Genomic DNA, 57,671 nt, shown 5'->3' on the forward strand with positions numbered 1-57,671 from the left:
GAAAAAAGCAGTCAAGCAATGAAAGCTGCTTGACTGCAAAAATCAAATTATTCTATTGGATTTTCTCTTCACCAACACCAGTTGACAAAGAGCCATAAAAAAAGCCAATACCTTCTTCATCAAGAAGCTATCAGCTTTAATAACTATTAATTACATATGCTTAGAAACGTTGATACGATTAATCGCCCGGTGTAAAGCAACCGTTGCCCGACTTAACTCATCAACATTAGCTTTTTGTTTCGCTTCAGCAATTAATTGCTCAGCTCGCTGTTTTGCTCGTTCTGCACGAGAAACATCAATATCGCGAGAACGCTCAGCACTATCTGCTACGATTGATAACAAATTGTCACGAAATTCCAAAATGCCACCATTAACCGCAATCCAGTCAACATGAGTGTCAGAATCTGTTCGTTTCACACGAACCTCATCAATCGTTAAAGGAACAATAATCGGTGCGTGACGAGGCAAAATACCAATTTCACCATCTACCGTTTTGGCAACTACAATAACTGCATGGTGATCATAAACAATGCCATCAGGCGTTACTACATTTACAGTAATGTAATTATCACTCATGACGATCTCTCCTCTTAAAAAATATTTGAAAAAGCTACAAGAAATTGCTCCGCTTTTTTATCTAATCCAGCTACAAGGGCTAGCTCTCTTCGGCAAAATGAGAATGAAATTCGTGACATAAAACGCCACTATAATTTAATTCTGCATTTTGCTCAAGAGCTGAACGAGCCTTTTCCGCTTTTTTACCTTAATATCCCAATTTTTTAGCTTTTTCTACAACATCTTCAATCCGGCCGACACTACGGAAGGCTTCTTCAGGTAGATTGTCGTATTTGCCTTCTAAGATTTCTTTAAAGCCTTTAACTGTTTCAGTAACTGGCACATAGGATCCTGGTTGACCGGTAAATTGTTCGGCAACGTTAAAGTTTTGTGATAAGAAGAATTGAATTCTTCGCGCACGAGCAACTAAAACTTTTTCTTTTTCAGATAATTCATCCATCCCTAAGATAGCGATAATATCTTGTAATTCACGATAACGTTGTAAGACATGTTGAACTTTTGTTGCCACTTGGTAATGCTCTTCGCCAACAATTTCTGGAGATAGTGCACTAGATGATGAGGCTAATGGATCTACCGCTGGATAAATCCCCATCTCAGTAAGACGACGCTCTAAATTTGTAGTCGCATCTAAGTGAGCGAAAGCTGTTGCTGGCGCTGGGTCAGTATAGTCATCCGCTGGTACATAAATCGCTTGAATTGAAGTGATTGAGCCTTTTTTAGTTGAAGTAATCCGCTCTTGTAATTGACCCATTTCAGTTGCCAATGTTGGTTGATAACCTACTGCTGAAGGCATCCGACCTAATAAAGCTGAAACTTCAGAACCCGCTTGAGTAAAACGGAAAATATTATCAATAAACAATAGCACATCTTGACCAGCTACATCACGGAAGTATTCCGCAATTGTCAAACCTGTTAAGGCAACACGCATCCGCGCACCTGGTGGTTCATTCATTTGTCCAAAAACCATGGCTGTTTTAGCAATAACGCCAGATTCTTTCATTTCGTTATATAAGTCATTACCTTCACGGGTACGCTCACCAACACCGGTAAAGACTGAAATCCCCCCGTGCTCTTGAGCGATATTGTGAATTAACTCTTGGATTAAAACAGTTTTACCAACACCGGCACCACCGAATAAACCAACTTTCCCACCTTTTAAATAAGGGGCCAATAAGTCAATAACTTTTATCCCAGTTTCTAAAATTTCCGTACTGGTACTCAATTCATCAAAAGCTGGAGCTTTTTTATGAATCCCATGACGTGGTGCATCTTCTGGGAAAGGCTCTTCTAAATCAATGGTATCTCCTAAAACGTTGAAAACCCGACCTAAAGTAGCTTCACCAACGGGAACAGAAATTGGTGCTCCTGTGTCGATTACTTCCATTCCACGGCATAAGCCATCAGTTGATTCCATTGAAATTGAGCGAATAATGCCATCGCCTAACTCCAAAGCTACTTCTAAAACTACTTTTTGTTTACTACCATCATTTTTGTAAACAATCAAAGCATTATTAATATCTGGTAATGTCTGATCTAATGAAAATTCAACGTCGACTACCGGACCAATTACTTGGACGATTTTTCCAGAACTCATCGTAATCCTCCTTATTTATGCTAAACTAAAACTCCTATATTTTTCACACGTTATTGTCAGCTAGTTTTATAAAAACTATTCTAGTGCCGAAGCCCCACCGACAATTTCAGTAATTTCTTGCGTAATTGCGGCTTGTCTTGCTCGGTTATAAGAAATGGTTAACTCACCAATAATATTACGAGCATTATCAGTTGCCGTTTTCATCGCTGTCATCCCAGCTGCATGTTCTGCTGTTTTGGCATCAATAATTGCACCATAAATTAAACTTTCCGCATATTGCGGTAATAACTGATCTAAAATGGCTTCTTTTGAAGGTTCAAAAATATACTCCAATTCATGTTCAGTTGCTTCTTCAGGATCCAAATCCGAAATCGGCAACATTTTTTCCACTCGAAATTGGCTAGTTAAAGAATTAATATGATGATTATAACAAACATACAATTCGTCAAAAACCTCATTCTTGTACATGGTCGTTGTCATCGTTACAATCTTACGAACTTCTTCAAAGCTAGGCTGATCAGATAAATTGCGTAGCTCATAGGCTAAATCAATGCCACGCGTTTTAAAGAAATCAGCACCCGTTCCACCGATTGCCAACATCACATATTCAGCTTGTGAATCGTGATCATCAGCCAACATCGCCATCGTTTGCTTCAAAATTGAACTATTATAGCCTCCAACTAAACCACCGTCAGAAGTAATCACAATATAGCCAGTTTTCTTAACTTCTCGCGGAAATAGCATCGCATGATAATCACTGCCTTCAGCATCTTGGGCTAAATCCGTTAACTGAGAAGCAGCCAAATGAGTGACAATTTCTCGCACTTTTAGAGCATATTCTTGATAGTTTTTCGAAGCGACTTCTGATTTAGTCAGTTTCGCGCCAGAAACCATCTGCATCGCATTGGTAATCTGACTCGTTTTTTTAGTTGAAGCAATTCGCTGTTTAATTTCATTTAATGAATCGCCCATCTTCAATGCTCCCTACTTTAGTTTTCTCTCACTCAAACTTCTATTGAATCGCTTTTAAACGCTCTTCAGTCGAAATATTTTTCTTATTCGTTGCTTTAAAAATTTCCATATAGGCTTCAATCGCTGCTGTTAGTGACTCTTCAGCAGGCAAGTCCTTCGTTTGACGAATTTCTTCAAAGATTTCAGAGTGATTCATTTCTACAAATTCAAATAAGCCACTTTCAAAATCTAAAATTTTCCCAACTGGAATACTATCTAAAAAGCCATGAGTTAAAGCATATAAAATTAATACTTGTTTTTCAACCGCTAAAGGCTCATGTAGTTTTTGTTTTAAAATTTCTACTGTTCTACGGCCACGATTTAATTTAGCTTGCGTTGCTGCATCTAAATCTGAACCAAACTGAGTGAAGGCTTCTAACTCACGATAACTCGCTAAATCTAAACGTAAAGTTCCTGCCACTTTTTTCATGGCTTTAATTTGAGCTGAACCACCTACCCGCGAAACAGATAAGCCCGCATCAACAGCAGGCCGTGTGCCTGAATAGAATAATTCGTTATCTAAGAAAATTTGCCCGTCAGTAATTGAAATAACGTTAGTTGGAATATAAGCTGAAATATCTCCTGCTTGTGTTTCAACAAAAGGTAAGGCTGTCATTGAACCGCCACCTAATTCGTCACTTAGCTTAGCTGCTCGCTCTAATAAACGAGAATGTAAATAGAAAACATCCCCTGGATAGGCTTCCCGACCTGGTGGCCGACGTAACAGCAATGATAACTCCCGATAAGCAACAGCTTGTTTAGATAAATCATCATAAATAACTAAAACGTGTTTGCCGTTATACATAAATTCTTCACCCATTGCCGCACCGGCATAAGGGGCGATATAAAGTAACGGTGCCGGTTGTGAAGCCCCAGCTGTTACAACAATCGTATATTCTAAAGCACCAAATTTACGTAGCGTTTCAACTTGCGTACGAACAGTTGATTCTTTTTGACCAATCGCTACATAAATACAAATCACATCTTGGCCCTTTTGGTTGATAATCGTGTCAATCGCAATTGAAGTTTTACCTGTTTTACGATCGCCGATAATTAACTCCCGTTGACCACGACCAATTGGTACTAAAGCATCAATCGCTTTAAGTCCAGTTTGCATTGGTTCACTAACAGATTTACGTTCCATTACACCGGGTGCTGCTGTTTCAACTGGACGACTTTTATCGGTTACGATTTCTCCTAAACCATCTACGGGTTGGCCTAAAGGATTGACTACCCGACCAATTAAAGCTTCCCCAACAGGAACTTCCATAATCCGTCCTGTTCGTTTCACTTTATCCCCTTCACGAATGGATTCAAAATCACCTAAAATGATAATCCCTACATCATTAGTTTCTAAGTTTTGGGCCATCCCATAACTACCGTTAGAAAACTCCAAAAGCTCACCGCTCATTGCATTTTCTAAGCCATGAGCACGGGCAATTCCATCACCAACATAGGTTACGGTACCAATTTCTTCCATTGAAAGTTCTTGTTGATAATTTTCAATTTGCTGTTTAATTAAGGCACTAATCTCCTCAGCTTTAATCGCCATCTAAACTCACCTCTATTTTCGCAATAATTTCTTCATATTCTCAAATTTAGTTGCTACACTACCATCAATTACTTGATGTTGAACTTCTACAATTACGCCACCTAAGATTGCTGGATCTACTTTAGGAACCAAGGTCGCTTTTTGATAGTTAAAGAAGCTCGCTACTTCTTTTTCTAACGCCACTTGTTGTTCCGGTGTCAAAGGAATCGCCGTTGTAACTGTTCCTAGAGCAATGCCTTGTTGTTCATCATAATGACGTTCATACTCATCAATCATCAACATTAAGTCATTCATTCGATTATAGTTAAATACGACGGCTAAAAAATTATGAACAATGCCATCAAAAGCACTTAATAGCTGATCCATAATTTTGTTTTTTTCAGCTAAATCCAAACGGGGATCGCTTAAAATATTCCCCAAATCAGGCACTAATTGATAGATTTTGCGTACTTCAAGTAATTCTTGATAAATTTCAGTAACAGCTTGTTTTTCCTCCGCCAGTTCAAACAAAGCTTTGCCGTAGCGTTTCCCTACTGTAAATTTACTCAGTTTCATGATGACTGCCTAAATCGTCAATATATTGCGAAATTAATGTATTTTGCGTTTCTGGTGTTAATTCCTGCTCAAGAATTTTGGCTACTAATTGGATTGAAAGTTCAGCAACTTCATCCTTCACAGTAGCTAAGGCGGTTTCTTGTTCTTGGCGGATATCATTTTTCGCTTTTTCTTTCATTTTAGAAACTTCTACTTGTGTTTCCGCTAAAATATTTTGACGGCTAACTTCACCGTTTTCTTTGGCACTCTTTATAATTTCAGCAGCATCTGTTCGCGAATTTTGTAATTGAGATTCACGTTGCTTTTCCATCTCAGCAGCTTTAATTCGTGATTCTTCAGCGGCATCTAAATCATTGGCAATTTTTTCTTCCCGCTTTTGTAAAATTTCAGTAACGGGACCCCAAGCAAATTTTTTCAACAACAATAATAAAAGTAAGAATGAAATACTTACAGTAAGAACACTTCCAATTGTTGTATCAACTTGATGAGCCAATATCACATGCTCCAGCATTTATGCTCAACTCCCTTTTCTAACTGCATTAGTAAATTTATGTATAATATCTTTTCAAATCAGTTTGCAGCTATCAAATTTTAATGTACAAAAGAAAGCAGTCCTGCCGAAAATCTACCAGCAATCCTGCCTTCTGCCACAACTTACCGCTAATTATCCCAAAACTAAAAGTAATGAGATAACTACTCCCAAAATAGGCACCGCTTCTACGAAGGCTACCCCTAAAATCATTGTTGAGCGAATTTGTCCAGCCATTTCTGGTTGACGCGCCATTGAATCCAATGCTTTCGCAATTACCTTAGAGTTACCATAGGCTGCTGCAAAGGCTGCCCCTACAATTGCAATCGCTGCTGAAATATAATTTAATCCGTCCATTTTCTTTTCCTCCAATTAATAAAGCGTTATGCTTATTTTTTTATTTGAACTCTAACAACAAAGAATAAGTGCTTTGTGCTTTTATAATAAGCCAACTCTAATAAAAGAACTGGCAGAGTCGTTAAAAACTTAATTTTCCTCAACTTCAACTTTATGGCTCATAAATACCATAGTTAAAGTCACAAATACGTATGCTTGAATGGCCCCAATAAAAATTGAGAACCCAATCCAAACCATCTCTAAAGGCACAGCAAGTAACATACCTAGCCAGCCAACATTTAAAACAATTTCAACAATCAAACCTAATAAAACTTCACCGGCGAAAATATTTCCATAAAGTCGCAAACCTAAAGTAATTACATTAGTAAATTCTTCCATTAATTTGATTGGTGCAATAACTAGCGATGGTGATAAATAACTGTTAACAATATAACCTTTAAAGCCTAAGCGTGAAATCCCATAAAAAATGGTTAGTAAAATCACCATTGCCCCTAAAGTTAAAGTGACAACTGGATCAGCGGTTGGGCTTTTCCACAGTGAAATTTCCTGGTGAGTAACTACTTTTGTGACTAGCCCTAAACAGTTAGCTACAAAAACAAATAAAAATAAGGTAAATGCTAATAAATGAAAATTACCGACTTCTTTACTAGGCATATTACTTGAAATAATCCCTTGAACGAAATCAATCAACCACTCAATGGCGTTTTGTTTTCCTTTAGGTCGCATTGTCAATTTTCGGGTGCAAATAAACACCACTAAAAAGACAATCAAACATGTTAATAAGGTCATTAAACAAATCGTGCCATCAAACCAAATCCCCATAAATTGAAAGGTCCATGTTTTTTCTTCCAATTTTATGCTCACCTCTTTTCCCATTACCACTTTGTAAGAAAGCACTTCAGCTAAAACTGAAGTTTTCACGCTTACTTGTCTTCTCTCGTTACTAATAAATAATTTCAGCAGTCTGTACTGTCATAAATCACTTTTTTTGAAACTTACAAATGATTTTCAAAAAAATCACGAACCTTCAATACCAAAAAAAGCTTTGCTATATCTAGTTTTTTTACAACATTCCAAACTTTTCGTTTTCAAAAAAATCCAAGAAGACAATGCTCATATTATCAAATTTTTAACAAAAGTCAAAGGATAAACCTTTTAATATGCGAAAAAGAATATTCTAAATTTTAGCGGGAATAATTTTTCAACGTCCGATTGATTTGACGGTCAATATCTTTACGTTTTAAATCTTCTCGTTTATCGTATTGTTTCTTTCCTTTAGCGATGCCAATTAACACTTTAGCATAACCATCGCGAATATAAACCTTCAGTGGAACCAAGGTTACACCGGGATTTTTTGTTTCGCCAATTAAACGAGCGATTTGTTTTTTATGCAATAATAGTTTCCGCGTTCTTAAAGGGTCGTGGTTAAAAATATTCCCTTGTTCATAAGGGCTAATATGCACGTTATGCAAATAGACTTCCCCATTGCGGACGCGGGCAAAACCATCTTTCAAATTGATGCGGCTATTACGAATGGATTTAATCTCTGTTCCTTGTAAAACCATCCCCGCCTCCATTGTTTCAATAACGCTATAATCATGGCGGGCTTTCTTATTCTGGGCAATTAACTTCCCTTCTCCTTTTGGCATAAGCAAAACTCCATTTCTATTTATAAACCATCAGCAATCAGCTGCTAACGGACCTCTTCACTTATTTTTTCTTTTTCTTCTTGGTGGCTTTTTTATAAAAAGGCTGATTCTTTTTACTTTGCTTGCCTTTTTTTGAAAAAGATTTTTCATTTGGGTGAACAAATTTAGCTTTTTTCCCTTGTGATTTACCACGCCCCGCTTTTTCTTTGCTGCTTTTAGCTTTTTGGCGACGAGCAGTTTTTGGTAAATCAATTTCCGCTAATGTTTCTGCTGAAACTAACTCAAAGTCAATTTCACGGGTCTCTGGGTCCGCCTTAACAACTTTAATCCGGACTTTCTGACCAATCTTAAAGACTTGGCGCGTCCGCTCTCCCACTAAAGCCAAGTGGTTTTCAACAAAGTGGAAATAATCTTGTTTCAATTCATTAATATGAATTAAACCTTCTACTGTATTTGGCAACTCAACGAAAATCCCGAATTTGGTAACAGAACTAATAATGCCATCAAATTCTTCATCAATTTTATCAGCCATAAATTCCGCTTTTTTCAAAGCATCGACTTCTCGTTCAGCTTCAACCGCTCGACGTTCCATTTTTGAAGAATGTTGAGCAATATCTGGCAAGAGCTGCTGCCATTTCCCTTGGGTCGCTTTTGAAGTATCCTCATGATAAGTGCGAATTAAGCGATGCACAATTAAATCTGGATAACGACGAATCGGCGAAGTGAAATGGGTATAATAAGTAGCTCCCAAGCCATAATGGCCAAAATTCTCTTCAGCATAGCGAGCTTGTTGCATACTTCTTAAAAGCATCGTATTAATCACTAAAGATTCCGGTTTATCAGCAATATCTTCAATTACCTTTTGTAAATCTTTCGGGGTGATATCCCCTTTTGTGCCGCGAACTAAAATCCCTAAAGCCGCTGCAAAATCAAAGAAACGTTGCATTTTTTCTTCCTTAGGCTGTTCGTGAACCCGATAAATAAAAGGTAATTCTTTTTTCGCAAAATGTTCTGCTACTGTTTCATTGGCTGCTAACATAAAGGATTCGATTAATCTTTCACCAATTCCTCTTGTTCGCAAAATAATATCTTCAGGATGACCCTTTTCATCTACTAAAACTCGCGCTTCATGCTCTTCAAAAGCTAAAGCTCCACGACGTAATCTTTTTTCTTCTAATATTTTATGCAAAGTTGCCATATTTTGAAACATCGGCACTAAAGCTTGATATTCCGTCATCACTTCTGGGTCAGCGTCTTCTAAAATTTGATTGACGGCTGTATAAGTCATCCGTGCTGTTGTTTGAATCACGCTAGGGAAAATATCATAACTGACAACATTCCCTTGTAAATCAATCTCCATCTCACAACTTAAAGTAAAGCGTGGGACTTTAGGATTTAGCGAACAAATCCCATTAGATAAGCGTTGCGGCAACATAGGAATCACACGGTCAGTTAAATAAACGCTGGTTCCTCGCTCAAAAGCCTCACCATCTAGCGGGCTATCTTCCGTTACATAGTAAGAAACATCAGCAATATGCACCCCTAAGAAATAATTACCATTCCCTAACTGCTCAACCGTCACTGCATCATCTAAATCTTTAGCGTCAGCGCCGTCAATGGTCACAATCGTTTGCTTCCGTAAATCCCTACGGCCGACTATGTCAGCTTCCGTCAATTGATCTGGCACGCTATCCGCTTGGGCTAAAGCTTCTTCAGAAAATTTCGTGGGAATCCCTTTAGCCACCACAATCCCTAAAATATCCATACCAGGATCATTTTTATGGCCAATTACTTGCTTCACAAAACCTTCTAAACTGGTTGCATAGCCTTTTTCAGGATAATGACTAATTGCCACTTGAACGATGCTCCCATCAACAGGGCGAATCCCTTCAGCAGCGATATAAATTTTGAAACCTTGCATCTTCTTATCTTTAGGAATGACTACGCCATATAAGTCGCTTTCGGCAATTTCATCATCATTGTAAGCTACAAATTCTCCAACGGCTTGTTGTAACGCCCGCTGACGAATCTCTACCACCTTGCCTTCAGCTCCCATACCTGTTAGTTGATTGGCAGGTTTAATAATGTCAATGGCTACAATATCGCCATCCATCGCATATTGGGTTGACTCTTTCGGAATATAAACATCATCTTCTTCAGGATCAATCGTCACAAAGCCAAATCCACGTTCATTGCGGCGAAAAGTTCCTTCTACCACTAAAGGTGCTTGTGCTAATTTGATTTTGCCTTTTTTAGTAAAAATCACTGAACCATCTTGTTCCATTGAAGCAATCGTTTGGACTAAAAATTTAAAATCGCCACTCTTTTGTAACTGTAAGCCTTCAGCGATTTCTTCCATTGAAAAGCTTTTTTTGGGACTACTCTCCATATAAAGAATAATCTTCTGTTTAATCGTATCTTTACTCATTTATCTCCTCATTTTAGTTTAGCTTTCACTAAACTAGCTCTCATAATTTCTATTTTCATTTTTATCAGTTTTCCAAGCTAAAGTATTTAAAAAAGCTAAAACATCAGCTTCAAATTGTCGCCGTTCCGGCCCCACTGTTAAAACATGTGGGCTTTCAGGATACCACTGTAAAACAAAGCGCTTCTTCTGCAAAGCCTCAGCAACTTGAAAAACACTACTGGCAGCAATCATTTCATCTTGGCCTGCTTGCGCTAAAAATACTGGCGCGCTAATTTCAGTTAAATTTTTAAAAACAGTGGCCGCAAAATCATCAATTGCTGTCAATTGTTGCTTTACTAGCTCCAAGTATTTCGGTAATTGCGCTTGAATAGCTGTTTCTGACAAATTAACTAACTGTAGATTCTTTTGAACATATTTCATAAAATGAACAGGTACATTGTTTTGACTTAAACTTAAAGGTGAACAAAAACTGCCACCACCAATCAAGGCTGCATCGCCACTTTCTAACAGCTCCATGGCAAAAATCCCACCCATTGATAGTCCAAAAACAGCAATCTGCTGATAACCTTTCGTTTTCAAAAAACTAATGGCAGCTTGCGCATCTGCTAGCCAAGTTGAAACTGGCTGAGTTAAAATATCCTGTGGCTCCAAAGTACCATGGCCGGTAAACAGCGGTGCGTAGACACTGTAGCCATGCTTCTCTAAATAGCGACTGAGCATCCTAACATCATTAGGACTGCCAGAATAAGCATGTAGCAGCAACACACAACGCTCACCATTCTCTGAAAATAAAGTTTGTGGCATCTTTAAATCCATCTGACCAATCATCCCTTCAAAAAGGCTGCCCACACTCATTAAATAGGCAAACTTTCCGCTATTTATCTTACCTCTATTTTAGCACATTTCTAACAAAAGTTATTGTTTCACGCTGTTTTTTCTGAAGATTGCTGTGCAATTGCATTTATGCTTTTTTATACAAAAAAAGCGAGGAACTGATGACAATTCTGACATCTGATTCCTCGGCTCTAGTCTTTTGTGTTTACTTAGTAGACGATATGTAAGCTAGCACTAATAATAAAACCATCCATGCTGTTCCTAATACCGCTGTTGCTCGTTGCATCACTGCTTCAAATCCTCGAGCTTTTTGTTTGCCAAAAAGTTGGTCCGCCCCACCTGTAAAGGCACTGGCAGCACTATTTTGTTTACTCGGTTGCATTAAAATAACTACAACTAAAATAATAGATAAAGCAATCACAATACCCAAAAGTATATCTTCCAAGACTTGGAACCTCCTTATATCAGAATTCATCTCTATTACTTTAGCATAATTCAGGCGGAAAGACTACTATTTTTTATTAGTTAACTAAATTCTTTCTTTTAAACTTAATAAAATAATTTATTTCACTTACAAAAAAATACCTAATCTGCGTTAAATTTGTTTAAATTTCAGCCAGATTAGGTATTTTTTCTTCTATTATAATTAGTTATTTAAGAACGTCGGCATACTCAGCTTTAGTATCAAATTCTTTTTTAGCAAAAGGACATAAAGGCATAATTTTTTTACCTTCACGGCGTGCCTTTTCTACCCCTTGATAAACTAATTTTTCTGCCAATTTTTGTCCTCGATAGGCTGGGTCTACAAAAGTATGGTCAATAATCATTAAATGCTCGCCAGCATCAGACCAAGTCATTTCACCAATTTCAGCATCTTCATCATTTAGTAAAACGAAACGATTCTTCTCTTCTTTAATCTTAGTCATTTATTGTTCATCCTTTCGTATATATTTCAACGCACCACTAGGACAAGTATTAATTACCTGAATATCATCAGCCACCGTACTGTTATCAGCAATAATCCAAGGACGGCGACCAACTTCAAAGACAGCGCCATTACCTCTAACACAATTACCGATATGGGCGCAAATATCTTTATTATAGTAAATATCAATTTCTTCACCGCTATATTTACGATAACCTTTTTCAACTAACATTTCCGCTGTCACTTTTTTACCGTCAATTTTATTTCCATCCATTTTAGTTACCCCCTTGTTGATTTTAATGGAAAGAATCAAAAGCTTCTTTCTTGATACTTTAATTCTACCAACTAAAAGAGATTTAACAAAATGATATACCTTACGATTTTTTACTACTCTTATTCTTGTTTTGTCTTTTCAAAAAATCAAAAACCGTTTGCCAATATAATTGTGGCTCAATCGTCATCCCAGTTAAATGACCAGCTTCCTTAATTTCTAAAAACTCACAAGGACCAACAGTCGCTTCTTGCAAATTTAAAGCACAGTCAATCGGCACAAAATGGTCGGCACTACCATGAATAAGCAGCAGCGGTAAATGATTACTAGCCACCTGTTTAGTAGCCGAAGCTTCTTTTAACTGATAACCAGCAAACTTCTTGCTTTGATGATTAGCAGCCGGCATTAAAGGAAAACTTGGAAAATGCATAATATCTTTTAAAACATGCTCACATTCGCTATAAGCCGAAGTAAAGGCGCTGTCTGAAACTAAAGCATAGACATTAGACGGTAATTTTTCACCACTGGTCATTAAAACCGTAGCTGCCCCCATTGAACCGCCATGCAAAACAATCTTAGCTTTAGGGAAATTGGTAACTAACCAATTAATCCAAGTTAATAAATCTAAGCGGTCTAACCAACCCATGCCGATAACTTTCCCTTCGCTAGCACCATGGCCCCGCAAATCAGGAATTAAGACGTTATAACCTTTATTAAAATATTGATGACCAACATAAGCCATATCCTTTTTACCAGTAGAACGATAGCCATGCAGAGCAATCACCCAGTCCTGCGATTCATTTGATTGATTAAACACACTGCCGGCTAACCGCAAGCCATCATGGCTGACTACTTGCACGGCTTGCCCTCTTTGCCAAAATTCTTCCCCTTGATTAATTTCCATTTTTTCTTGAGTTAAAACATCAGGATATAAATCTAAAACTCGATTAGAAACTTTCTTTTGACGAAAACTTTTTGAAAGTTTATTATCACGATTAAGAACAATATCAATTAATTTAGCAGCAATAAAGTTCGCCACCACATAAAAAATAAGCACTTGTAATAGTAAAAAGAACAAGAGATACCACAAAAACATAGTTATTCCTCGCTTTCCAAGATAGTCAATCCCTTCATGAAATAAACTGCTCTTATTTATCTTCTTTAATTTTATCACTGAAGTAAAAATAAGTGCAGTAATATGGCCTATCTCTCCTTAAAATACACTTAAATAAATTAATTCTTAATAATTCAGAATCTTGAAGTTTTTTAACTACAAAAAAGCTAGAGATCTTAATCTCTAGCTTAATCATTTTTTTCAGTTGTTGCTAATCTTCAAAAAGATCATCCTTAAGTTCCTTCAAGTCATCTTCAAGATCTTCCATGTCGTCATGGAAATCATCATCATCTTGATAGCTCCAAAAAGTAATTAATTGGTACCAAGGTCGATCATTATTAGTAATGAATTTTCTAGGTGCAAATCCTGACATAGCAAAAGCCATAAACATCACTAATAGCCCTATTACTGTTAAACTTCCACCAATCATAGTGAAAAATTTTCGATTTATTTTCATAGTCTAACTACCTGCTTTCTAGGTTTAAAAAAGGCATGTTTTAAACCTGCAAATGTTTTTTTAGTGATTCTTAAGAAACTACCACTTATAGAAAACGTTAAAATTAATAATAAAATACCAATTCCGAAAAAGGCTGCTCCAGCGCCTAGTTGCATTGTGCCTAAATAAAGCGTATCAGCCATCAATAAAGGGCTAAGCACTGCAGCGGCTGCACCACAAATCGTACAAACAACACCAGTTAAGCCAGTTGAAAAAGGAATGCACCACAATACCAGATAAAAACTTGCTATAACTGCCACAAAGGCAATTAATAAGCTACCCCAAATCGGAAAACCAATCACTAATAAAACAAGCACCCAGGTACTCATGCGACGAGGAATGTCAATTTCAACCTCTTGAATACCAGCAGCTTCTTTAGCCAACTTTTTAGGGCTACCTAGCTTAGCTACAGCTTCCTTTTCTGAATAGCCATCTTCCATTAAATCTTGAATAATTTCATCATAATAGTTAATTAGCTGATGTATTTCACTTGGTTTTACTTCATAAGCCAGCTCATCAGCTAAGGCTTTAATAAAATCAATTCTGTCCATTATACAAATCTCCTTTTATTTAATTTCAATATAAATCGGCAACGCTTTGAATATAATCATGAATCTTTTCTAATTGCTCCCAATCATTTTGCAAGAAATTATCAATACTACTGATTCCTAAATCTGTTACTTGATAATATTTCCGCAAACGACCCTTGTGTTCCTTCGTATACGTCTGAACCCTACCGCTGACTTCCAAGCGTTTTAAAATCGGATAAAGCGTTGACTCGGTTATCGGTAGCAAAGCAGAAATATTTTTAACAATTTGATAGCCATAAGAATCATTTTGTTTTAAAGAGGCTAAAATACAATATTCGATAATACCTTTTTTTAATTGACTATCCATTTCTCCACCACCTTTTGTCGCTCTCATGAATTGTCTTTTTTCTTAATAAAATAATTGCTTCATGCTCCTTACATTCAATACTATACATTACATAGTATAAGGTGACAAGCTATATTCGCAAAAATCAGTCTAAAGTCCGATAAAATAATTTGGAAAACTGAAAAATATTAGCTAAAAACTAAAAAAAGATGCCAAAAGCTACATGAACTTTGGCATCGTAAACTAACTATTGATTTTTTTACCTATATTTTTCTTTTTCCGCCATTCAGGCGCTTCGCCATCCTCACTCCAAAATTCCTTTAAATAGCAAATCTTCCCATCAATCATCCGATAGTAAGAAATCGCATGAAAACTGATAGCTTCATCAACTAATCTCACCTGTGTAATCGAAACATATTCATCAACGCTAATTTGATTACATTGCAGAACCACGGCTTGCCAAGCCCCTGGATACTCACAATTAGCAACTAAATATTCTTCTCGCGTAAATCGCTCATTCGTATTTGGCCAATCAATCACAGCTGTTGTTACAAAATATTCTCTTAAAGCTGGCAACTCTTGTTTAGCGACACTTTGCCAAAAATTTTTAATCACTGCTTCCATCAAGTCTCCCCCTCAGATTTAAAACTTACTTTCATTATATAAAAGTATTTGAAAAGCACAATCAATTTTCAAATTTCCAGATAATTTTCAAGAAATTTCGATATTTTCTTGCATTTTTTCTGATTAACAGTATCATGAATAGTAAATTCAAATTATCTCATGAAAGGAAGTGACGGCTTTTAGAAAGTATTTCATTTGCTTTCCTTGCCAAGAAAATGAATCAAAAAAATATTAAAGGGCATCTTACTGCAATTTTTACCATTTTTGTTTGGGGCACCACTTTTGTTTCTACCAAAAAGCTGTTAGCCTTCCTGCAACCTATTGAAATTCTATTTTTACGTTTCTTTATTGGTTACTTCACCTTGTGGTTACTAAAACCTAAAGTTGCTCCACATTTTTCTTTTAAAAAAGAAAAATATTTTATGTTAGCTGGTATCACAGGTATCACTTTATATTACTTATGTGAAAATGTCGCTTTACTCTACACTTCTGCTTCAAATTTAGGGGTAATTGTTTCAGTTGCACCATTTTTCACTGCCTTATTCGCTATGATTTTTTTCAAAGAAAAAAAGCCCACCATTTATTTTATGGCAGGCTTCGTAATGGCAATTATCGGCATCGCTATTTTAAGTTTTGCTGGCAGCAAAGGGGTTAGTTTCAATCCTTTGGGTGATTTCCTTGGTTTAATGGCTGCGGTTATTTGGGCGATTTATTCAATCATCACCAAAAAGATTTCTGAGTTTAAAGTCCCGATTATTTTAGCTACCCGCAAAGTTTTCGCTTATGGCTTACTTTTCATGTTACCAGTTTTATTTTTTAGTAAACCTAGTTTTGATTTAACCGTGATTACGCAACTAGCTGTTTTAACCCATCTGCTTTACTTAGCAATTGGTGCATCAGCCATTTGCTTTGTAACTTGGAGCTTTACGATTAATACTTTGGGAGCTGTCCGCGCTAGTGTTTATATTTATGGCGTTCCAGTTGTGACTATCATCGCATCTGTTCTCTTTCTAAATGAAACTTTAACTTCTGCAATTGCCATCGGAACTTTGTTCACTTTAGCCGGTTTGTTAATCTCAGAAAAACAGCCTAAAGAAGCTTTGCAAGAAACGATTGAATAAATATTAAAAACTTCTCCGCTACTTTTAAGTAGTGAAGAAGTTTTTTTGTGGGGATTTATAAATCGTTTTCCGAAAATTCTATACACTTTTTTCTTGTCACATTTGCCAATAAAAACTACCGATTAAATAAATAGTTTATAAGTAACAATGTATTACCAAGTGCAGTAAATAGTGGTCCTACAGTTTTAAATATACTTATTTTAAAACCGATAATTCCATCAAATAACTGTACACCGATCATAACTACTGATAATGCTATTAAGAATGAAGAATCCTTAAAAATAAGTAAGCCTATTGCAACTATTAGTAAAGATGCACTTCTTGACATAGCATATTTTGCATTCGTTAGTGCATTTTTTTCTTGCCTTGCTTTTAAGAAAGTATCAATAGAAAATCCAAAACTTACTGCAGAACTTATTAATGTAAAAATTGCACAAATATAATAGCTTATCATATTGTCCCTCCTATTAGTATGTTTAACTATTCTTCTAATTTAATTCACTTATCAACAAAAATCACTACCTCTCCTCTAAGATTTATAGAGAAAAGATAGTGATTTGTGCTTACAGCTCATTATATAACTTGAATCAAACTCCAAGAAATCCTTTTATATTAAGGGATTTTTATTATTTTTCAAGTTGTAGAAAGATTTCAAACCTTTGTATTCAGCAACTTCACCAAGTTGGTCTTCGATGCGTAATAATTGGTTGTATTTCGCAATACGGTCAGTACGTGAAAGAGAACCAGTTTTGATTTGGCCAGCGTTAGTTGCAACTGCGATATCAGCAATTGTTGAATCTTCAGTTTCACCAGAACGGTGAGAGATAACTGCTGTGTAGTTAGCTTCTTTAGCCATTTCGATTGCTTCAAAAGTTTCTGTTAAAGTACCGATTTGGTTAACTTTGATAAGGATTGAGTTACCAATTCCTTTTTCAATACCTTCAGATAATTTAGCAGTGTTTGTAACGAATAAATCGTCACCAACTAATTGAACTTTGTCGCCAAGACGTTCAGTCAATAATTTCCAACCGTCCCAGTCGTTTTCGTCCATACCATCTTCGATAGTGATGATTGGGTATTTGTTAACTAATTCTTCTAAGTAATCTACTTGTTCAGCAGAAGTACGTTTTTTACCTGTTTCACCTTCGAATTTAGTATAGTCATATACACCATTTTCAAAGAATTCAGAAGAAGCACAGTCAAAACCTAACATAATATCTTTACCTGGTTCAAGACCAGCAGCTTTGATTGCTTCTAAGATAGTTTCAACGCCATCTTCAGTACCTTCAAAACGAGGAGCGAAACCACCTTCGTCACCTACTGAAGTTTCAAGACCACGAGCTTTTAAGATTTTAGCTAAGTTATGGAAAACTTCTGCTCCCCAACGTAAGCCTTCTTTAAATGATGGAGCACCAACTGGCATAATCATGAATTCTTGGAAAGCGATTGGTGCATCAGAGTGAGAACCACCGTTAATAATATTCATCATTGGTGTTGGTAACACTTTAGTGTTGAAACCACCTAAGTAATGATATAAAGGAACTTGTAAGTAATCAGCAGCAGCACGAGCAGCAGCGATAGATACACCAAGGATAGCGTTAGCGCCTAATTTACCTTTGTTTGGTGTGCCATCTAAAGCGATCATCGCTTTATCAATAGCCATTTGATCAGTTACATCGTAACCAATGATAGCTTCAGCAATAATATTGTTAACATTGTCAACAGCTTTAGTAACGCCTTTACCTAAGTAACGAGATTTGTCGCCGTCACGTAATTCAACAGCTTCGTATTCACCAGTTGAGGCACCAGAAGGAACCATCCCGCGACCAAATGCACCACTTTCAGTGTAAACTTCTACTTCGATTGTTGGGTTACCACGAGAGTCAAGGACTTCACGAGCGTAAACATCAGTAATAATTGACATATTCTGTCTCTCCTTTGAGTATCTAATTTATTTTTTGGGAAAAATCCCTTAAAACCAATTGTAGTTAAATTTTGCTTAGAGTGCAAATATTTCTTATTATTTTCACTCTATTTTACCGCATTTAATAATGCTAAGAAAGAGTCAGCTTCTAAACTTGCGCCACCGACTAAAGCACCATCAACATTTTCTTTCGCCATGTATTCAGCGATGTTTTCTGGTTTAACAGAACCACCGTATTGAATACGTACGCTTTCAGCTACTTCTTTACCGTAAAGTTTTTCAACTGTACTACGAACCACGCCACAAATTTCATCAGCGATTTGTGCATCAGCAGATTTACCAGTACCGATTGCCCAGATTGGTTCATAAGCAATTACCAAGTTGCTTACTTGTTCAGCAGATAAATCAGCTAAACCAGCTGTAATTTGGCCTTCAATCCACTCAGCAGTTTTGCCTGCTTCATAAGTTTCTAAAGACTCACCACAACAAAGAATTGGTGTCATGCCATTAGCAAAAATAGCTTTTGCTTTTTTGTTAATTTCAGCATCAGTTTCGTGGAAATATTCACGACGTTCAGAGTGACCAATAATCACATAATGAACACCTAAATCAGCTAAAGCAGCTGGTGAAGTTTCACCAGTGAAAGCTCCAGCATTTTCCCAGTAACAATTTTGTCCAGAAATTTTTAATTCAGTTCTGTGAGCTTCAGCCATCAATGTTTCTAAAAACAAAGCTGGTGCGCCGATTACTGAATCAACTTGACTATTTGCTGGAATTTTGTTTTTTACTGCTTCAGCAAAAGCTTTTGCTTCTTTAGCAGTTTTGTTCATTTTCCAGTTACCTGCAATAATAGGTTTACGCATGTTATTTGCTCCTTTATGTCAAGCTGCATGAGCTAACAAGCTCACTCCGCTTTTTTATTTATCGTTGATTGCTGCTAAGCCTGGTAATTCTTTACCTTCTAATAATTCTAAGCTAGCGCCGCCACCTGTAGAAATGTGAGTGAATTTGTCAGCGAAGCCTAATTGAATAGCAGCTGCTGCAGAATCACCACCACCGATGATTGTTGTTGCGCCTTCAAGGTTAGCGATTGCTTCACAAACACCAATTGTACCTTTAGCAAAATTGCTCATTTCAAACACACCCATAGGGCCGTTCCAAACAACTGTTTTCGCACCAGCTAAAGCTTCAGTGAATAAATCAATTGATTTAGGACCAATATCTAAGCCCATGTATCCTTCTGGTACTGCTTCGCCGTCGCTGATTAAAGTTTCAGCGTCATTGCTGAATTCTTTAGAGCATACAGAATCCACTGGTAAAACTAATTTGTCGCCAGCTTTTTCAATAATTGATTTAGCTAAATCAATTTTATCTGCTTCAACTAAAGAATTACCAATTTCGATACCTTTAGCTTTGTAGAAAGTATAAGTCATACCGCCACCGATAAGGATTTTATCAGCTTTAGCAATTAAGTTTTCGATTACGCCAATTTTATCAGAAACTTTAGCACCACCAAGGATCGCTACGAATGGGCGTTTTGGTGCTTCAACAGCTTCACCGATAAATTTAATTTCTTTATCCATTAAGAAACCAGCAACAGTTGGAATACCAGTTGAAGCGATTCCTACGTTTGAAGCATGCGCACGGTGAGCAGTACCGAAAGCATCATTTACAAATACATCGCCTAAAGAAGCCCAGTATTTACCTAATTCAGTATTATTTTTACTTTCTTTTTTACCATCAATATCTTCAAAACGAGTGTTTTCGAAAACAACAACATCGCCATCTTTCATATTGTTGATTGCTGCTTCTAATTGTGCTCCGCGAGTTTCAGGAACAAAAGTTACTTCTTTACCTAATAATTCTCCTAAACGTTTTGCAACAGGAGCTAATGATTTGCCTTCTTTGTCAGCTTCTTCTTTAACACGGCCTAAGTGAGAGAATAAAATCGCTTTTCCGCCATTTTCAATTACATAATTAATTGTTGGTAAAGCAGCTACAATCCGGTTATCATTTGTGATTACGCCATCTTTTAATGGAACATTAAAGTCAACACGTACTAAAACTTTTTTATCTTTTAAATCAATATCTTTGACAGTCATTTTTGCCATGAAGTGTTCCTCCGTATTCTTGTTTGCCTGAGAAAAAAAAGCGGAGAAGCGCGTCGCTTCCCCGCTTGATTAGACAATGTTTTCAATTACATTGATAAAATCTTGCAGCACAATTTTGATGATTCATCAAAGTTGTGTCGCTTACTTTAACTAGCTCTTATAAGTTTGCAAAGTATTCTAAAGTACGAACTAATTGAGCAGTGTATGACATTTCATTGTCATACCAAGCAACAGTTTTAACTAATTGTTTGTCGCCAACTGTCATTACTTTAGTTTGAGTTGCATCAAATAATGAACCAAAAGCCATACCTACGATATCAGAAGATACTAATTGTTCTTCAGTATAACCATAAGAATCGTTAGCAGCAGCTTTCATTGTAGCGTTGATTTCGTCAACAGTTACATTTTTATCAAGAACTGTTACTAATTCAGTTAATGAACCAGTTGCAACTGGAACACGTTGTGCAGCGCCATCTAATTTACCGCTTAATGCTGGAATTACTAAACCAATTGCTTTAGCAGCACCAGTTGTATTAGGAACGATGTTTTCTGCAGCAGCACGAGCACGGCGGAAGTCACCTTTAGGGTGTGGTCCGTCAAGAGTCATTTGGTCACCAGTGTAAGCGTGAATTGTTGTCATTAAACCTTCAACAATACCAAAGTTGTCATTTAAAGCTTTAGCCATAGGAGCTAAACAGTTTGTTGTACATGAAGCACCAGAAATAACTGTTTCTTTACCAGTTAAGATTTCATGGTTTGTGTTGTAAACAACTGTTGGTACATCATCGCCACCAGGAGCAGAGATAACTACGCGTTTAGCCCCAGCTGTTAAATGTTTTTCAGCAGCTGTTTTAGAAGTGAAGAAACCAGTACATTCTAATACGATATCTACACCTAAATCACCCCATGGTAATTCTTCAGGGTTACGGTTAGCTAATACTTTAACTTCTTTACCATTAACGTTGAAATATCCATCATGAACTTCAACTGTTCCGTTGAAACGGCCTTGAGTTGTGTCATATTTCAACAAGTGAGCTAACATTTTAGCATCTGTTAAGTCGTTGATAGCAACAACTTCAATCCCCGCTACTTCTTGAATACGGCGGAATGCTAAGCGTCCAATACGTCCAAATCCATTAATACCTACTTTAACTGTCATTTAAGATTTCCTCCTTATGAAAATCGAAAAAATTATTTATTTTAAAGGGTTACCCCTTTTAAAATCTCATTAGCTGCGGCTTCATCAGTAATCAGCCACGTTTGTTTTGGTGCATGTTCCAAATAAGCACGAATCGCTTTAGCTTTGGTCTTGCCGCCAGCAACTGCAAAAATATGTGGGACTTTTTGCAATGCTTCAAGCTGCAAGCCAATGCGGGGAACTTTGTAAATTACTTCACCAGCTTCGTCAAAGAAATAACCAAAAGACTCAGCCACGGCATTTTGTTGTTTCAACATGACCAACTGCTCTTCATTCATCTTACGGCGAGCAGCCATATGCAAAGCACGCCCAATACTATGAATAACACAATTTGCATGATTAATCAACTCTAACACATCATCAATAGCAGGCTCTTGCAATAAAGTTTGATACGTTTCTTCACTTAATTGCTCTGGCACATATAAAGCTCGATGCTCGCCACCAGAATTACCGGCCATTACAGCACTAACTGTATTGGCTTGAACGGTTAGGGCTTCCCCAATTCCGCCTCGCGCTGGCACAAAAACATTATGGCGTTTACTGCTTTCCAAATTAGAAAAGTGATTGGCAATTTCTGCCATCGTTGTCCCGCCCATTACTGCTATAATATTTTGACCTTCTGGCAACACTAAATCTAACATATTATTTAGCACTTCACCAAATTCTGAAACAACTTCAACATGTAAGTCGCTATCGCCTTCAATGACTAAACAACGTTCAATCCCAAAATGATTAGCGATTTGGTGCTCTAAATCATCCATGCCACTTAATTGATTCATAATCTTCTCTAGGCTATGGAAAATTTCTTTTCCTTTACTAGTTAAAGACATGCCACTTTTAGCACTGGTTAACAAACCCAACTGTCTTAAAAAATCTGTTTCCGTCCGTAACATCCGTTCGGTCATTTCTAAATTTTCCGCCAAACTTCTGCGGCCGATTGGTTGTAGCCAGTAAACTGCTTTTAAAATCTGAAATCTTTCTTGTAACGTTTCAACTAATTCAGGCACTAACGCCTCAACTAATTTTAGTTCATTTAACATGTCCTTCTCCTTCGTTGGACGAAAAATGTCCAGAGTAGACCAAAAGCGACCCATAGATGATAAAAAAAGTGATTGAACTGCTGGCATTCTTATATCAACATCTCAATCTCACAAAATTAATTCTATCACTTCTCTTATTTTTTTTCAACTAAAAGAAACAAGATTTATCTAATAACTGAAGAAAACTACTCTTTTTCATAATAAAATGGTACTTTTACGTGAGAATGTTAATTATCATAGGAATTATACTTGCTGAAACTGATGTATTTTATGGTTACCTATAATGAAAGAAATAATTTATAATATCAAAAAAAGCCTTCAGAGCAGCCATAAAGTTTTATGGCTATGCTCTGAAGACTTAAATTTTAATCGTCATATCTTTTTCGTTTGGAAGAAGTCGGAATCCCTAAGGCTTCTCGATATTTCGTAACAGTTCGGCGGGAAATTTGCGCACCATCGGCTTTTAATAAATCAGCCAATTTCTGATCAGAATAAGGACGATTTTTATTTTCCTCTTCAATCACTTTCTTCAATTGCTGTTTGACACTATCTGCCGACTGATCCGCTCCATTATTAGAGCTAGCAATTTTATTGGTAAAAAAAGTTTTCAACTCAAAAATTCCAAAATCGGTTTCTAAATATTTACCATTAACGGAACGGCTAACCGTTGATTCATGAATTTCCAATTGCTCGGCTATTTCCTTCATAGTTAAAGCTTGAATTGGCCGGCTAGCCTCTAAGAAAAAGCCCGTTTGCCTTTCAATAATTGCTGTGCCTACTTTTAAAATCGTATCGCCACGTTGCAACATCGTCCGCTTCAACCAATCAAATTCCTGTTGCTTTTCTTTCAAATAATCCAGTGTTGCTTGATCAGCTTGCTGCTTCATCCGCTCAAAATAGCCTTCTTGCAACTTAATTTCCGGCTGCCCTTTGCGATTTGAAGAAACCTTGATTTCGTCATCTATAACTTTTACTCGTAAATCAGGCACCACATACAATTCCGTTTGGTGATTAAAGCCACTGCCAGGAGCTGGCGATAGCGTTTGAATATAATCAAAAACCTTTTGAATATCAGATAGTTGCACACCAAATTTTTTAGCAATCTTCTCCCATTGACGATTGACTAAATCATCAAAGCCTTCTTCCAAAACAATGTAAGCCAAATTCGGTGCGTTATTATCCCGTTCCGTTTGCAACATTAAACACTCTTGCAAATTTCGGGCACCCACTCCTGCTGGGTCTAATTGTTGAATCAAAGTTAGCGCATCTAGCATTTGAATTGTATCAGCACCGGTTTTCGCCTGTGCTTCCTCTAATGACAGCTTCAAATAACCATTCACATCAATATATTCAACTAAAAATAAAACTAATTTACGTAAATAAGTATCACGATAATTCAAATGAACTTGATTAATCAAATATTCAAATAAAGAAATGTTCGTTTCGGGAATTTGATTGATAAAGTTATTTTCCCCTTGCCAACTATTACTGCCACGACCATAATCTGGCGTTATACTAGGTGGAATCACTTCAATCAAAGGATTTTCCAAAGCTTTATTTTCAATGTAGTCAACCAACTGCTCAGAATTATATTGTAAAACTTGCAAAGACTGTTGCAATTGTTGCGTCATGGCAAGTTTTTGCATTTGCTTTTGCTGCTGTTGTTGTGAAAAATTCTGCTGAAATTTCATTTCTTTCTCAATTCCCCTTGTTTTTTTTAACCAAATCAGCTAAACTATTACTCGTGCTTAATGCGCCCTTAGTGTAGTGGATATCACGTAAGATTCCGGTTCTTGAGACGGGGGTTCGATTCCCTCAGGGCGCGTTTTTTATTTGATTATTATCTACATTTTTCACTAAAAAGCAAGAAATGTCAATGTTTTAAGTGATGAACGGTCATATTTTATCAGAAAATTTTTGTGGCTGTCATGTGGTTAAAATAATTTATGTATTACTTAATTGAGAGATTCAAGGCTTAGCAAAACCGCTAAGTCTTTTTTGTTACTTTTAATTATTAATTAAACAAGGAATTTGTAAAGTTTACAGGTAAAAACTTTACAAAAAGCAGTTAAAGTGGTTGAATTAAATGAAGAAAACTTAAATAGCGAAAAAATCGGCTATTTTACTTAATATGTACACGTTTATAAATCTTCACCATCTATCTAAAAAGGAGCGTTTTACTTGAAAAAAACATTACTTACAACCTTGATATTACCTAGTCTTTTACTTTTAGGTTCCTGTACAACTACTGATGAAAAAACAGCAACTAGCACAACCGCTACTTCCACAGTTGCGACTACGACCGCCAGCTCTTCTATTGAAGAAGAGATAGTTTCTAAAGAACTAGTAAATACCGATGGCATTAAAACTAACTTTGAAAAAATCACTTTAGGTGATTTAGATAAACAAGGTGAAGGTGGCAATACACAGACTGAAGTTACTGCTATTTTAGGCGAAGCCACAGCTACTTCTACCTCAACTACTGATGACCAAAATATCGAAACTCTATCATGGATTGGTTTAGAAGATAGCCCTGTAACTTTGAAAGTTTCATTTATTGATGGCAAAGCTTTTTCAAAAACGATTGCTAACTTAACAGTTGCTGATACAGAAGATATTACTTTAGAAAAATTTGAAGCTATCGCTACCGACCGCGCAACGACACTTGCTGAAGTTATTGCTGAAGTCGGTGAACCTAACGGCAAAGATATCACAGTTAAAGATGGCAAAAATCATAAAATTCTCTCTTGGAATCAAAATGTAGCTGGCAAAAATGCCGATTTCAACATTCAATTTGTAGATGATGTTGTTAGCTCTAAAATGCAAGTTGGGATGGAATAGAAAGCAAAGAGGTTGAAGCTAAAAATTCAACCTCTTTTTTTATCCATTCTATGCTTTAAGACTAGGATAAACTGCTCGTTTCACTAGATGCTCTAGCCGTTTATTAAAAGGGGCTTTCTCTTTAAATACAAAATGTGGTAAATCTCGATCATTATTTGCTTTATAAATCATTTTTAATACCTGCCATTCATCTTCATGAGCCAAAACTGTTACGTTTTTCCCATCAAAATAAAAAATCGCATTACCGCCCTCTTCTTGATAAGTACAAAACATTGTTGCTACCTCCTTGATTTTTTCTTTTGGTTGTTCTGCTACTACTTTGTTCCCTTTGGCATAATTCAACCAATCAACTTGCGTTCCATAAAAGTTATTTACATCTAAATGCCCGCCATAGCCATCTAAAATAGTCGTTGAACTATATTGATAAGCAATTGCTGGATAGGGAAATCCCCGTCGTGATGGCTGCTTATATTCGGCAAAACCATGCTGCGTTGCAGAATATGGATAATCCGCTAACCATAGTGGCCATCCTTCATTGCCTAAGACTGAAAAATCATAAGCATTCAAGACAAAGGTATACGTATAAAACCAAGCTTTTACCCCTGTTAACTTATGGACATGCCATAAAAATTCTCTAGCCCAAGTGATATTCGCTTTATTTTCAGCTTCCCAATCCAAAACTAAAACTGCTTTACCTAAATAATCACCAACACTATTTACAAAATGCTCTGCTTCAGCAATCGCTGTTCCTTGATAACCTGAATCATTGGCAAAATGATATAATCCCAACAATTTATTAGTCGCCAAAGTTTGATTAGCTTGCCGCTTAAAATCAGGGTTAACATAGCCAGTGCCACCGGTTGCTTTCACAATAACAAAATCGGTGGGCACAGCGGATAAATTAATCCCCGCTTGCCAGCCAGAAATATCAATTCCAAAAAGCGTCATGTTTTCAACTCCTTGTTATAATTATTTGTAGAAATCCCCAATAATGTACCTAAAAATGTAGTTATCGCACCTAGTGTTACAACTATCAGCTGCGTCAATTCCCATGCAAAAGCTGATCCTAACGTAGTAATTAACGTAATTAGTGCAGGCAGAAAGATTGTTACGACAAATTTAAGTCTATCGTAAGTTTTATTATTCAATTTCATTTGAGTTGCCTCCTTTAATTGGTAGCTGAGTGACTCGTTCATATAACTTTTCGATCATGCCGTTACCGCCTAAACCAGCGTAGCCATGATACAGTTTTTCCAAGTTTTTAAAGTCGTCAATTGAGATACAACCGACTTCAAGATAATGCTCACAATAGTGATACAGTTTATCATGAAGCGAAGCCAGTGTTGCGCCTTCAAGTTTTAAAAATCGGTCTTCAAACGTGTCGTTTCTTCGTTTAAATTCAACGACTAGTTGGCGAAAAATGCCATAAATACCGACGCCGAAAACTCCCATTACGATTGTATTTGCGTTCAGAAACATATCAATATAATTCATTTGTCCACCACCCGACTACTGTCTTTCTAATTTCTGGTAAAGAATTACATCTTTTGTATTTGATACATCACTAGAAATCCCAACATAACAATCTTTTAAATTTGGACAATTTGAGAAGAAGTTATATGTCGATGAACTTGGATTGTTTGTTGCATCTAACCAGTAGTTCAATACTGTTGTGAGTTTTGGTAGATTCATGAAGTTTGTAGCAGTCATTAATTTTGGTGAAAGTTTACCATAAATACAAATACGTTGTAATGTGGGCGGTAAATACGATTGTCCTCCAGCCAATTGACCTGTAAACAACATCATGTTACCTTGTGGTAGCCTACCAACCATTTCATTGACATTAACAGAAGAGCTATGTGGAGCAAGACCTGTACTTTCTAAAAATGCACCATCAGAAGCAGAAATCTTCATCCAAATCTGGCATACATCGTCGGTCACTTGAATACAATCGTTTGCTGAGATTGACAATACTACTGTAGCCCCAGATGAAGCACTAGCGTTTAGTACTTTAGACTCAACCCATACACCATTTTCAAAGTTACCGATTGAATATTTGACTTTAGCACTAGAGCTTGTCAGATACCATCTTGCAGGCATAGAGATTGCAGTTATGGCGTTAACACCCAATTCTAACAATTGATACATCTCATTATCATTAATCATTTCTGGAAACGGAAACGGTAACCAGTAATCAGGTCTGTTTTTATTCCATGGAATAGGCGATACACTCCACAAACCAGAATGACTTTGACTTGTAACTGGTTTATTCATAATATAACCACGACTATTAGGATTTGTTACATTCCAATCTGAATAATCAAACTCATAGATCCATGAACTAGAACCACCACCAGTAGAACTATTTGCATAAGTAGTAATTGCTGTTTGTGTAGTGCTTAATTCAAAATGCCAAGCTACAGTTTTTGTTGAATCAATATAATTTTTGCTTACTGGTTGAATATTTGATAATGCACCAGTTACACTATCCTTAACAGTGACAAATGTAGCCCAATCGTCAGAAGCTTCTAAAGTTTCAAAACCTCTACCATAAACCATGATTTTATCATCTGTAAAACCATGGGTAGCAGTGAATATAATTGGAGTTGTTCCAGCTGGTGCAGAAGTTACTTCTGTCCAAGTCCCATCTTTCCTAGCATATTGTTTTCCATCTTTTGGTGCTTCTTCAACACCTTCACCATTAGATTGAGCAGAATAATAAGGATGTGAAGCAACTAATACATCGTTTTCATCGAAAATGTCAAAACGTTCAATCGGGTCTAATTGCACCTCTGAGTTAACAAAGTGATAGGTGTGATAATATTCAGTTGTAAATTCTAAGTCAACTGTGGTTCCGTTATTTGCGGCTTTGACAGTATAGTTACTATAGTCAATCTCACTACCGTACGGTGCAACAATTCTTAAGTTGACTTCTTGACCATTAACATCTACTTCAATCGGAATTGTACTCCCTACACAACTACCACCAGTTATTTCCACCCAATCTCCGTTTTTTCGACCATACACTTTACCATCTTCTAGCGCTTCTGAAATTCCACTTGCTCCATCTTCACCTTTCACCCCGGGTGCTCCAGTATCGCCCTTTTCACCAGGTGCTCCAGCGTCACCTTTTTCACCTTTGGGTCCTGCAATACCGCTTTGCTGTATCAAATCTTTAAGTTTTGTTTCGTTCAAGCCCAAGTCGACTTTATAACTGCCATTGCCTGAAACATTTATATAGCCATCATCGCTATAAATTAGTGTCGGTTTACTGCCGCCACTACCATCACTGCCCCCTGTTACTTCAATCCATTTTTCATTTTCAAAATCCAGAACCCAAATCGTATCATCAGGTAGTTGATAAGCAAATTTCCGACTAGGATTTTTTATATCCGAAAGGCTATCTACACATTGAAGCCAATCACATTTTCCATCACCACAATGTTGTCCGTTAAATGGTGTTCTATCACGACAATTAGATAATTTCATAAGTATCCTCTCCTTTTATAATATCTGCAAAACAGGCTGCACAAGTTGTTATTTCGACGCCTAAAAAACTAGTCAAATTCTTTAGAAATAATTCATTAATTTTTAAATATAAATTATTCAGCTGTTGATTATTATCGCTGGCTTGCCAAGCTTCGAAGGCGGTCATCATAGCCAGCCCTAAATGTTTGACAGTGCACCATTTTTGTTTATCTCCTTGAGAACCATAAACTTCGTATAAAAATAACATGATATCTCTTCGCCGTTGCGCCGTTTCTATTAATTCTGCTTGTAAATCAGTAATTTTTGCTAATTGTTCTTCTACTGGAGCAATCGAGATGCCGTTTTCTAACTCAGAAACTGCTTTTTCAATTAAAGTTTTAGTATGCAATTCGACACTAGCTAATTGAATGAAACAGCGAATTAAATCTTCCGCAATCCCATCTGTTGCATGTTTATTCTCCATTCATCATTCTCCTTACTTGCGCTGCTGCTTTTTTTCTTTTAATACTTTCTTGTTTCACTTGATAATCATAGCCTTGACTACGCATTTTTAATAAAGCGATGCTGGCTTGATAATCTGTTGGATGCTGTGCTAAATGTGCCTCAATCTCGGCAGCTTTTTCAAAATATTTATTCATCTAAATCCCTCCGTGAGAATATTTCAAATATAAAATCATCGTGACATCAAACAAACCATCTGCAAAGATTTCCACTTTTTTAAAACCGGGTTTTAATAACACCCCTTGCTGCCAAGGTGCCAAATTTTCATAGGCTAGTAAAACATCATACATTGCCATGCTATTTCCTTCTGGATAAAGTCCCCACGAATCAATCCAATCTCCACCGTATTGCGCACTTAAAGCAGCCGTAATATCAATACCGTCAATTAAAACTTTTACATTGGCAAGGGTTGGAGCATCGCCATTATTTGGCTGCTCTTTTTCACCAATATGTTGATAGGGTTGAATGGATAGTTTAAATTCAAAACGATGATAATAACGTAAATCTTTACTAGTAGAGATATAAAAAACAGCGGGGCGATTATTATCACCAGCCCGCTGAATTTCTAACCCGTTTAAATCCACAACTTCATCTCTACGTTGCATTTTAGCTTGTTTGGCATCTTTTCGCTGATCTGAAAGTTGCTCTAATATTTTTGCTAAAAGTAGGTCATCAATCATTATTTGACCACCTTTCAATTTTTAAGTATTTATTTAAAATAATCGTCGCAGTTTCCATGCCATTGGCGTGAATATGATGGGTAATTCCTGTTAAATAAAACCAATCATCATAAGTTAGAATTTTTTGCATATAACTGCTACATTCCATTACTTTGAAAATTTGGTTATCATATAGTAAGCGTAATTTATCGCCAACATTAACATCATGTGGCAACCTAGAGACATGTAGCTCTAAACTAATATCTCTTCGAAATGATTTTAAGCGTTTAACTGCGGCATCATACGCAATTTTAGCGGCTTTACAACGATCTTCATCAGTAACTTCTTCATCTTTTTTACCAAAAGGTGCTAAATCGTTGAAAGCGACTGAACCTTCAATTTTTATAGCACCTTCTAAAGCGATACTTTCTTCGTCTAAGACCGCATATTCATAAGCATTATTAGGGGCTAATTTGTTATAACTGATATAAGGATATTGTCGCTCTGTATTGATGCCATCTCGTAAAATTACAACTGGAAAACCAGGAATCGTGGCACCTTCTTTTTCCAGATAAACATCTCGTAAGCTCATGGAACTCATACCGCTATCACTTTTTTCACCATAAACAGTTAAAACATTCTTAACATTTGAAGAATTAATCGTGACAATAGGTTCTTCTAAAATCTGAATATTTTGCTGACTAGGTGCTTTAACAGATATCGTATAAGGTTTCTCTTCACCAAATTGGCTGATTTCAATTCTGCGACCACAATTAAAACCCACTCGCCAAAACAAATCAGGTGTCAACTCACAAGTTTTTGTTAAACTTTCTTGTTTATTTTGACGACTGTAAACATAATCAATGACCGACATCCCACTATTATTTAAATAATCAATATTCCATTGATTGCTATAGCGAAAATTTAAAGTACTGAAAATATCATTAATCGTTCTATTTTTAGCAGTTAAATTGGTTTTGACTTCTTCATAAGTCCATTCATGAATCACATGGGCCAAAGTGAAAGAAACAGTTTCTTCTTGTTTATCCAAGACAGGATCTAAAACAACACCATGAAAAACTTTTTGGTTCACATAAATTTTCATTTCAGGACGACCATTTAGATATTGCCAATATTCAATTGGTAACTCAATATCCGTTTGGGGCTCCGCCATTAGCTCCACTTGCCAATCCAAAGTATCATTTAAAAGTATCGTTCCACGCTTAATTACTTTATTTCCTTCAATAATTTCAAAGAAGAATTTCTCATTTCCTTCCGCAAAAGTATCATCTTCAACATCAAAAGCCTGTTCATAAAAAATCATTTGATTGAAATTTAAAACATCTTCTAATTCACCATCGGTACGAATGGATTCCAAATAGACACCCGTATGATTAGGCACCGAAAATTCTACCGAAAATCCACTCATATCAATCCCCATGGTATCAGAACGTTTTTCAGCTAAATCAGGACGATAAACTGCTTCTGTTTCAACACGGCCTAATTCTTCACTTGTTTCTGCATCATAAAAAACTAAAATGTGCCGTGGTAAAGTGGAACTAAAATGCCACCCTTCCGCAAAAATCTTTTGATTCTTAATACCTAATATTTCTAGTTCGCCAACTTTAGTTTCTTCTTCAAAACCTTCTCCTTCAAAACTGGTATTTTGCAACCAATCAAACCATTTATTAGCAGCAGAAACCCGTTCAGCCTCTTTCACGCCACTTGGTCGTTCAAAATTATATAAAAAAGCTTTAGCTGCTGTAGCCGCATCACCCACTTGTTTGAAGCCTGCTACAGTGGAAGGTTCCACTTTACCAATCCATTGACCATTATGATTACACCAATCCACTAAGCGTGCTTGTGGCTCCATCGCTTTATAATCTCCTTGTACCCCTGAAGTTGCAAAAAGTTGTTGCACATAAGCACGACCATTATGAGTCGCCCCACCTGCTAAAGGATACGCAGAACCATCCCACTGAACAATACCATAAGCTGGACCACCTATTTGTTCAGTATCTGGATTTAAGCTGGTGCCTACTTCCAATTCAACATTTCCTAACATCCCAGCAATGGCTGCTGTGTTATAACCTAACTCCGTCATTACCTGAGCAAAAGCCCATGCTCTTTTTTCTTCTGGTGTGTTTAAATCTGGCGTACCACCACTACCATTTGGATTACGATAAATCGCTTCAGGTGGATTTCCTGCATAGGATCTAGCAGATTGATAATTTGTGGTATGGATGCCATTGACGCTTCCACTGGTGCACTCAATAATTTGTTGGGAATCAATAAACATCCCTGTATGACCGGCATTACCACTACTAGCACCTTTAACACCCCAAATAAAAACATCTCCACGTTTCGGCGTAGCTGCTGGAAGATTTAACCTCTTCCAACCAGCAGCTTCCAAATCATTAAAAAGACTATCAGTATTTCCCATCGTTCCTTCTTTAAGGAAACCACCTGCCACTAAAGCAAAATAAACAGCACTAGAGCAGTCATAACTGCCTGGCCCTAAGCGGTTGCCTTGACTATAAAATACATTTCCTCTTCTACTTGTAAACCAATTAATTGCTGTGTTTGTATTTGCCATAATCTCACCTTAAGCCAAATATTTTTTAGTTTTATCAATATGAATAGGACGCAATAAAGAGACATCAATTTGTCCAGCACCGATTGATTTCATCATCTCACCAGTAGTTAAATTAATAATCCGTAACTCTACCGCATCTCGTTCTTCATTATAATGAAGCTTCCATGCAAAAGTACGATATTTTCCGGCAATCCCAGGTTCAAAAATAATTGAATTGGATGCATAGACGTTTAAATCGATATGTTTTTCTGGCGTACTAGGTCGCCAACAATAATCTTTAATATATTGTTGCGCTGGATCATTCCAGTCGTTAAAATAAGCAATTGAAATCCCATCAGGCGGCGCAGAATCTAACGGACTCGTAAATTTATACCAGTTCATATTAGGGAAAATTAGCATACCGCGTTTTTCTGGGCCATCTGCATCTAAGAAAGAATACTTAACCACACCAGTTCCTTTCATCGTTTCACTTACATCATAAATATAAGATTCTGGTATTAATGGAAATTCATCGTCTAATCCATAGTTGTAAGTCGCTTTTTCTAAATTATGAATAGCTTCCCACATCCCACAAATTGTACAAATGATGGTTTTAAACATCGTCCAAATATTTGGAATTAAAATATGACTTAAATATTCTCGCCAATTACATTGTTCTTGCCCCATCACATTATCTTGTTCTCCACCAACACCGCAATCATTCAAATTATTCAAATCTTGACAGTCATTGTGTAGCTCTTCTTCAGGAAGATCAGGATTTAAACCTGTATCATCACCTAAACTCTCACACATCTTTTCAGTAATTCCAGTACACCAAATTTCAGGTACTACTTCATCTAAAGCATCACAAGCGCTACAGCTTTGATCACAATTACCATTACAATTCACTTTTACCATTTTGGTTCCTCCTCGTTCATTTTAATGTATTAATTTTTCTCTGAAAAATTAGTTTGATGTTCACTACGTATATCATTCCACTAGCAGCCATGAATAATTAGAAGCTAGTTCATCGTTTAGTAATAAATTTTTTCACAAAAATTTATTATGATTTTCACTACGCATACCATTCAACTAGCTTGGTACTCTGGTAAGTTGAACTGGCAACTGACATCATCGTTCGTTTTAATTTTTATTTTTTAGTTATAGCTATTATGCAATAACTGAGTGAAGTACTTAGTAGCTAAAGTTGCACTTTTACTAAGTATTTGCACAATTCCACTTAACTCTTCAACTTGCAAAAACTATCAAAAAGCTGACAACCCTTGATATAGAAATGTTTATCTCTCATTTTAGTTTCTGAGCATTCCGCTTTTTGTAGTAAAAATCTTAAAAATATGCAACTTTTTTTACTTAAAGCAATTTTACTTTGTGTTATGCTGTTAGCTCATCCACTTTGACAAAAACACAAACCATATCGCATTTATTACGAGTATCTACCACAACTTGATTCAAGCCTTGATGGACTTCATAACCAAAGCTCGAACCTTTAGGAATGATTAAATCATTAACTGGTACACGCATTGGTGGACAATTTGAATCTCGCTGGTACCAAATATCACCAGTACTCATGATTGTTAGTCTCCCACAAAAACAGCCAGAAACTTGCATCCCATTGCCGTTAATCTTGATTGTAGGATTTTCAAATTTGCCAATTAACGTAACTTGAACTTTATCGCTATTAATAACTGTGCCACTATAAAATTCGCCAGCAATTAATTGGCGACATTTCGTTTTTTTGCAAAGCCGATGACCTAGTAAAATTTCCTCTTTCCAAAGGTGTTTTCCTGCCTCACAGTTATAGATAATCTGATAAGTGTTATTACAGCCAGCGTAGAAATCAGCGATAATTTCTTTCTTCAACTCACATAAAGACCATTCGCGACTTAGATTTTCACACTCGCAAAAACATTTTTTACAGTGTTCAGCTGGCTTACTGTTGCAAGCAATGCAACAATCAAGACATTCATCAATTTCCCGATAATCCAGACAATCAATGAAATCACAAGAATCATATGGTCGCAGAAAAGTTTTATGAACGTCTGCCTTGTGCCAAATACCTTCAGTTAAAGTAAAATCAACATCAATTTCCCAAATCCATGGTTCATTAGCATAAATATCACCCAACTGATTCACTTCTGCCATCGTCCAAAGTAACTGATTACCATCAATCGCCCATAAACGCCCTGCTGCAGATAAATTTTTCAAAATGAAATCTTTATAAAATTGTCGCTGATCTCGGCTAATTTTTTGATAATCAAAACGCAAAGTCATACTTAATGCTTGCTCCTCTAAAAAATGCTGCTGCCGCTTACGAACTGCATAACTTCCGTGTCCATGCGAGTAAGAAATTGTATTGGTCTTATAATTAATACTACGATCTGCCGAAACTAACGTATCAAAATTATCAATAACTAACTCATTAAATTGAAGATATTTACGATAAACTGGATATGGATCACAAGATAACATGGCTTCCCCTCCTTTACTAAAATATTTTTATTCCTTATTTTTATATGGCAAAAAGACCTAGCCGTTTTAGCTAGGTCAAATTACTATTCAATTTGTTACTTTTCATTACTCGTCTTCTAAATAAATTTTTATTAACTCTTCCAAATTTCTGTTCTTAGTTCATAAATTCTCGTTGTAGTCATCGTTATTTTTTCAATAGCTTCAACTGATACTTAACCCCTAATTTTGTCTATAGAGTAAATATCACAGACTTCCTAACCACATAAGAAATCCCCAAAAGCCTATCAACAGAAACGGATATATATATAGTAAAATTCTATCTCTGGCTTCTTTTTTCTTCTGTGCTTCACTTTTCTAATCTTCAATCTGCTGACATATTTGCTATGATAACTAATATAAAATATATTATAAAGATCAGAATTAATCCATATTTTAGTATAAAATAAAATCTAGCATCTTTGCGCTTCTGCTCTTCACTCTTCTGATCTTCAATCCGCTGACGTTCTTCTCGATACTCTCTATCACGTATTCTCTTATTTCTCGCAAGAACATTTGGCGTATTTAATAGCGCTTCATCTTTGGATCAATTTTACATGTATAACCACAGTATTCACATTCTATGATTTCGGTTTCGATAAGGCTATTTATTTCGGTTGCTCTTTTTAATGGATCAGCACATTGCGGGCATTTTTCTTCCATCTTTTTTCTCCATTAACATACTTATAATAATCATTATAACTGATATATCAGAGATTTTTAAGAGGAAAGTTATTTCCTAAGCATATCTATAAGCATACATAAAATTACACATATTATTGGAAACATATATAGCAGCAATCTATCTCTAGATTCCTTTTTCTTCTGCTTTTCACTCTTCTGATCTTCAATCCGCTGACGTTCTTCTCGATACTCTCTATCACGTATCCTTTTATTTCTCGCAAGAACATTGGGAGTATTTAATAACGCAGCGGTCTTTTTCATCTTTGGATCAATTTTACATGTATAACCACAGTATTCACATTCTATGATTTCGGTTTCGATAAGGCTATTTATTTCGGTTGCTCTTTTTAATGGGGCGGCACATTGTGGACATTTTTCTTCCATCTTTTTTCTCCTTTAACATACTTATAATAATCATTATAACTGATATATCAGAGATTTTTAAGAGGAAAATTATTTTCTATGCATAACGCCAAGCTCTTCGATAACTATAAGATGGATTACTACGATTAAAATACTGATTAACTACCGGATCATTGTTCGTCACTTGATGAGTATTGACTGTTGCCATTGAAGTGACTGGTACTTGACCACCAATTTTCCCAATAAAGCGATGAGTTAACTCATTATAAACTCCGGGAACATCAAGCTTATTGACTTTATCCATGAAGTTCGTACCAAAGGCTCTAACTGCTGCGGTTCGATGAACCCACTCACCAGGCGTTAACATTGCTGGAACGGTATCTGTTCCTTGCGGTTTAAAAATACTACCACCTTTTGCTTTAAACACCGGAACCTGCCCACCTGTAGAAGGGTAAATTAATCCGCCAGTTGATTCATTAACGGTAACTTTTAACGTGCTAACTGCTGAACTTAAGCCTGAAACAATTTTATCTCCTAAGGTTTTACCAAGAGTTGCAAAAGAGTTTAATAAATTAACATCTGTACTTAAACCAGAAGCGTGTTCAGTTAATTTAGTTAATAAGGTGTTACTAGGATCTGAACTCAAACCTGTACTAAATCCACTAACTAAGCTAGTTGCAAAAGCATTTCCTAATGTAGTAAATGACGGACTTTTCTCTGTTTGAATATTGGTAACTTCTGTTTCGATATTTTCAGCAATAGTTGTTTTATAGTTGCTTCCTGACCAGCCAGTAGCTACAGATGTAGCAAAATTTCCACCTAAAGTTTTAAAGTCTTCATTCAAGGCTCCTAAACTTGTCACAAGTTCTGTTAAACCTGTTGTAATCGCTGCGATTTTGTCATCGTCAGATTCAGGAGCTTCAGCAATAAAAGCATTAACAGATTTAATTGCTTCATCAGCTTTTGCTAATGTTTCTTGTAATTTTACTTGATCGACTGGTGAATCAATAAACTTAGTAGCTGCCTCAGTGAATGTTTTAAGTTTATTTAACTTGATTGTTGCCTGTTCGAGTCCATCAACATTTTCGCTACTATATATAACAGGTGCTGCCTGCATAGCATGTTCAGCCGGACTAGAATAAATAACCTGCTCATTGCTCTTAGCATTAGGTGTAGCGCCAAATTGATAATTCAAAATTTCTTGTGTTAGTTCATCTAAAAGTCCCAATTTTTCAGAAAAACCTTTATAGATATTAGCATCAAATTCAAAATCAATAACGGTTCCCATTTCTTTAACTAAATTATTAATATCAAGCAAACGATTTTTAGCTCTTTCCAAATCTGTTTTTTTGTTACTAGAAGAATTTTCTCCAGCTTTAAATTTGTACTCAAAAATTTTCTTAACACTACTATCAATCCTACCTAGTCTTCCTTCAAAATTAAGAAATGCTTGTGGATCATATTCATATTTCATAATAGTTTTCATCTCTTCAACTAAACTATTTATTTCAATTAGCTTTGTTGTTGCTTTTGCTAGATCCCCAGCACCTTTTTCAGAGCCCTCCGCAGCTTTAAATTCATATTCAAAAATTTTAACTAAAGCACTATTTACTTTTTCTATTTTAACTTCAAAATCTGTAAAAGCTTGGTCATCATATTGAAACTCCATAATAGTTTTCATTTCTTTAACTAAACCACTAATTTTCCTTAACTTCCAAGTTGCTTTTATCAAATCATCAGATAATTTTGAACCTTCTACTTTAAACTCATGGGACAGTATTTCATTAACTGTTTGATTTAGTAAAGACAGTTTAACTGCAAACTCAGCCGCTTGGGTTTCATCATACTCTAAAGTCAAAGCCTGCTCTAATTCAGCGATTAACTCATTTAACTTTTCAATACTTTCTGTTGTTTGCTCTAAACTATCGTCATCCAAATCAACTTTGAAATTTCCTAAAGAATTTAATTCATTAGTTATTGTTTCTAAAGCTTTTAAACTAGCAGTTGCACCTTCCACAGTAAAATCTGCCTGATTAATTTTTTCAATTTCTTTAGATAAATCTGCTAGTTTTTCAAAACTTGAAATTACTTGTTCCAAATTTATATTTTTGAACATAGCATTAAATAAGTCAAATATTCCTCCAAAATCTAAATCTAAGAAAGTGTTGATAATTTTTTCAATACTCTCTAATTTTTTTATAACACTTTCGGCATTTTCAGGAACTTTTTTCTCCACTTGTTCAATTGCTTCTGCAGCTAATATCAAATCCGCACAAATTACGGCAATCGTAGCTAAGCCTAACCCCTCTGCCAATGCTAGTAAGCCTCCGGTCCCTATCATTGCACCACCAATTGCAGCAGCAAGTAAGCCAATTGCACCGATAGCTAAAATAATCACATCCATTTTTTTTGCAAAAGAATCCATGTTATCTGGCACACGTTGGTCAACCTGCTCGATAGCTAAAGCAGCAATCGCTAACGCTTCACAAATTACTATTATCCCTGCCAAACCAGCAGCCACAGCTGCTAAAACAACTAAATTAGCGCCAAGTATACCTGCGAGAACGCCCATTCCAACAATTGCTAAGCCCATATTAAGTAACTTTGTTCCAAAACTCTTAAAATCATCAGGAACTCTTTTATCAATTTGCTCCATCACAAAAGCTGCAGCTGTTAATGCAATTAAAATTCCCGCCATACCTGCAGCACCTTTTGCAGCTTCTTTTTCATTTCCTTCAATCATATTTCCTAAAAAAACAATTAGCAATCCCATTGCAGCAATTGCTGCACTCATTAGTCCAATTTTGATTAAAAAACTTTGCCAATCATCTGGAACCCGTTGATCGAATTGTTCCATCACAAACGCTGCTGCTGTTAGACCAATTAGAATCCCTACCATACCTGCAGCACCTTTAATAGCAGCACCTTCATTTTCTGATATAAATTCTCCAGTTTTTGCAATCAATATTCCCATAACAGCAATCGCACCAGCCATACTTAATATTTTGACTATAAAACTTTGCCAGTCATCCGGAACTTTTTCATTTACTTGTTGCATAGCTTCTGCTGCAAGCATAATTACTCCTATTGCCCCAGCAACCAAAGCTAAATTTTTAGCACCATTTACGAAATTAGTACCAATTGATTTAAGGTCTAAACCACCCAGTGCATCACCAATTCCACCACCAGAACTCCCACCAGACATAGAAAGAGCACTTACAACGCCACCAAGCATTTTGAAAGCAGCCGCAACAGAGAAAACTACTCCAGGCAATCGCCCTAAACCTTTTTCAAAATCGCCAAAACTGATTAATTCTATAAACGTTTTAAATATATTTATAATAGGATCTAAAAGCCCTTTAATCATTCCAAAAGAGTCTTTTATGCCAATCATAAACGATTCAAAATCAAATTCACGAATTTTTGTTATGATTTTTTCTATACCACCAGACATATTTTCCACCCATTGATTAATGTCACCTTCTTTATTGCCAATCCACTCTGTCATTTTATTAGCAATTTCACCAATTACATCTATAAATGGCTGCATTAATGGTTGTAATTTTTGCCCAATCGCATTTCCTAACGTTTCAACAGAACTAGCTGTATTTTCAATGCTTCCTTGCCAAGTACTCATATATTCTTCTGTAGCTTTAGCAGCTGCGCCACTATCATTTACAATGTCAATATAGTTAGCTAATTCATCTGAACCATTGGTAATTGCATTAGCGGCTTCTTCCATACTAACCCCTGAAAGCATGGCTAGGGTGACGGTTTTCTCTAAACTGTCATTTACAATATCATCAATATCCGCACCTGAATCAACTAACTTTAAAGCAGCTTCGCTAATGTCATTAGCACTGAAAACTGTATTCATACTTAAATCCATCGTTTTATCAGCCAACTTTTCTAACTGATTCGTTGATGCTCCAGAAGTTTTTTCAATTTCTCCCATAATCGCGTCAAATTCACCTGCTATATCAACAGAGCTAAACATGCCACTTAAGCCAGCATTGATTGCAACCGTAGCGCCTTTTTTAAATATATCAAACAGTTTATCTCCTGTTTTTGATAAACTGCTTCCTATTGAAGATAAAGCCTCTTTATCACCTAAGCTTGCCTTGCCTATATTATCACCAGTTTTCATTGCACTTCCAAAAGAACTAGTTACGCCAGATACTCCGGATACTCCTGCATTAAAAATATTAGGCAAAGCTTTAGTTATTCCGCCTAAAACTTGTTCAGCTGAGGTACTATTTCCTTTATTTGAAGATTTTCCACCGCTAACACTTCCTCCACCACTTGAACTCTGTTCAAAGGCTTCCACAACTTCAATAGTGATTTTTTCTTTGCCTAAAGAAATTAATTTCGTTCGTAAGGTGTCGATTTTAGTTATTGCGGCTTCGATTTCAAGGGCTTCAATTTGTAAGCTTACTTTTTGGTTATTTAAGTTTGCTATATCAAATTCTAAGCTTTTAAGATTGTTGCGGGCATTAGTTAGATTGCTTAAATCTACTTGTAAACTGATGCTTTTTGCTTGCAATTGATCAAGCTGACGATCAATTGTTTGGAGCTGTTTATGAACTTTGGCTAAATCTTTACTACTAAAGTTAAGTCTTATTCGTTCTTGTTTAAGCTCTTGGACTTGATTGTAGATAGTTTTAATCTCTTTTTTCGCTTTGCTTAATTCTTTCATCTGAACTTTAATGACTTTTCGCTTTTTAGTCAATTGATTCATAATTTTTTGAATTTCTTTAATTTCACGACTGAGTTTCCTAAGATTTCTTTGATCTATGATTTCCTTATTCGCCATTTATTTCAACTCCTTCCAAATGAGAATCATCAAGGAATCTAACACCGTATTTTTCTGGTCGAGGAGTTTTACTGCGAGTAGTTGCATCCATATTCTTCCAGGTGTGATATTCTTTAAGGGTCTCATCATTAATATAGTTACCAAAAGTAACAATAAGCAACGGAACTGACCAATTATCAAGAATAATTTCTGGAGACATACCTAAAATTTTCGCTACTTTATATGCCATATAATGATATAAATCTAAGTTAGCGAAATAATCTAATTTCTGCTTAGGTTTCGTACCGTTTAAGAGACTTGCCCGGTACGCTGCTCGAAATTTGCATCGGCTGCCTTAAATAAATCCCCATGATTTACTAAAATCTGCATAAAGGCAACAAACACAGTATCTGGATACATCGCTTCAATGAATTCTTCAGGAATATTCAAGAAATCTGCCACAAAGGTATAAAGAATTTGATCAAACTCTTGAAAATTATACATATAGCTATGCAATAACTGTTCTTCACTAAATGGTTTAATTTTACCATCTGGCAATAGCTCATTAATTAATGGTTTCAAACGCATCGCCGTACTTTGCATTCTTGTTTGAATTCGTGGCGTTAAGGTTTTTCCTTTGAAATCAACTGTTAGCTTAAAGTATTTACCATAAACGGTGTTTTCTTCTTTTTTAGCCTCAGTTGGTTCAAAAGAGAATTTTTTCACTTGGTCTTCAGGAATCATAAAAGTGATTTGATAATCATCAGTTACTTTTTCAGTTTTAGAGACATCTCCTAGTACCGCTACTTTATCATCGGCGACTACCGCTACAGGTGTCGCTATCTCTTGGGCTTTTTCGCTGGCTTCAGCGACTTCTTTAAAAGCTTTAAAGCCTTCATCTTCTTTATTACGCAGTTCTTCAAATAATTCTAAATCTTTACTCATCGTTATTTTCCCCTTTTCCTCTTTTTAAGGTATTTTTTTATTCCTTCTATATTTAAGTCATCTCTTACAACTCTTTGCATATTGAAAAGTTGCAATGACTTTTTTTCAAAATTTTAAAATCAATATCTCTTTATACAATTAAAAAAGAGAATAGAGCTGCGCTCTATTCTCTAAAATATTATTCGGTTACTCGTTGGACACGATAGAAATGACCATTACGTTTATCACGTTGGAATGATAAAGTAAAGTTAAAGGTTGGTTGTTCTGTACCGATTGAGCCTGGGAATGAAGTCACTAATACGTTATCGTAAATATGATTAATCTTCGTACCGTCTGTTTGGTCAAATGGTACGATAACCCGTACGCTGACGCCATCTAAATTATTAGAGTGAGCGACAAATTCTTCCACTTCTGCAGCTTTTGGATAAGTGAAGATTACTTCTTTACCGATTAAATCACGGTGGAATAAGAAACGACCTTTATCAGCAGCAGTTGTTGTTGTACCGTCTAAAACGATAAATTGACGTTCATTAATATCTAAAGCATATGGTGTATTAACTAAATTCAACATCGCATCTGTAACGTTACAACTATCTGCAATAGTTGCATAGAAGAATTCACATTCATCTGGGCTTAAATCTTGAGCCATAACATAACCATACTCATCGCCATCAATAGTAATTGATTTAACAATTTTTTGTTCTTTGGCAACCACAAAGCCTTGTTTGTATTCACCTTTACCGATAATCGGATTTAATAAATGCCAGTTTGGTGTTGCTTGTGTAGCTGTGATTGTTTTTTCAACAGCCACGCTATTTGGTGCATAGCTAGCGCCTAAACATGTTGCATCAGTAGCTTCCACAGTGATATCACCCGTGATTTCAGTCACACATGAAATCGCGACTGTTTGCGCCCCTTCTAAATCTTCAATACTATCAAAAATTGCAATTGAAGATAAACCAATTGGTGCAATATGATTAGTTGTTACTGGTGTTGCTGTAATCTCTAATAAAATACCTTCTTCAGTTTCCGTCCAACCTGTTCCTCGAACGGTAGTTGGTGCTTCATATAATTTAACAAGGACTGGGAAAACACCAGGGCCTTTGACTTTTTGTGTGTAAACATCAGCATTGGCTTGATTTTCTTCAGTAATATCTGAAATTACTGCTTGAATATCATATTCACCTGCTGGCAATTCAACATAATGTGTTAACAAACCAGCAGCGAAATTAGTAGCATCTGCTTGAATCGCAAATTTAGCCCCTGCTGGAGTTTTCGCCGTTGAAGTGACGAATAAAGTTCCTGAATTTTTACAACCATCTGGATTACAGTTAAAAGCATCATCAGGTCGGCGTTGTGCATTAAAACTTGCGTTTTGGCCAACAACACTTAAATAGCGACGTGTTGATAATTTCACGCAGGCATCAACATCATGCTTGACTGAAAAATAAACCTCCCGAGATTCATCTAATGTATCTAAACCAATTTTTGAAAGAAAAACATCTGTTTTACATCCGTTATAAGCCATTATTTAGTTTCCTCCTTTTTTGACATATTTAAATTAGCAACTAAGTTTGCGGCACGATTATATTTTTGTCCGTTTTTTTGTGCTAATACTGATAATTTCCGCTGACGCCATTTTTCAACATCATAGGTATTTGTAGCGTTGGCTACTTTTTTCGTTTCTTGTTTTTTTACCATTTTTTTCATCCTCCATCATCTCTATTCATGAATTCCTTCATTTATAAGTTAAATGCGTGAGCTGTATGCTCGTTTTTATTATTTAACGGCCGCAAAGTAGTTTTAATTTAATAATAGCGTCACAACGCTTATCGTTTATTTTTATTCCCATTTAGGTTTTGCTTTTGCTAATTATCAATCACTAATCTTAGCAGCCCTTCTTTTTAGTACCAATTAAAAATCAGACAATTTTAAACGCTTGTTTTTGTTCGTCATTCTTAGAAGGAAATGTTAAATTTAACAAAAAGTCAGCGTCAGCATCAGATACTTCATGGGTTTGCCCTAAAACAAAATTGATTGATTGTCCACTAGGCAAAGTAATTCGTTTTTCTCTGATAAACTTCCCATTTTGATAGAAGCGTTTCCCTTGTCCACCACAACTTGAGCAGCCAGTACTACGCCCTTTAACTGATGCGTGAATGCCTAAAAATTGAATTCTTTTCATTTTTTTATCACACACACTTTCTGAAACTGTTGTTTATAGTTCATACTTTTTTCGTTGGCCAACGAAGCTTCTTGTTCTTTAACGCCTGCAAGGAGTAAAAAGGCAAATCAATTGTTTGATTTAAATTCTTTCGATAGTAGCATTTTACTATGGATAAACTCGTTGAAACGGTAAAGATTTTTAGCGTTTTTGGTAAAACTTTTAACAAGTAAATTACCGGTTCAATAGTTATCAGCTACTTTCTGACAATATCAGTTTACTATGGAAGTAAGAGGCAAAACGGTAAAGATTTTACACCGATTTGGGATTTTCAGATTTATTGATTGAAAAAAGCAGTTAAAGAAAGGGCTAGTTTACTAGCGGGCTTCTTTAACTGCTTTTTGTCGTTCAATTTTCACCAACCTAATTCTTCTGCGATTAAGTCAACTATCTTACGCTCAATTTTGCGACAACTTTCTTCTGAATAGCCAGCTACTTGACCAGCGATTTTAACCCAAGAAGGTGATTCTTTGCAGAAATATTTAGCTTTAATAATTTGTTGGGCTTCTTCAGAGCATTTATCCAATATCGTATCAATCACATAAATAACTTCTGAGCGAAATTTAATTTGACGATTAGTAGCTAGTTTAATCGCCTTTTCCTCTGTTTCAAAATGAAGAAAAGAACTTTTTCCTCCACCAATATTTTCATCTGTTGTACGATGAGGGTAGAGGATACTTTGACGAATTTCTTGAATTTCTGCATTGATTTCATTATATTTGCTTAAAATCTCTCTTACATGTTGCCGTGCTTTATTACTAATTTTAATTCCCATTTCTACTCTCTCCTCCTAGCTGCTACCAGTTGCTTAATACTCCTCTTCAAATAAAATTGCATAATCGTCAATTTCTAAAATTTTTGCAATTGCTGCTACCTCGCTTAAAGAAATATCAGCGGTATAATTTTCTTCTGCTAACTCTTGCCAAGTTAGTTCCTTATTTTTACGATGCCAATCTACATTCCACCAAAAAATTTCAATAATTTCCATTATCTTACCTACTTTCTTATTTTTGAGATGTCTTTTTTGTAAATAAAAGAAGCATTAATAAGAATATCTTCTTATCTAATCGCTTTTTTATTGACATTTCTCGGAAAATATTCCATAATATAGGTATAAGAAAATAAGCATCTGCTTTTACAATATGCTTCATCACCAGACACGAGAAGTTCTTCATCCCTTATATTATCTTTTGCATATTTAATATATCACTGAAAATTTTCTGTGTCAACACAAAAAATAAAGAATTTTTTCCGAGGTGTTTAACATGTCTGTGCTAACGCGCATTAAAGATTTAGCCCATGAAAGAAATATTAGTTTAGCTGAATTAGAAAGAAGAACAGGACTCTCTAGCGGTTCTATAACAAAATGGGGAAAAAGCTCTCCTTCTGTTGATAAATTAGAAAAAATCGCTAACTTCTTTGATGTTTCTTTAGATTATTTGTACGGCCGAGATGTTTCTGTAAAAGATACTAATACCCAAACCAAAGCCAAGCAGTTGATTATGCGAGCTGACACCAACGGCTTAACTGAAGCTGAAGTTGTTGAACTGGAACAAGAAATGGAACGCTTTTTCAACTGGCGGCTAACAGAAATCAAAAGAGAAAAAGAACAGTTTTGGGAGTAGTGTATGTTGCAAGAAGCTGAAGAATTTTTAACTTTTTCGAATATCATTAATGAGTATGTCTCTGCGATAATGATAGGACTAGATCTTAATGTCTGTAATTATGATCATCAAATAGTTTGGGACTATATTATTAGTAGCCAAGAAGCTAAAATTAGAGGCTTTGATTTCTCTGGAACCGCTCGCTGGCGCTATTCTGGTTTTATCTTTAGCGATGAAATTGAAACATCCGTTGTTTACAATACACGGATGTCCCAAAAGAGAATTAATTTTACCATTTCTCACGAGCTAGTTCATTTACTCTATCATCTTGATGCTGAAAATCATACTTTCGCGGACACTAAAGATGTTTTAGAATCGACTAGTACAGATTATTTGGTAGAATTTCAAGCTAATATCGGTGCTTCTGCCATTTTGTTACCTGAACCTGTTATGATTAAAGAATTGAAAGCTGGAACACCAATTCCGATTATTTCAGATACTTATGGTATTTCTGAAGCCGCCCTCTTTAATCGATTGATTCAAACTATGCAATCGCAATTTTTAGTTTCCTATTTTGCAGCTTCACAAACAGCTAAGAAAATCATGAATCGCTATCACAATGGTGGTAAAGCTAAAATGATGGAATTAGGCCGTAATTTAGAGAAGAAAAGTTTAGATATTAATCCTTTTTACGAAGCACTTTGTTTATAAAAATAGCTAAAAAAGCAAGCAGCTGAAGTTAAATCTCAGCTACTTGCTTTTAATTTTAATGACTCATCATTTCCTGCGCTACTTCTTGCCCGCTTAAATCACTTGGAAAATAAGTCGGCCAATTATGCATTTCTTCATATAAAGCTGCTTGACTTTCCCCACCGACAAAAATATGGAAATGTTCAGCTTTAACTGGTGCAATATTGTGATCGCTAAATTGCACATATTTAAAATCGCTAGCTGCTTCTTCTTGTGCTTTAAAAGTGAAACGAACACCGCGATTGCCTTTTTCATAAGTTAAAATTTCATAACCTTGGTAATCATAAGTATATTTGTGATGTTCGCCAGCAATTACAAAATCAATCGTCTTGTCAGTGATGACTAACTCATCCACCTCAGTTTGATAACCTTGATCATAATAAGCTTTGTATTCTTCAGCAGTCATATCTTGATTGATTTTTGCTTTATAAGCAAATACTTGATCTAAATCACCAGCTTTTAACAAAGGATACACCGATTGCCACTGACCTGCGTAATCCGCTAAAGCCCGGTCTTTAACCTTTTGATCTTCAAAATATCCATTAGCGACTGTTTTTTCGCTATCTTCATCTTCTGGTTGGATTTCTTTGCCAGTTGTATTCGTCGTTTTCTGTAAAGCTAGCAAATTTTCTTCCATAACAGAAATGTAGTTTACCCCAGTGTCGATTTCTTTTTTGCTTAAACTTTCTAAGGTACTCAATTCAACTAATTCGACTTTAACTTCTGAAGCCAAGGTTTTAGCAATTTTATCGTTGGCATTTTCTTCAAAATAGATGTAGTGGATTTGATTTGCTTCCACATAATCTTTTAATTCTGCTATGCGGGCTGGTGAAGGTTCTTGATCAGCGCTTAAACCGGCAATCGGAATTTGTTTCAAGCCATATTCTGCCGCCAAGTATCCAAAAGCTGCGTGTTGGGTTACAAAATTCGTTTGTTCTGGATTAGCAAAAGCACTTTGGTATTTCGCATCCAACGCAGTTAATTCAGCTAAATATTTTTCAGTATTTGCTTCAAAAACAGCTTTTTTCTCAGGATATAAGGCCATTAACTGTTGGCTAATGCTAGTGACTTCTTCAATCGCTAAGCTAGGTGCCAACCAAGTATGGGGATCTAGAGCATGCTGATGATCTTCATTTTCAGCTTCTTCTTCATGCTCCTCATCGCCAGGAAGTAAAATCACATCTTGTGTACCTTTTAAAATATTAGGGGCATCCTCGCCAAAGGTCGTTAAAATTTGCGGTACCCAAGTTTCTAAATTTTCATTGTGGTAAACAAAAACATCCGCTTCACTAATGCCAGCGACATCTTTGGCTGAAGGCTCGTAGTCATGGGCTTCTGTGCCGGCTGGAATTAGCAGCTTCACTTCTCCTTCATCCCCCACGATATTTTTTGTAAATTCATAAACGGGATAAAAAGTCGTGACAACACTTAATTCATCCGTATCTTTTTTAGCCTCGGTTGTTTGATTATTGCCACAAGCACTTAAAAAGCCGATAGTGGTTAAAGCCAATGCTGCTATTTTCAATTTTCTTTTCATTTTCAAAATAATTCCTTCCTGTTGTTGCAATCACTAAATATTTTTACAAATTCGCTCTTATCTATAAAACAACAACTTGCTAGATAGCCGCTTTACGTGAACCAAAATAATAACTTCAATTGAGCATTGAGAAAAGCATAACGCATTGTTTTGCTCCCGAGTAAAATGCATAAACAAATTATAGCGGTGTTCCTTACCGCGAATTTTTTTATCATTTTATCGAGCGGTGCAAATGCGTGTAGCTAGACATCGAGAAAAGCGGAACACATTGTTCTGTTCCTTCTCGAAATCGTAACAATTACGATTTATAACCAATTTATCAATTCACTGACTTTTTGTCAAGATAAAATAACATGAAATTTCGTTCAGATGAACGGCTTATCATCTGATTCAATGATTTCTCGCTAAGAACTAACTATCAAAAAAAGACAAACCTCAATTTGTCTTTTTAAACTTAACGATTTTCTTTTAAACATTCTTCTACTTTAATTAAATCTGCTTGCAATTTTTTTTGTTCGGCTTCCGTAAAGGGTTGGTTGACTTTTTCAACTAACAATTCAAAGATTTTTTTGACATCTTGAATAACTTCTCCCCCTTCAGCAGTTAAACGAATATTTTTTTGACGGGCATTATCTTGTGGAATTTCTCGATAAATTAAATTTTTTTCTTCTAAGCTTTTTAAAATATTAGTTACCGTTGCTTGTTGTTTTCCTAGATAATTGGCTAAATCCCGCTGAATTGTGCCAGGATTTAAGTAAATATAGTTTAAACTACGGGCTTGCATATTGTTTAGGTTCATTTTTTTCAGTTGATTATTGATAAAATTTTGCTGCAAGATACTGATTTCATATATTTTTTCTGCTAAATCATCACTGCGATAAATCATTGTTCAACCTCATTTTCAATAAGTTTTATTATATATAGTTTAAATCACAACTTTTCATTTGACAACTGTTTTAAAAATTAGTATGCTTAAATAGTTAAAAATACAACTGTTTATTTTACACATTATAGAAAGAAGTTGATGAAATGTCATTAAGCCCTCGTCAAATGGTCGATACTCGCAAACAGTTTCGCCAAAATTTTAAGTTAGCTGATCTATCTTTAGACGAAATTGCAGCTGATTTATACACTACGCCAAATATGATTTCCGAAATTTTAAATTTAAAGGTTGATCGCTTAGAGGATCCCTGGATTTTGAAGATTTATTTAGAGGATAGAATTACGCAGCAAGGTTTGGTCCCCGTTCCCTTTACGGCTCTCTCTCACGATTATCATCAGTTATGGTTTCTTGATAGCCATTACATTGATGAGATGAGAATCGGCTATTAAGCCACACAAAAGAACAGCTTTTACTTAACCGTAAAAGCTGTTCTTTTCATTTAATCTTGTTGTTGAAAACCTTGATATTTGCCAGGGGTAACTCCTTCATATTGTTTGAACATACGAATAAAGGTATTTACATTTTTACAACCGACTTCTTCGGCAACTTGATTGACTTGTAAATCGCCAGCTGCCAATAATTCTTTAGCTTTATTGACTTTTAACTGGTTCAAATAATTTTTAAATGGAATGCCAGTAGCCTCTTTAATTAGCTTGCTTACGTAAGATTCGGTTAAATGGAATTGATCAGCCAAATCTGATAGAGACAAATCCTCCCGATAATGGCGGTCAATATGTTTTAACACACGATCCATCATCGCATAAGTTTCTTCACCACTATCTTCAGCAATTGAAAAAACTTCTTGGAAAATTGACATAAAAACCCGATATAAATCCCGATAATCAGTACGAATCAAGCGATCAAATAAATCACGGTTATTATTATAAAAAACACCATAATCCGTCCCGATAATTTGGGTAATCCGTTTTAGCGTATTAATTAACGCTTGCTTTAAATCTTCTACGGAATGTGTAGCTAAGCTTTTTTCGATAAAATTCGTCCGTAAAATACTTTCAATCAATTGTGAAGCTTCGCTGATTTGCTTAGATTTAACTAGATGTACCAAGCGTTGCTCCGCTTCAACTGAATAGACGTAATTGGTGCCTTTTGTTAAGGTACGATTGACAATAATTTCTTCAGTTTTAAAGGTTGTGGCAGCGTTCAAACTAATCACATCTCTAAAGGTAATTGAAAACTGCTCTAATGATTCAAAAGGTACAGACATTACAAAATTAGAAGAGATAAACAACTCATTAGATAAGACATTTCGCAAAGCAGCAATTTTTTCTAAAATAGCATCCTGATTTTTTGTTGAATAAATCAAAGCAAATTTCTCGTAATTAATTGGTTGAATAAACAGCTGAATACCCTTTTTATCCGTAGCATACTCAATAATTTTTTGGCGGGCTTTCATTAACTCCCGTTCACTTAAATCTGCTTCCGCCGTCGTGCGACCTGCAATGCTTAAAATCACAATCAGACCGCCCGCTTGCAAAGTCTGCATCCCTAAAATCTGGATAATGCGGGTTAAATCTTCACGAGTATATTTCCCGATTAAAATATTTTTAAAGAAAACTTCACGAATTTCTTCAATATTTTCTTCTCTAAATTTACTTAAATCATGATTGGCGGTTTTCCAACCTTCAATTTTAGCTAAGACTGCCTCCACATCAAAGGCGTCACTGGAATCATTTTGAATTTCGGTAATAATTTTTTTATAAGGGCGATAACTGCTGCGACTAAAATAAATGCTTAATAAGGAACCCATGATTAATAACCCTGCTAAAACAGCAACCGTCAACCAAATCGTATCCGTTGGCAGCTTACTAAGAGCACTTTTAGGTAAAATAAAAATATAAGATAAACTGGGCATCACTGAAGATTGCTTCCAAAAAGCAACTTCTCTGCCTACTTGCTGATTACCGATGCGATTTTTAACTGCTGGATTGAAAGGAATGAAAGGTAAAAGCTGATTAGCTTCTTTTTTTAAATCCAGCTCACTGGCTTCAGCATCTAAGAAATAAAGCTGCCCCTCTCGATAATTAACATCTTGATCTACTAAATTCTTTTTATGCCAATTGACAATGAAATACAAGGAAGCTGGCTGCCCAGGTTGATAAATTTTTCGCAACAAATAAAGATTCTGATTGGTGCTAAACATTTGAATACGATTACGATCTTCTTGCCGGAAAAAATCAGCAATTTCGGCATTATCTATCGGTAAACCGATAAACTGCAAATAATCGTTAAAGTCAAAATAGCCATTAGGGCCCACCACCGTTTTTTCCGCCCCTTGAGTAATCCCTAAATTATAACCTAACTGATAGCCAGAAAATAAATTTTCTTTGACTTGATCAAAGATTTCCGAATAAAGACGATAATCAGTTTCTTTAACACTAGCTAGCTCTTGCACGATTTTATTGTCCGCTAACATCTGAGTGGAATCAATCGCCGTTTCGATTTGCGAATCAATGCGACTGCTTTCTCTCTCTAAATAAAATTCCACTTCCATTTTAGATTCATATTGCTGGCGACTGATTTCTTTGGTTACAAAGACAAAGAGAATAATAAAAGTATAAAGCACAATGATGATTGAAAATGAATAAAAGATTTTTTTATATACGCCACTTTTCATTATCATCCCTCCGTTCTCATTATGCCACAGTATCCGCTTACATTAAAGAAAAAAACACACTAAGATTAGTGGATAAAATAGTCGATAGGCTATTTTATCCACTAGCTTAATCTATTTGCTTTAATGTAAGCGAATGGTTTTCACTTCATAAGGTTCCAATTGACAAGCAATTTCACCCGTCTGTTTTTCCGCTTGATTTACTTCCATTAAATTAGTTTCTTGCCAAGCATTTACAGTTGGCGCTGTCATTTGCCAGTTGCTACGGCCACCAGCAAATTCGTGGATACGCATAATCCAGCCATCGCCATCTTCAGATTTTTTCAAAGCATCTAAAGCGATTGGCGTTTCTGTTGCAAGTTTGATTGCAGGCATTAATTTTTGTTGTCGCTGTAAAACAGTTAGCGGTGCATTAATTTCCCACGCTTCCATCACTGTTTTGCCAGCAATAAAATCGCCCGTGTGTGGCAATAAACTATAAGTAAATTCGTGATGACCAATATCGGCGGTCGGATCTGGATAGATGCCACCTTTTAATAGTGATAAACGCATCACCGAGCCTTTAATATCGTAGCCGTATTTACAATTATTTAATAAACTAACGCCATAATTATTTTCCGATAAATCCGCCCACTGATGACCTACCGTTTCAAATTTCGCCATATCCCAGCTAGTATTCCAATGAGTGGGCCGCTTCACATTGCCGTATTGAATATCATAAGTCGCAGCTGTTGCCCGAATATCCACATCAAAAGCCACTTTCAACAAGCGTTGTCTTTCTTGCCAATCCACAGCTGTTTCAAAATCAATTCGGCGGGTGTGGCGATATAATTTAATATTTTGCGCTAATTTAGAATTTCCGATGGTTGCGGTTAAAGCTAATTCCACAAAGAAAGGATTATTTTCTTTAACCGTCACGGCTTCAAAAGGAACTTCAGTCATTTTTTCTTGATAGAAAATATCAATATCCCAGGCATCATAATCTTTTGGTTTATCTTCAAAGACTTGCAGAACATTGCCTTTACCTTTTAAAACTTCGCGTTGATTTTCTTTATCAAATAAAGAAATTAACTGTCCCGCTTGATTCCACTGTAAACGATAAAAATCGGTTTCTAACTGATTTTCTTTCACCACTGCGATCGTTGCTGTTTCGACAGGCGCTACTTCCTGCTGAACTGGCGTTAATAAAAGATCGCTTAAAGCAGCAACTTCAGGGACAAATAAAATTCGTTCATCTCCCACTTTAATTGTTGGATACTGACGACTCTTTTCGTCTTGATAAAGGCTAGCACCCTCTACAGATATTTTAATCAGTGAACCCCGTTGCCAACTAGCAGTATTCACTACTAATAATTTTTCGGTTTTTTCATTTAAAGCTGCTAATAATTTTTCGCTAGTTGCGGTCACTTCAGCAAATTCTGCTTTATGATCTTGATAAACTTCTTTAATTGAAGAACCAGGAATAATATCATGAAATTGATTCCGCAATAAAGTTTCCCACAAATCAAATAAAGTTTCTTTTGGATAAGTAGCTTCTTGCATTTCAGCAAAAGTATACAACATCTCTAATTCTCTTAACATTAATTCTATTTGACGATTCATTTTTTTCACGAAAGCTTGAGACGTATAAGTTCCGCGATGATATTCAAGATATAATTCGCCATCCCACTCATGAACGTAATGGTCGGTTTCCGCAAAAGTTTGCTGCAATTCTTCAAAATAAGCTTTCGCCTGACCCGTTTCTACTTTCGGCAAGCCAGGGATTTTATCCATTTGGCGGCGTTTTTCAAGCATATCGCGGGTTACACCGCCACCGCCATCGCCATAACCATAGGAAATTAGCAGATGATTATTAATATCTTTATCGCGATAACCACGATAAGCCCCCAACACTGTTTCGGGTTCCAACTGACCATTGTAAGTGTAAAACCATTCAGATGCCCAACTAGCTAACGGTTTTGGCTCTGGTGTGGTTACAAAGTGAGTTAAAATCTCGCTGCCATCCATGCCTTTCCAAATAAAAGTATCGTGGGGCATGCGATTAAACTGATTCCAACTAATTTTAGTGGTCATAAAAGTATTAATGCCACTTTTCTTCAAAATCTGCGGCAAAGCCCAAGAGTAACCAAAAACATCAGGCAACCATAAATAATTCATGTCTTGATTAAATTCTTCTTTAATAAATTTGCTACCATGAAGAATTTGGCGAGTTAATGATTCCCCACTAGGAATATTACAGTCTGCCTCCAACCACATCGCGCCGTCAACTTCCCAACGACCTTCTTTGACCCGCTCTTTAATTTTTTGATAAATTTCTGGATAATCTTTTTTAATATATTTATATAATTGTGGTTGTGTTTGTAAAAAGATATATTCGGGATAACGTTCCATTAATTTAAGCACCGTTGAAAAACTGCGGGCCGCTTTTTCTTGCGTATGTTTTAAGCGCCACAGCCAGGCCACATCAATATGAGTATGCCCTAAAGCGGTAATCTTGATGTTTTTTTCTTGATCCAACTCATGAATGGCTTCATTTAAATATTCATGAGCTTCCGCAATTGTTTGATAAAAATTATCACTAGCGGGCTCTGACCAATCAATTAATAAATACCCTCGATTTAAAACATCTAACAATTGATATTTTAAAGGATCATTTTCATCTAATTCTTGAATCGTTTTTAAAACCATATCAGATAAGTAATAAAATTCATCGCAAATTGGCTCTAACTCTACTAATTCACCTCGTAAAAATTGATGGCTTTGAATTTGTTCTGGACCACCGCCTTCTAACCCAGACCATAATCGTAAAGATACCGTGATGGTTTTACCAAGGAGTTCTGCTCCTACAAAAACTTCTTGATGGTTAGAATCCACCCCTTGATAAGGCTCGCCGTCAACAAAAAATAATGACTCAAAGCCAGAGTTATATCCGCCGCCCGTTTTACCAAAATCAAAAAGCAACACTAAATTACGTTTGTCAGGAATTTCAATTTGTCGTTGGATCCATAAATAATAATCCCGCCCTGACCAGCGTTCTCCCAAAGTAAAAGTCTGCCAATCTTCAAAATCAGCTGGTGGATATTTTTCTGCCTTTGAAGTATCCTCTTTAACAAACCAATCATTAAGAGAAATTCTATTTTTATAACGTAATTCAGCTAAAGCATCAATTCTCGCCCGAATTTTTTCCTCTGCAAATGTAAAATTCATCATCCTTTAGTCGCACCTCCCATACTAAATCCTTTAGACATAAAGTTTTGCGAAATCGCATATAAAATAACGACTGGTAAAGAATACAAAACTGAAAATGCTGCTAATTTACCATAATTTACCATGCCAAAATTACCGAAAAACTGAAAAATTGACACGGATGCTGGCATTTTTTCTGGAGATTGAATTAAAATATAAGGTACAAAGAAATTCCCCCAGCTACCAGAAAAAGTAAAAATCCCAACGGTAAAAATCCCTGGCAACATCAGTGGTGCGATGATTTTACGAATCCCTTGCCAAGTTGAAGCACCATCTACCCAAGCAGATTCTTCTAAATCCAACGGTACCGAATCCATAAAGTTTTTCATCATCCAAATACCATAAGGCAAAGAAGAAGCCGTTAAGAAGAAAGTTAATGCCACTAAAGAATCTTGAAATTTTAAATATAAGAACATTTGATAAACTGGCACAATCACAGCCGTCATCGGTAGTGACGTCATAAATAAAATCGTCATCATAAATGATTTTTTATAGCGTAATTTATAGCGAGATAAAGGATACGCTGCCAGCATACATAAAATAACTAAAAAAACCGACTGACTACCAGAGATTCCTAAACCGATTAAAAAAGAACGAATTAACGTTTTATCGGTTAAAATCGAGATGAAATTATCAAAGGTGATTCCTTCAGGCATTTTTAATGCTTGAATGGCCCCAGGGTCTACTGAAGCAAAAATCATCCATAATAAAGGCAGTAAAAATAAAATCCCTAGTAATGTTAAAATAATATAGTGAATAGCTGTTTCAATTTGATAACTCCGTTTTACCATGATTAATCACCTACACTTTCACTTTTAAAGTTTTCATGTAAATCAAACTAGCAATCGCACCAATTACTAATAGGACTAACGAAATCGCCGTTCCATAACCTAATTGATAGCTGACAAAAGCTTGTTTATACATAAAGACTGGTAAAGTAGCGGTACTCACGCCTGGCCCCCCACCGGTCATCGTATAAATCAGCGTGAAAACTCCTAAAGTTTGTAAAGTTACCAACATCAAATTGGTAGCAATCGTCCCTTTAACCATGGGAATCGTAATTTTTGAAACAATTTTCCAACGAGAAGCGCCGTCCATAATCGCCGCTTCTTCCACTTCTTTCGGAATATCATCCAACGCTGATTGAAAGACCATCATAGAAAAAGCCGTTCCCCGCCAAATATTGGCAACAATCACACTGACCATCGGGAAAGTAAACAGCCACGCTACCGGTTCAATATTAAATAAACCTACCAACCAGTTAGCCGTCCCTGTATCTCCTAAAAAGGCCACCCAGCAAAAGGAAACTACCACTTCCGGCGTCACCCACGCTGCGATAATAATCAAGCCAATTACCCGACGAAAAGTTTTATTTTTTTCCCGCATTAAAAAGGCAATTAAAAAGCCTAAAAAGCACTGACCTAATACAGCTGAAAAAAAGACAAACACAAGGGTATTCCATACACTGGTTCTAAATTCAGGGTCTTGGAACATTCTTGTGAAATTTTCAAAGCCAATAAACCTTAATTGACTTGCTTCGGCACCCGTTAACGCTAAGTTAGTAAATGAAAAAATAAACGTCAAAACCATTGGTCCAATGAAAAAAATCAATAAAAGTACCCAGCTTGGTAAAAGAAAGAAAATAGATTTTATATTATCTGAAAGTCTTTTTTTACCTTGGTTTTCTTTAGGATAAATGTTTAATCCTTTTTCCATTAATTCCACCTTCTTGTTTATAAAGTAATTTCAATTTCGTTTTACTTTAAGCATATAAATCTTTAACTACAGTCTTAATAACTTAAAAGTTTAGGACATTAATCGAAAACCGTTAGCCAACATAGAGAGAAGACTAGCTAACTCTCTATGTTTACATTAACGGCTAACAAAAACTAATGTCCTAACCTCTTTTATTTAGCTATTTTATTGATTGACATTTTCTTCGCCAACAATTCGAATCACATTTGTCGCATAGTCTTTAGCAGCTTCTTCTGGTGTTTTACTACCTGTTGCCACCGCTTCTACCATGTTTTGAATTTCCACTGAAACATTTGGATATTTGTCATCAGCAGGACGGAAATGAGCATTTTGTAAAAACTCAGTTGCTTCTTTAATAAATGGTTGTTCAGTATATTCAGGCAGCTCAGCAGAATCATCACGAACAGTCAAATTACCTTCTGCAATTGCCCGTGCTGCTTGTTCTTCTTTACCACCTAAAGCTTGTAGTACTCGCCAAGAAGCATCTTTATTTTTAGCTTTTGCGGGAATTGACCAAGTCCAACCGCCTGACATCGTTGTTGAACCAGGGGCATCACCATTTTGTGTTGGCATTGCCGCAAAACCAAATTGTTCAGTCATATTATCTACTGGCGCAGCACCGGTTTCAGTCCAGTTGCCGGTATTCCAGAAGCCATCTAAAATAATCCCCGCTTGATTGTTAGGGAATTTATCTTGCATCATCACAGAGCCATAGTTACTATTAATGGCTACTGATAAAGATGGACCCAATTTCTTTTCATTATAGATTTCATCAATCAATTTCAATGAATCAATAATACCGTCAGTGTTGACGTTCCAT

At 36.0% G+C, this 57,671-nt stretch carries 58 protein-coding genes and 1 tRNA gene (1 of these 59 running past the window's edge); 6 read left to right on the plus strand and 53 right to left on the minus strand.

The annotated features are described in order from the left end of the window. Nucleotides 1-150: 150 nt before the first annotated feature. From M2139_RS07910 to M2139_RS08000, 19 genes are all read right to left on the minus strand, one after another. The gene (locus tag M2139_RS07910; RefSeq protein WP_280738292.1) at nt 151-576 is read right to left on the minus strand and encodes a F0F1 ATP synthase subunit epsilon; all 426 of its coding nucleotides are present in this window, start codon (nt 574-576) and stop codon (nt 151-153) included. Nucleotides 577-763: 187 nt separating this feature from the next. After that, on the minus strand, nt 764-2,170 hold the full coding sequence (gene atpD / locus M2139_RS07915) for a F0F1 ATP synthase subunit beta (RefSeq protein ID WP_280738293.1): 1,407 nt from the start codon (nt 2,168-2,170) through the stop codon (nt 764-766). Between the two features lie 75 nt (nt 2,171-2,245). After that, entirely contained in the window at nt 2,246-3,142 is an 897-nt protein-coding gene (locus tag M2139_RS07920) for a F0F1 ATP synthase subunit gamma (protein ID WP_280738294.1), read from the minus strand. A 40-nt stretch (nt 3,143-3,182) separates the two neighbouring features. Further along, nucleotides 3,183-4,733, minus strand: a complete 1,551-nt coding sequence (gene atpA / locus M2139_RS07925; RefSeq protein ID WP_280738295.1) for a F0F1 ATP synthase subunit alpha — start codon at nt 4,731-4,733, stop codon at nt 3,183-3,185. 12 nt (nt 4,734-4,745) lie between these two features. Beyond that, nucleotides 4,746-5,288 carry an ATP synthase F1 subunit delta gene (gene atpH, locus M2139_RS07930; protein ID WP_280738296.1) on the minus strand — a complete coding sequence of 181 codons (543 nt, stop codon included), beginning with the start codon at nt 5,286-5,288 and terminating at the stop codon, nt 4,746-4,748. Continuing rightward, nucleotides 5,275-5,799 (minus strand): F0F1 ATP synthase subunit B, encoded by a 525-nt coding sequence (atpF, locus tag M2139_RS07935; protein ID WP_280738297.1) that lies wholly within the window; start codon nt 5,797-5,799, stop codon nt 5,275-5,277. Before atpF ends, atpH begins: the two co-directional genes overlap by 14 nt. Before the next feature lie 153 nt (nt 5,800-5,952). Continuing rightward, nucleotides 5,953-6,174 (minus strand): ATP synthase F0 subunit C, encoded by a 222-nt coding sequence (gene atpE, locus M2139_RS07940; protein ID WP_280738298.1) that lies wholly within the window; start codon nt 6,172-6,174, stop codon nt 5,953-5,955. A 129-nt stretch (nt 6,175-6,303) separates the two neighbouring features. Beyond that, nucleotides 6,304-7,026, minus strand: coding sequence for a F0F1 ATP synthase subunit A (gene atpB, locus M2139_RS07945; protein WP_280738358.1), 723 nt, complete (start codon nt 7,024-7,026; stop codon nt 6,304-6,306). A gap of 332 nt (nt 7,027-7,358) precedes the next feature. Then, nucleotides 7,359-7,823, minus strand: coding sequence for an SsrA-binding protein SmpB (gene smpB / locus M2139_RS07950; protein WP_280738299.1), 465 nt, complete (start codon nt 7,821-7,823; stop codon nt 7,359-7,361). Nucleotides 7,824-7,884: 61 nt separating this feature from the next. Further along, nucleotides 7,885-10,251 carry a ribonuclease R gene (gene rnr / locus M2139_RS07955; protein WP_280738300.1) on the minus strand — a complete coding sequence of 789 codons (2,367 nt, stop codon included), beginning with the start codon at nt 10,249-10,251 and terminating at the stop codon, nt 7,885-7,887. A gap of 33 nt (nt 10,252-10,284) precedes the next feature. Next, nucleotides 10,285-11,067 (minus strand): alpha/beta fold hydrolase, encoded by a 783-nt coding sequence (locus M2139_RS07960; RefSeq protein WP_280738301.1) that lies wholly within the window; start codon nt 11,065-11,067, stop codon nt 10,285-10,287. A gap of 223 nt (nt 11,068-11,290) precedes the next feature. After that, nucleotides 11,291-11,530, minus strand: a complete 240-nt coding sequence (gene secG / locus M2139_RS07965; RefSeq protein ID WP_280738302.1) for a preprotein translocase subunit SecG — start codon at nt 11,528-11,530, stop codon at nt 11,291-11,293. Between the two features lie 205 nt (nt 11,531-11,735). Next, nucleotides 11,736-12,011, minus strand: coding sequence for a GNAT family N-acetyltransferase (locus M2139_RS07970; protein WP_280738303.1), 276 nt, complete (start codon nt 12,009-12,011; stop codon nt 11,736-11,738). After that, nucleotides 12,012-12,284 (minus strand): (4Fe-4S)-binding protein, encoded by a 273-nt coding sequence (locus M2139_RS07975; RefSeq protein WP_280738304.1) that lies wholly within the window; start codon nt 12,282-12,284, stop codon nt 12,012-12,014. 100 nt (nt 12,285-12,384) lie between these two features. Beyond that, nucleotides 12,385-13,377: an alpha/beta hydrolase gene (locus tag M2139_RS07980; RefSeq protein ID WP_280738305.1), complete on the minus strand. Its 993-nt coding sequence runs from the start codon at nt 13,375-13,377 to the stop codon at nt 12,385-12,387. 229 nt (nt 13,378-13,606) lie between these two features. Next, the gene (locus M2139_RS07985) at nt 13,607-13,852 is read right to left on the minus strand and encodes a hypothetical protein (RefSeq protein WP_280738306.1); all 246 of its coding nucleotides are present in this window, start codon (nt 13,850-13,852) and stop codon (nt 13,607-13,609) included. Beyond that, entirely contained in the window at nt 13,849-14,442 is a 594-nt protein-coding gene (locus M2139_RS07990; RefSeq protein ID WP_280738307.1) for a DUF1700 domain-containing protein, read from the minus strand. The genes M2139_RS07985 and M2139_RS07990 overlap by 4 nt, the downstream gene beginning before the upstream one ends. A 25-nt stretch (nt 14,443-14,467) precedes the next feature. Further along, on the minus strand, nt 14,468-14,788 hold the full coding sequence (locus M2139_RS07995) for a PadR family transcriptional regulator (RefSeq protein WP_280738308.1): 321 nt from the start codon (nt 14,786-14,788) through the stop codon (nt 14,468-14,470). 222 nt (nt 14,789-15,010) lie between these two features. Further along, nucleotides 15,011-15,391 carry a nuclear transport factor 2 family protein gene (locus M2139_RS08000; RefSeq protein WP_280738309.1) on the minus strand — a complete coding sequence of 127 codons (381 nt, stop codon included), beginning with the start codon at nt 15,389-15,391 and terminating at the stop codon, nt 15,011-15,013. A 215-nt stretch (nt 15,392-15,606) separates the two neighbouring features. Here M2139_RS08000 and M2139_RS08005 point away from each other — a divergent pair, with 215 nt between their 5' ends. Then, the gene (locus M2139_RS08005; protein WP_280738310.1) at nt 15,607-16,512 is read left to right on the plus strand and encodes a DMT family transporter; all 906 of its coding nucleotides are present in this window, start codon (nt 15,607-15,609) and stop codon (nt 16,510-16,512) included. 115 nt (nt 16,513-16,627) lie between these two features. Here the strand turns inward: M2139_RS08005 and M2139_RS08010 are convergent, their stop codons facing one another. From M2139_RS08010 to rpoN, 7 genes are all read right to left on the minus strand, one after another. Further along, nucleotides 16,628-16,966 (minus strand): hypothetical protein, encoded by a 339-nt coding sequence (locus tag M2139_RS08010; protein ID WP_280738311.1) that lies wholly within the window; start codon nt 16,964-16,966, stop codon nt 16,628-16,630. 153 nt (nt 16,967-17,119) lie between these two features. Then, complete coding sequence (gene eno, locus M2139_RS08015) at nt 17,120-18,436, minus strand: phosphopyruvate hydratase (protein WP_280738312.1); 1,317 nt, start codon at nt 18,434-18,436, stop codon at nt 17,120-17,122. Nucleotides 18,437-18,543: 107 nt separating this feature from the next. Continuing rightward, nucleotides 18,544-19,299 (minus strand): triose-phosphate isomerase, encoded by a 756-nt coding sequence (tpiA, locus tag M2139_RS08020; protein ID WP_280738313.1) that lies wholly within the window; start codon nt 19,297-19,299, stop codon nt 18,544-18,546. 54 nt (nt 19,300-19,353) lie between these two features. Beyond that, nucleotides 19,354-20,547, minus strand: a complete 1,194-nt coding sequence (locus M2139_RS08025; RefSeq protein WP_280738314.1) for a phosphoglycerate kinase — start codon at nt 20,545-20,547, stop codon at nt 19,354-19,356. A gap of 157 nt (nt 20,548-20,704) precedes the next feature. After that, nucleotides 20,705-21,706, minus strand: coding sequence for a type I glyceraldehyde-3-phosphate dehydrogenase (gene gap / locus M2139_RS08030; RefSeq protein ID WP_280738315.1), 1,002 nt, complete (start codon nt 21,704-21,706; stop codon nt 20,705-20,707). Between the two features lie 41 nt (nt 21,707-21,747). Continuing rightward, entirely contained in the window at nt 21,748-22,785 is a 1,038-nt protein-coding gene (locus tag M2139_RS08035; RefSeq protein WP_280738316.1) for a sugar-binding domain-containing protein, read from the minus strand. A gap of 365 nt (nt 22,786-23,150) precedes the next feature. Beyond that, the gene (gene rpoN / locus M2139_RS08040) at nt 23,151-24,476 is read right to left on the minus strand and encodes an RNA polymerase factor sigma-54 (protein WP_280738317.1); all 1,326 of its coding nucleotides are present in this window, start codon (nt 24,474-24,476) and stop codon (nt 23,151-23,153) included. A gap of 62 nt (nt 24,477-24,538) precedes the next feature. On the opposite strand from rpoN, the gene M2139_RS08045 reads away from it, so the two are divergent. Both M2139_RS08045 and M2139_RS08050 read left to right on the plus strand, forming a co-directional pair. Beyond that, nucleotides 24,539-24,610, plus strand: a tRNA-Arg gene (locus M2139_RS08045). A gap of 356 nt (nt 24,611-24,966) precedes the next feature. Next, complete coding sequence (locus M2139_RS08050; RefSeq protein ID WP_280738318.1) at nt 24,967-25,626, plus strand: DUF3862 domain-containing protein; 660 nt, start codon at nt 24,967-24,969, stop codon at nt 25,624-25,626. A gap of 48 nt (nt 25,627-25,674) precedes the next feature. Here M2139_RS08050 and M2139_RS08055 read toward each other — a convergent pair whose 3' ends face one another. The 20 genes from M2139_RS08055 to M2139_RS08150 form a co-directional block, all read right to left on the minus strand. Beyond that, nucleotides 25,675-26,574: a GH25 family lysozyme gene (locus M2139_RS08055; RefSeq protein WP_280738319.1), complete on the minus strand. Its 900-nt coding sequence runs from the start codon at nt 26,572-26,574 to the stop codon at nt 25,675-25,677. Next, nucleotides 26,571-26,780 carry a phage holin gene (locus M2139_RS08060; RefSeq protein ID WP_280738320.1) on the minus strand — a complete coding sequence of 70 codons (210 nt, stop codon included), beginning with the start codon at nt 26,778-26,780 and terminating at the stop codon, nt 26,571-26,573. The genes M2139_RS08055 and M2139_RS08060 overlap by 4 nt, the downstream gene beginning before the upstream one ends. Continuing rightward, nucleotides 26,767-27,120: a hypothetical protein gene (locus tag M2139_RS08065; RefSeq protein WP_280739535.1), complete on the minus strand. Its 354-nt coding sequence runs from the start codon at nt 27,118-27,120 to the stop codon at nt 26,767-26,769. The genes M2139_RS08060 and M2139_RS08065 overlap by 14 nt, the downstream gene beginning before the upstream one ends. Before the next feature lie 15 nt (nt 27,121-27,135). Then, nucleotides 27,136-29,115: a hypothetical protein gene (locus M2139_RS08070; protein WP_280738322.1), complete on the minus strand. Its 1,980-nt coding sequence runs from the start codon at nt 29,113-29,115 to the stop codon at nt 27,136-27,138. Continuing rightward, nucleotides 29,102-29,578: a hypothetical protein gene (locus M2139_RS08075; RefSeq protein WP_280738323.1), complete on the minus strand. Its 477-nt coding sequence runs from the start codon at nt 29,576-29,578 to the stop codon at nt 29,102-29,104. The genes M2139_RS08070 and M2139_RS08075 overlap by 14 nt, the downstream gene beginning before the upstream one ends. Then, nucleotides 29,568-29,753 carry a hypothetical protein gene (locus tag M2139_RS08080; RefSeq protein ID WP_280738324.1) on the minus strand — a complete coding sequence of 62 codons (186 nt, stop codon included), beginning with the start codon at nt 29,751-29,753 and terminating at the stop codon, nt 29,568-29,570. Before M2139_RS08080 ends, M2139_RS08075 begins: the two co-directional genes overlap by 11 nt. Further along, nucleotides 29,754-30,296, minus strand: a complete 543-nt coding sequence (locus tag M2139_RS08085; RefSeq protein ID WP_280738325.1) for a hypothetical protein — start codon at nt 30,294-30,296, stop codon at nt 29,754-29,756. Further along, the gene (locus M2139_RS08090; RefSeq protein ID WP_280738326.1) at nt 30,289-32,871 is read right to left on the minus strand and encodes a phage tail tip lysozyme; all 2,583 of its coding nucleotides are present in this window, start codon (nt 32,869-32,871) and stop codon (nt 30,289-30,291) included. The genes M2139_RS08085 and M2139_RS08090 overlap by 8 nt, the downstream gene beginning before the upstream one ends. 9 nt (nt 32,872-32,880) lie before the next feature. Then, a complete protein-coding gene (locus M2139_RS08095; RefSeq protein WP_280738327.1) occupies nt 32,881-33,768 on the minus strand; it encodes a hypothetical protein in 888 nt (295 codons plus the stop codon). Nucleotides 33,769-34,242: 474 nt separating this feature from the next. Next, nucleotides 34,243-35,340: a hypothetical protein gene (locus M2139_RS08100; RefSeq protein WP_280738328.1), complete on the minus strand. Its 1,098-nt coding sequence runs from the start codon at nt 35,338-35,340 to the stop codon at nt 34,243-34,245. A gap of 561 nt (nt 35,341-35,901) precedes the next feature. Beyond that, nucleotides 35,902-36,039, minus strand: a complete 138-nt coding sequence (locus M2139_RS08105) for a hypothetical protein (protein WP_280738329.1) — start codon at nt 36,037-36,039, stop codon at nt 35,902-35,904. Nucleotides 36,040-36,108: 69 nt separating this feature from the next. After that, nucleotides 36,109-36,444 (minus strand): hypothetical protein, encoded by a 336-nt coding sequence (locus M2139_RS08110; RefSeq protein WP_280738330.1) that lies wholly within the window; start codon nt 36,442-36,444, stop codon nt 36,109-36,111. Nucleotides 36,445-36,520: 76 nt separating this feature from the next. After that, nucleotides 36,521-41,236 carry a phage tail tape measure protein gene (locus tag M2139_RS08115; protein WP_280738331.1) on the minus strand — a complete coding sequence of 1,572 codons (4,716 nt, stop codon included), beginning with the start codon at nt 41,234-41,236 and terminating at the stop codon, nt 36,521-36,523. Continuing rightward, on the minus strand, nt 41,226-41,465 hold the full coding sequence (locus tag M2139_RS08120; RefSeq protein WP_280738332.1) for a hypothetical protein: 240 nt from the start codon (nt 41,463-41,465) through the stop codon (nt 41,226-41,228). Before M2139_RS08120 ends, M2139_RS08115 begins: the two co-directional genes overlap by 11 nt. A gap of 59 nt (nt 41,466-41,524) precedes the next feature. Continuing rightward, nucleotides 41,525-42,160, minus strand: coding sequence for a hypothetical protein (locus M2139_RS08125; protein WP_280738333.1), 636 nt, complete (start codon nt 42,158-42,160; stop codon nt 41,525-41,527). 178 nt (nt 42,161-42,338) lie between these two features. Further along, a complete protein-coding gene (locus M2139_RS08130; RefSeq protein ID WP_280738334.1) occupies nt 42,339-43,688 on the minus strand; it encodes a hypothetical protein in 1,350 nt (449 codons plus the stop codon). After that, nucleotides 43,688-43,861 carry a hypothetical protein gene (locus tag M2139_RS08135; protein ID WP_280738335.1) on the minus strand — a complete coding sequence of 58 codons (174 nt, stop codon included), beginning with the start codon at nt 43,859-43,861 and terminating at the stop codon, nt 43,688-43,690. The genes M2139_RS08130 and M2139_RS08135 overlap by 1 nt, the downstream gene beginning before the upstream one ends. A gap of 220 nt (nt 43,862-44,081) precedes the next feature. Continuing rightward, nucleotides 44,082-44,345 (minus strand): hypothetical protein, encoded by a 264-nt coding sequence (locus M2139_RS08140; RefSeq protein ID WP_280738336.1) that lies wholly within the window; start codon nt 44,343-44,345, stop codon nt 44,082-44,084. 394 nt (nt 44,346-44,739) lie between these two features. After that, entirely contained in the window at nt 44,740-45,159 is a 420-nt protein-coding gene (locus M2139_RS08145) for a hypothetical protein (RefSeq protein WP_280738337.1), read from the minus strand. A gap of 33 nt (nt 45,160-45,192) precedes the next feature. Beyond that, nucleotides 45,193-45,372: a hypothetical protein gene (locus M2139_RS08150; RefSeq protein WP_280738338.1), complete on the minus strand. Its 180-nt coding sequence runs from the start codon at nt 45,370-45,372 to the stop codon at nt 45,193-45,195. Nucleotides 45,373-45,649: 277 nt separating this feature from the next. Here M2139_RS08150 and M2139_RS08155 point away from each other — a divergent pair, with 277 nt between their 5' ends. Beyond that, nucleotides 45,650-46,009 (plus strand): helix-turn-helix transcriptional regulator, encoded by a 360-nt coding sequence (locus tag M2139_RS08155; protein ID WP_280738340.1) that lies wholly within the window; start codon nt 45,650-45,652, stop codon nt 46,007-46,009. A 3-nt stretch (nt 46,010-46,012) separates the two neighbouring features. Beyond that, on the plus strand, nt 46,013-46,699 hold the full coding sequence (locus M2139_RS08160) for an ImmA/IrrE family metallo-endopeptidase (RefSeq protein WP_280738341.1): 687 nt from the start codon (nt 46,013-46,015) through the stop codon (nt 46,697-46,699). A gap of 55 nt (nt 46,700-46,754) precedes the next feature. Here M2139_RS08160 and M2139_RS08165 read toward each other — a convergent pair whose 3' ends face one another. Both M2139_RS08165 and M2139_RS08170 read right to left on the minus strand, forming a co-directional pair. After that, entirely contained in the window at nt 46,755-48,275 is a 1,521-nt protein-coding gene (locus M2139_RS08165) for a ZinT/AdcA family metal-binding protein (RefSeq protein ID WP_280738359.1), read from the minus strand. Between the two features lie 454 nt (nt 48,276-48,729). Next, on the minus strand, nt 48,730-49,161 hold the full coding sequence (locus M2139_RS08170) for a MarR family transcriptional regulator (RefSeq protein WP_280738342.1): 432 nt from the start codon (nt 49,159-49,161) through the stop codon (nt 48,730-48,732). Nucleotides 49,162-49,304: 143 nt separating this feature from the next. Between M2139_RS08170 and M2139_RS08175 the strand changes: the two genes are divergently transcribed. After that, a complete protein-coding gene (locus tag M2139_RS08175) occupies nt 49,305-49,607 on the plus strand; it encodes a DUF2316 family protein (protein ID WP_280738343.1) in 303 nt (100 codons plus the stop codon). A 50-nt stretch (nt 49,608-49,657) separates the two neighbouring features. On the opposite strand, the gene M2139_RS08180 is transcribed toward M2139_RS08175, so the two are convergent. The 5 genes from M2139_RS08180 to M2139_RS08200 form a co-directional block, all read right to left on the minus strand. Then, on the minus strand, nt 49,658-51,853 hold the full coding sequence (locus M2139_RS08180; RefSeq protein WP_280738344.1) for an AraC family transcriptional regulator: 2,196 nt from the start codon (nt 51,851-51,853) through the stop codon (nt 49,658-49,660). A gap of 120 nt (nt 51,854-51,973) precedes the next feature. Beyond that, nucleotides 51,974-55,060: an alpha-mannosidase gene (locus M2139_RS08185; protein ID WP_280738346.1), complete on the minus strand. Its 3,087-nt coding sequence runs from the start codon at nt 55,058-55,060 to the stop codon at nt 51,974-51,976. Continuing rightward, on the minus strand, nt 55,057-55,887 hold the full coding sequence (locus tag M2139_RS08190; protein WP_280738347.1) for a carbohydrate ABC transporter permease: 831 nt from the start codon (nt 55,885-55,887) through the stop codon (nt 55,057-55,059). The genes M2139_RS08185 and M2139_RS08190 overlap by 4 nt, the downstream gene beginning before the upstream one ends. Before the next feature lie 10 nt (nt 55,888-55,897). Then, nucleotides 55,898-56,812, minus strand: a complete 915-nt coding sequence (locus tag M2139_RS08195; protein ID WP_280738348.1) for a sugar ABC transporter permease — start codon at nt 56,810-56,812, stop codon at nt 55,898-55,900. A gap of 204 nt (nt 56,813-57,016) precedes the next feature. After that, nucleotides 57,017-57,671: the 3' end of an extracellular solute-binding protein gene (locus M2139_RS08200; RefSeq protein WP_280738349.1), read on the minus strand. The gene runs 725 nt beyond the window's last position; 655 of the gene's 1,380 nt are visible here — the last part of the coding sequence; its start codon lies off the right edge, out of view; the stop codon is at nt 57,017-57,019.

Origin of the sequence: Enterococcus sp. PF1-24, assembly GCF_029893325.1 — a bacterium.
Lineage (GTDB): Bacteria > Bacillota > Bacilli > Lactobacillales > Enterococcaceae > HY326.

What these genes read in the sequence shown, in the direction of transcription:
- M2139_RS07910 (WP_280738292.1), bottom strand. Translation starts at nt 576, where the DNA reads ATGAGTGATAATTACATTACTGTAAATGTAGTAACGCCTGATGGCATT.
- atpD (WP_280738293.1), bottom strand. Translation starts at nt 2,170, where the DNA reads ATGAGTTCTGGAAAAATCGTCCAAGTAATTGGTCCGGTAGTCGACGTT.
- M2139_RS07920 (WP_280738294.1), bottom strand. Translation starts at nt 3,142, where the DNA reads ATGGGCGATTCATTAAATGAAATTAAACAGCGAATTGCTTCAACTAAA.
- atpA (WP_280738295.1), bottom strand. Translation starts at nt 4,733, where the DNA reads ATGGCGATTAAAGCTGAGGAGATTAGTGCCTTAATTAAACAGCAAATT.
- atpH (WP_280738296.1), bottom strand. Translation starts at nt 5,288, where the DNA reads ATGAAACTGAGTAAATTTACAGTAGGGAAACGCTACGGCAAAGCTTTG.
- atpF (WP_280738297.1), bottom strand. Translation starts at nt 5,799, where the DNA reads ATGCTGGAGCATGTGATATTGGCTCATCAAGTTGATACAACAATTGGA.
- atpE (WP_280738298.1), bottom strand. Translation starts at nt 6,174, where the DNA reads ATGGACGGATTAAATTATATTTCAGCAGCGATTGCAATTGTAGGGGCA.
- smpB (WP_280738299.1), bottom strand. Translation starts at nt 7,823, where the DNA reads ATGCCAAAAGGAGAAGGGAAGTTAATTGCCCAGAATAAGAAAGCCCGC.
- rnr (WP_280738300.1), bottom strand. Translation starts at nt 10,251, where the DNA reads ATGAGTAAAGATACGATTAAACAGAAGATTATTCTTTATATGGAGAGT.
- M2139_RS07960 (WP_280738301.1), bottom strand. Translation starts at nt 11,067, where the DNA reads ATGGATTTAAAGATGCCACAAACTTTATTTTCAGAGAATGGTGAGCGT.
- M2139_RS07970 (WP_280738303.1), bottom strand. Translation starts at nt 12,011, where the DNA reads ATGACTAAGATTAAAGAAGAGAAGAATCGTTTCGTTTTACTAAATGAT.
- M2139_RS07975 (WP_280738304.1), bottom strand. Translation starts at nt 12,284, where the DNA reads ATGGATGGAAATAAAATTGACGGTAAAAAAGTGACAGCGGAAATGTTA.
- M2139_RS07980 (WP_280738305.1), bottom strand. Translation starts at nt 13,377, where the DNA reads ATGTTTTTGTGGTATCTCTTGTTCTTTTTACTATTACAAGTGCTTATT.
- M2139_RS07985 (WP_280738306.1), bottom strand. Translation starts at nt 13,852, where the DNA reads ATGAAAATAAATCGAAAATTTTTCACTATGATTGGTGGAAGTTTAACA.
- M2139_RS07990 (WP_280738307.1), bottom strand. Translation starts at nt 14,442, where the DNA reads ATGGACAGAATTGATTTTATTAAAGCCTTAGCTGATGAGCTGGCTTAT.
- M2139_RS07995 (WP_280738308.1), bottom strand. Translation starts at nt 14,788, where the DNA reads ATGGATAGTCAATTAAAAAAAGGTATTATCGAATATTGTATTTTAGCC.
- M2139_RS08000 (WP_280738309.1), bottom strand. Translation starts at nt 15,391, where the DNA reads ATGGAAGCAGTGATTAAAAATTTTTGGCAAAGTGTCGCTAAACAAGAG.
- M2139_RS08005 (WP_280738310.1), top strand. Translation starts at nt 15,607, where the DNA reads ATGAATCAAAAAAATATTAAAGGGCATCTTACTGCAATTTTTACCATT.
- M2139_RS08010 (WP_280738311.1), bottom strand. Translation starts at nt 16,966, where the DNA reads ATGATAAGCTATTATATTTGTGCAATTTTTACATTAATAAGTTCTGCA.
- eno (WP_280738312.1), bottom strand. Translation starts at nt 18,436, where the DNA reads ATGTCAATTATTACTGATGTTTACGCTCGTGAAGTCCTTGACTCTCGT.
- tpiA (WP_280738313.1), bottom strand. Translation starts at nt 19,299, where the DNA reads ATGCGTAAACCTATTATTGCAGGTAACTGGAAAATGAACAAAACTGCT.
- M2139_RS08025 (WP_280738314.1), bottom strand. Translation starts at nt 20,547, where the DNA reads ATGGCAAAAATGACTGTCAAAGATATTGATTTAAAAGATAAAAAAGTT.
- gap (WP_280738315.1), bottom strand. Translation starts at nt 21,706, where the DNA reads ATGACAGTTAAAGTAGGTATTAATGGATTTGGACGTATTGGACGCTTA.
- M2139_RS08035 (WP_280738316.1), bottom strand. Translation starts at nt 22,785, where the DNA reads ATGTTAAATGAACTAAAATTAGTTGAGGCGTTAGTGCCTGAATTAGTT.
- rpoN (WP_280738317.1), bottom strand. Translation starts at nt 24,476, where the DNA reads ATGAAATTTCAGCAGAATTTTTCACAACAACAGCAGCAAAAGCAAATG.
- M2139_RS08055 (WP_280738319.1), bottom strand. Translation starts at nt 26,574, where the DNA reads ATGACGCTTTTTGGAATTGATATTTCTGGCTGGCAAGCGGGGATTAAT.
- M2139_RS08060 (WP_280738320.1), bottom strand. Translation starts at nt 26,780, where the DNA reads ATGAAATTGAATAATAAAACTTACGATAGACTTAAATTTGTCGTAACA.
- M2139_RS08065 (WP_280739535.1), bottom strand. Translation starts at nt 27,120, where the DNA reads ATGAATTATATTGATATGTTTCTGAACGCAAATACAATCGTAATGGGA.
- M2139_RS08070 (WP_280738322.1), bottom strand. Translation starts at nt 29,115, where the DNA reads ATGAAATTATCTAATTGTCGTGATAGAACACCATTTAACGGACAACAT.
- M2139_RS08075 (WP_280738323.1), bottom strand. Translation starts at nt 29,578, where the DNA reads ATGGAGAATAAACATGCAACAGATGGGATTGCGGAAGATTTAATTCGC.
- M2139_RS08080 (WP_280738324.1), bottom strand. Translation starts at nt 29,753, where the DNA reads ATGAATAAATATTTTGAAAAAGCTGCCGAGATTGAGGCACATTTAGCA.
- M2139_RS08085 (WP_280738325.1), bottom strand. Translation starts at nt 30,296, where the DNA reads ATGATTGATGACCTACTTTTAGCAAAAATATTAGAGCAACTTTCAGAT.
- M2139_RS08090 (WP_280738326.1), bottom strand. Translation starts at nt 32,871, where the DNA reads ATGGCAAATACAAACACAGCAATTAATTGGTTTACAAGTAGAAGAGGA.
- M2139_RS08095 (WP_280738327.1), bottom strand. Translation starts at nt 33,768, where the DNA reads ATGGTAAAAGTGAATTGTAATGGTAATTGTGATCAAAGCTGTAGCGCT.
- M2139_RS08100 (WP_280738328.1), bottom strand. Translation starts at nt 35,340, where the DNA reads ATGTTATCTTGTGATCCATATCCAGTTTATCGTAAATATCTTCAATTT.
- M2139_RS08105 (WP_280738329.1), bottom strand. Translation starts at nt 36,039, where the DNA reads ATGGAAGAAAAATGCCCGCAATGTGCTGATCCATTAAAAAGAGCAACC.
- M2139_RS08110 (WP_280738330.1), bottom strand. Translation starts at nt 36,444, where the DNA reads ATGGAAGAAAAATGTCCACAATGTGCCGCCCCATTAAAAAGAGCAACC.
- M2139_RS08115 (WP_280738331.1), bottom strand. Translation starts at nt 41,236, where the DNA reads ATGGCGAATAAGGAAATCATAGATCAAAGAAATCTTAGGAAACTCAGT.
- M2139_RS08120 (WP_280738332.1), bottom strand. Translation starts at nt 41,465, where the DNA reads ATGGCATATAAAGTAGCGAAAATTTTAGGTATGTCTCCAGAAATTATT.
- M2139_RS08125 (WP_280738333.1), bottom strand. Translation starts at nt 42,160, where the DNA reads ATGAGTAAAGATTTAGAATTATTTGAAGAACTGCGTAATAAAGAAGAT.
- M2139_RS08130 (WP_280738334.1), bottom strand. Translation starts at nt 43,688, where the DNA reads ATGGCTTATAACGGATGTAAAACAGATGTTTTTCTTTCAAAAATTGGT.
- M2139_RS08135 (WP_280738335.1), bottom strand. Translation starts at nt 43,861, where the DNA reads ATGGTAAAAAAACAAGAAACGAAAAAAGTAGCCAACGCTACAAATACC.
- M2139_RS08140 (WP_280738336.1), bottom strand. Translation starts at nt 44,345, where the DNA reads ATGAAAAGAATTCAATTTTTAGGCATTCACGCATCAGTTAAAGGGCGT.
- M2139_RS08145 (WP_280738337.1), bottom strand. Translation starts at nt 45,159, where the DNA reads ATGGGAATTAAAATTAGTAATAAAGCACGGCAACATGTAAGAGAGATT.
- M2139_RS08150 (WP_280738338.1), bottom strand. Translation starts at nt 45,372, where the DNA reads ATGGAAATTATTGAAATTTTTTGGTGGAATGTAGATTGGCATCGTAAA.
- M2139_RS08155 (WP_280738340.1), top strand. Translation starts at nt 45,650, where the DNA reads ATGTCTGTGCTAACGCGCATTAAAGATTTAGCCCATGAAAGAAATATT.
- M2139_RS08160 (WP_280738341.1), top strand. Translation starts at nt 46,013, where the DNA reads ATGTTGCAAGAAGCTGAAGAATTTTTAACTTTTTCGAATATCATTAAT.
- M2139_RS08165 (WP_280738359.1), bottom strand. Translation starts at nt 48,275, where the DNA reads ATGAAAAGAAAATTGAAAATAGCAGCATTGGCTTTAACCACTATCGGC.
- M2139_RS08170 (WP_280738342.1), bottom strand. Translation starts at nt 49,161, where the DNA reads ATGATTTATCGCAGTGATGATTTAGCAGAAAAAATATATGAAATCAGT.
- M2139_RS08175 (WP_280738343.1), top strand. Translation starts at nt 49,305, where the DNA reads ATGTCATTAAGCCCTCGTCAAATGGTCGATACTCGCAAACAGTTTCGC.
- M2139_RS08180 (WP_280738344.1), bottom strand. Translation starts at nt 51,853, where the DNA reads ATGAAAAGTGGCGTATATAAAAAAATCTTTTATTCATTTTCAATCATC.
- M2139_RS08185 (WP_280738346.1), bottom strand. Translation starts at nt 55,060, where the DNA reads ATGATGAATTTTACATTTGCAGAGGAAAAAATTCGGGCGAGAATTGAT.
- M2139_RS08190 (WP_280738347.1), bottom strand. Translation starts at nt 55,887, where the DNA reads ATGGTAAAACGGAGTTATCAAATTGAAACAGCTATTCACTATATTATT.
- M2139_RS08195 (WP_280738348.1), bottom strand. Translation starts at nt 56,812, where the DNA reads ATGGAAAAAGGATTAAACATTTATCCTAAAGAAAACCAAGGTAAAAAA.